We start from the raw sequence: 56,810 nt of genomic DNA on the forward strand, positions 1-56,810 counted from the left end.
GTGGGCACTGGGACTGGGCATGGGTGTCACCTGCATCGGGCTGTCGCTGCGCTATCGCGTGCCGGTGGTGACCGCATGGTCGACACCGGGCGCGGCGATGCTGGTGGTCGGTGCCGGTGGCGCCTCGCTCGCCGAGGCCACCGGTGCATTCCTGCTCGCCGCAGTGCTTGGCATGCTGGCAGGCTTCTCCGGGGTGTTCGCACGATTGATGCAGCGGGTGCCGATGGCGCTGGCCGCCGGCATGCTGGCCGGCGTGCTGCTGCGCTTCGGTCTGGACGTGTTCGTGGCCATGAATTCCCAGCTGGTACTGGCACTGGCAATGTTCGCCACCTGGCTGGCGGGACGCCGCCTGTTCCCGCGCTATGCGGTGATCGCCACACTGCTGGTCGGCATCGCGGTCGCAGCCAGCCGTGGCCTGCTGCACGCACAGCAGGTGCAGCTGCAACTGGCGATGCCGCAATGGGTGACCCCATCCCTGTCCTGGACTGCGGTAGCCGGCATCGCCCTGCCCCTGTTCGTGGTCACCATGGCCTCGCAGAACATTCCCGGTGTGGCAGTGATGCGTGCCTCCGGCTATGACGCGCCGGTGTCGCCGCTGATCGGCTGGATCGGCGTGGTCAATACCTTGCTGGCGCCGTTCGGTGCCTACGCGCTGAACCTGGCGGCAATCACCGCCGCGATCTGCATGGGCCGTGATGCACATGAGGACCCGGCACGACGCTATACCGCCGCCATGGCGGCAGGTGCCTTCTACATCATCATCGGACTGTTCGGCGCCACCGTGGCCGCACTGTTCGCGGCCTTCCCCAGCGAGCTGGTGGCGTGCGTGGCCGGTATCGCGCTGTTCGGCACCATCGCCAACAGCCTGGCCAGTGCGCTGGCGGTAGAGCGGGACCGCGAGGCGGCACTGGTCACCTTCCTGGTCACCGCCTCGGGGGTCTCCCTGGCCGGGATCGGTTCGGCGTTCTGGGGCTTGGTGGCCGGTGCGCTGTCCCTGCTGGTGCTGCGGCCCCGTCAGGGCCGCTGACCTGCCCTACCCTGCCAGTGCGGCGCCGATGGTGCTCAACACCACCGAGATGACGATGGCGGCCAGTGTAGCGACCACGCTGGTGCCGCCGCGTGCGGTCAGCTCGCTGTGCAGCCGTGCGTCATCGCCGCCGCTGACGGCACGGGCCTGGGCGATCAGGCGCTGGCAGTGTGCCAGGTACCAGGTGTTGCCAAAGGTGCCGGTGGTGACGCTGAGCGCGATGGTGATGACCAGCGACACGCCTTCGGGCACATCCAGCATGGTCTCCACCACGCTGATCAGCAGCAGCAGGCCGACCCACATTGCCGCCAGGCGGTACATTTTGCGGTACATCATCCAGATCGGGCCGAGCAGGAAGGCCGGCCAGTGCCAGGTGCCACTGCCCGTGGCAATGCCCTGATCCAGCCGCCAGCGCTGGCGATAGATCGGGAAGTTGCCGCCGACCACGCTGGCGTACAAGGCCCTCTCGCCCTCCAGCCCCGCAGCCGCAGCCCTGTCCGGTACAGCGACCGGCGCACGATAGGGATCGGACGGATCGCCGACATTCGGCGCAATGCCCTCAACTGCAGGGGCTGCGTCGATATCCGGGGCCGGACCCACCTCGATGGGGGTGGAAGCCTGCTCCAGTTCGGCCAACGGCCGCCATGAGGGCATGCCTTCGCACCAGAGCAGGGTGCGCGCCGTAACCGTCCCTTCCCGCTGCAGCTGGCGAAGACCGGCCAGATCGACCGGCCCACTGCTCTGCCTGCCATTGGCGTACCACCATTGTGCTTCCTGCATGTTTTCCGTCCCTGCTACCTGCCTCGACAAACTGGAACCGCTGCCAGCGCCTACAGCGCGGTACTGCCCAGGGTCTGCACCAGTTGATGGCGCGCACCCGCCGCAAGCGTAATCTGCTCTGGCCCGGCGTTGGCCACTTCCAGGCACACGTAATCGTGCCAACCGTCGCCGACATCGGCCATCTTCGCCGCTGCCTCCATGCCGGGGTTCCAGGCCACCAGGGTCTGGCTGCCTTCGCTGCGGATCTCGATCCGCCGCTGCAGGACGGGATCGCGAAGCACGTAGTGGCCGCCGGCACCGGTATAGATGCGGTCGCTGCGCCCCGGATCGCGCGGGTCACGCAGTGACCAGGGCCCCTGCTGCTGGCGCAGCTGCGCGCCGTCCTCGTACTTGTCCAGGTACTGCAGGCCGTCGAGGCCATCGACCTCGACACGAGTGGCATCGCCGACCCGGAAGTAGCTGTGCAGGGCCTGGGTGAAGGTCACCGGCGAGGTTCCGGTGTTTTCGGTGACGAGCTGCTGGCGCAGCTGGCGGCCGACGCGCAGCTGCATCTGCAGGCGCAGGCCGGGATCGGCGCAGGGCGCAGGTGCCAACTGCAGCTCTACCTCGCCGTCATCGCTCTGGGTGGCCTGAAGAAGCTCCCAGCGCGCGGTACGTACCAGGCCATGCGCCGGTGCATCGGCGCTCTTGCCCTGGCGACCGAACCACGGCCAGCACACCGGGACGCCACCGCGGATGGGCGTGGGCAGCTCGGCGCGCGTGGGCGAAAGCCAGAACAGATCGGGCTGCCCATCGGGAATGAACGACAGCAGCTGGCCACCAAACACACTCACGACCGCTGTGGCATTGGCGGTTCGCACCTGCCAGGCCTCCAGGCCGTGATACAGGCCGGTGCTGATGTCCGGATTCGACTGCATGCGATGACGCTCCTTGAAGACCGCGGCGATGATGTCGCGGTCAACGTGCCGCCGGCAAGGCATTCTGCGCAGCGGGTGCGATGGCGGCCGCCTCTTCCTGCAGCGTGCGCAGGATGCGCTGGCCTGCGCGGCCGTCCACCTCGCTCCAGCCCAGGCGCTGCTGCTCGGCCTGGATCGCGCGACGCGTGGCGGTACCGATCATGCCGTCGGCGGCACCGATGTCGTGGCCGCGGGCCAGCAGCAGGGTCTGCAGCTGGCGACGCTCATCGCGGCCCAGGCCTGGATCGTCGGTCGGCCAGGCGGTAGCCAGCCCGTTGCCGCCGCGCAGCTGGTCGGCAAGCGTCGCGATCGCCAGCGCATAGCTTTCGGCAGCGTTGTAGCTGTAGATCGCGTCGTAGTTGCGGAACACCAGCAACGCCGGGCCCTTGTTGCCGGCCGGCAGCAGCAGGGCGGCGCGCGCATCCGCCGGCAGGTCGGCCGGAGCCAACGCGCTGCCATCCAGCGCGGTCACGCCCTGCGCGCGCCAATCGGCCAGGGCACGACGCTGGGTGCGGCCGGCCTGGCTGGCGTTGAAGCCGGCGGGCACATGCACCTCCATGCCCCATGGTTCGCCACTGCGCCAACCGGCACGCTTGAGGTAGTTGGCGGTGGAGGCCAGTGCATCGGGAATGCTGCCGACCAGATCGCGGCGGCCATCGCCATCACCGTCCACGGCGATGCGTGCATAGGTGCTGGGCATGAACTGGGTGTGCCCGAAGGCACCGGCCCAGGAGCCGGTGAGCCCCTGTGCCTGCAGGTCGCCGCGGTCGATCAGCTTGAGCAGCGCCAGCAGCTCACCGCGGAAGAAAGGTTGGCGGCGGCCGGCGCACGACAGCGTGGCCAATGACTGCAGCAGCGGGCGCTTGCCGAACACGCGGCCGTAGTCGCTCTCCACGCCCCAGACCGCGACGATGGTGCCCGGATCGACGCCATACTGGGCCGACACGCGATCGAGCAGGTCGCGGTGCTGCTGCAGCAGGGCGCGACCATCAGCCACGCGCTGGCGATCGACCAGCGCGGCCAGGTAGTCCCAGATCGGCGTGGTGAATTCGGGCTGTGCATCGAGCAGGCCGAGCACGCTGGGGTCCGGGGTGAGCCCGGCGGTGATCTCGTTGAAGCGGTCAGCGCCGATGCCCTGGGTCGCGGCGGTGGCCTGCAGGCCCGCCAAGCAGCGGCTGAACGCCGGATCGGTGCTGGCGGCGGAAGCCGCAGGCAGCGTCGGGGTCGACGCAAGGGCGGCCGCCAGGCCGAGCGTGGTCAGAATGGGCATGGCGTCCTCCGTGTTGCCGTTGCACGGCCATCTTAGGGGCAGCGGTGCTGCCGAACCTGAAGGGGCACCGGCTGGCCACCACCTCAGGCGCGGCGCAGCAGGCGCAGGCCATAGGCTGGGCTTTCGGCATCCCATCGCTGCGCCACCTGCAGGCCCGCCTGCCGCAACAGCGCGTCGAAGCTGTCCTCGGTGTACTTGTGGCTGTACTCGACGCGAATGGGTTCACCGGCGGCGAAGTGGAAAATGCGGCCATCCAGGTGGACGTCCTGTGCCCGCTGGCTGACCAGATCGGTCTCGATGCGCAACCGCGCGGTGCTGTAGCGTGCACGATGACGGAAGCCATCGAGATCGAAGTCGCTGCCGATCTCGCGGTTCAGGCGGGCCAGCAGGTTGAGGGTGAATGCGGCGGTGACGCCCTGCGCATCGTTGTAGGCCGCCTCGATCAACGCCGGGTCCTTGTGCAGGTCGATGCCGACCAGGGCCAGGCCATCATGCCCCATGGTCTGGCGCATCGCGCGCAGCAGCGCGACCGCGTCCTCGCCTTCAAAGTTGCCCAGCGTGGAACCCGGGAAGAACAGCAGCCGTCGCGCGGGTTCGCGTTCGGGCATGGGTACGGCGACGGGACGGGTAAAGTCGGCACAGACCGGCAGCATCTCCACCTCGGGCAGCGCCGGGGCCAGATGGTCGATGCTGGACAGCAGCGCGGCACGTGAGATTTCAATCGGCGTGTAGGCCACCGGGTCGTGCAGGGCGGCCAGCAGCAACGCGGTCTTGCGGCCACTGCCGCTGCCCAGTTCCACAACGTGCAGGTGCGGCCCGACGCTTCGGGCGATGTCCGGCAGTACCCGTGAAAGCAGGGCCAGCTCGGTGCGCGTGGGGTAGTACTCTGGCGTATGCGTGATCTGCTCGAACAGGCGCGAGCCGCGTGCATCGTAGAAGTACTTGGACGGCAGCTGGCGGGGCGTGCGCAACAGCCCGGCCACCACGTCGGCAAGGATCTGCTGGCGGCCGGGAGTGAGATCGGTCAGCGCCTGCAGCGCGTCCTGCACCGTACTCATGCGAGATCCCTGGCCAGGCGCAGCCCGGAGAACTGCCAACGTGCCGGGGGCATGAAGAAGTTACGGTAGCTGGCACGCACGTGGCCACGCGGCGTGGCGCAGCTGCCACCGCGCAGCACCCATTGCCCGCACATGAACTTGCCGTTGTACTCACCGAGGTTGCCGGCGAAAGGGCGAAAGCCCGGATAGGCGCCATACGCGCTGTGGGTCCATTCCCATACGTCGCCGAACAGCTGCCGCAGCCCACTGCCCTGCCCCGCCCGAGGATGCAGCTGATCGTCGTCGGCAAAATGGCCACGCAGGGGCTGCGTCGCAGCGGCGGCTTCCCACTCGAACTCGCTGGGCAGGCGCGCACCCGCCCAGCGGGCGCAGGCATCAGCCTCGTAATAGCTGAGGTGGCAGACCGGCGCATGCGGGTCCAGTTCTCGCCAACCGCCGAGGGTGTACTCGCGCTGCAGGGCATCGTCCCAGTACAGCGGGTGCTGCCAGCCCTCGGCTTCGCGCAACGCCCAGCCTTCGCTGAGCCACCAGCGCGGCTCGCGGTAGCCGCCAGCCTCGATGAAGGCGAGGTACTCGCCATTGCTGACGGGACGCTCTGCCAGTGCGTGTGCGGGGAGCAGCACGCGATGCGCCGGCGATTCGTTGTCGTAGGCGAAGGCGGCGTGCTGCGGCCAGGCTGCGGCGCCAATGGTGACGATGCGTTCGGGTGATTCGGTCCAGCCCTGCGCACTGGCAGCGCTGGTGGCAGGCTGCAGGTCCTCGCGGTAGGCCGGCTGCAACGGATTGCACCAGAACGCATGCTTGATGTCGGTCAACAGCAGTTCCTGGTGCTGCTGTTCGTGCTGCAGCCCCAACTGCAGGTGGTGCAGCGCCTGCGCGTCGAGGTCACCCGCCGCCAGCCGTGACTGCACCTGCATGTCGACCTGCTGGCGGTAGTCGCGCACCTGCTGCAGCGAGGGCCGCGACAACAGGCCGCGTTGCGGCCGCGCGTGCGCCGGACCGATGCTTTTGTAGTAGCTGTTGAAAAGATAGTCCCAGGCTGGATCACGCGCAGGCGCACTGGCGAATCCCGCCAGCACGAAGCGTTCGAAGAACCAGGTGGTATGGGCCAGGTGCCACTTGCTGGGACTGGCGTCGGCCATGCTCTGCAGCATGGCGTCCTCTGCACTGAGCGGTGCGGCCAACTGCAGGCTGCGGGCACGCACATGTGCGAAGTGGTGGGCGAGGTCGTGCTGCGGGGCAGCGACGGCGGTGGGTACGCTGTCCATGCCTACAGCATCGGCGCAGTGCGGTGAGTGCGACGTCATGGCGGCACACTGCACCATTCACATGGTTGCGGGCATACCTTTTCAGAATGCGCGTGTTCAAGAAGCGGGTGAGGACGCCGCTAACGGCAGTGTTGCGGCCGCATCGTCACCGCACTGGACTTCCTGCGTGCCCCTGCATCCACTCCGCCAGCCTGCGCATTACCTGTTCGTGCTGCCCGCCGTGCTGGTCGTCCTGGTGCTGTGGATGGCACTGGGCACCGAGGATGTGGCCAGCCCGGCCCAACGCATCCTGCCCTGGCTGCTGGCCTGCCTCGGCGCGGGCCTGGCCCTGCTCTACCACCAGATACGCACGTTGTGCCTGCTGCTGGTCGTGGCGGTGGTGTTCGCCCTGCTGCACCGGGACGTCGGCGGCTACCTGCGCAGCGGCCATGTCGACGCCTTGACTCCGTTGCGCTTCCACGCAATCTCGGCCTGGGTGCCGCTGCTGTTTGCCGGGCTGGCACTGTGGCCGGAACGCGGACGCCGACGCCAGGACCTGCTGCTGCGCAGCGTGGTCTGCGGCGCGGCCCTGGTGATCTTCCTGCTGCTTGCGGCACAACAGCCGCAGGGCATGCACGATCTGCTGTCGAGCCGTCACTGGGCCTGGATTCCCGCCGACTGGAATGCGCTGGCGCAGCTGCCGGCGCTGCTGTTCCTGCTGGCGACCGCAGCGCTGGGCTGGCGGGCGTGGCGGCATCCGCGGGCACTGCACACGGCGATGCTGCTGGCCCTGCTGTGCCTGTGGTGGATGCTGCCGCGGATCTTCCTGCAGCCGGTACTGCTGCCGGCGCTGAGCAGCGCCGCCCTGCTGTTGATGCTGGGCGCGATGCTTCAGGAATCCTTCCACATGGCCTTCTGCGATGAGCTGACCGGCCTGCCCGGGCGACGGGCGTTCAACGAGACCCTGCAGCGAGCGCGCGGCACCTACAGCATCGCGATGGTGGACGTGGACCACTTCAAGTCGTTCAACGACACCCACGGCCACGATACCGGCGATGACGTGCTGCGCCTGGTGGGGTCGCGGCTGGCGCGTGTCGGCGACGGTGGCCGAGCGTTCCGCTATGGCGGCGAGGAATTCGCGGTGGTGTTCCTGGACCGCCCGGCGACGGCCTGCATTGAGGCCGTCGAAGCACTGCGGCAGAGCATCGAGGACACCCGCATGCAGCTGCGCGACCGCAGTACCCGCAGCCGTGACGACGAAGCCGGCCGTCAGCAGCGCGGACGCGGCGGCACCGGCCAGGTGGTGCAGGTGACGGTCAGCATCGGGCTGGCCGACAGCCGCGTGGATCCGCGACCGACGGCAGTGGTCAAGGCCGCCGACCAGGCGCTGTACATGGCCAAGGACGGAGGTCGCAACCAGGTCCGCGCGCACGGCGGCCAGCGCCTGCTGGCTGCATCCAGTGCGTAGGGCTCAGACCGCGTCGAGGTAATACCAGCGGCCGTCGATGCACCGGAATCGGCTGTGCTCGGTCATTCTCACCGCGCTGCCGCCGCCGATGCGGTAGCGCGCGGTGAAGCGCACTTCAGCACTGTCTGCGCCGGTGACCGTGTGGTCGTGCACGGTCAGGCCCAGCCAATGGGTGCGCTGGCCTGGTGCGTCGTCCAGCGACAGCTCGGCCGGACGCGTGTCCGGGTGCCAGGTGTGGCGCAGGTAGCCGGCCAGGCCCCTCACATAGGCGCTGTAACGCGAACGCATCAGGCGCTCGGCATCGGGCGCGGCCTCGCCGGCATGGAAACGGCCACAGCAGACCGGATAATCGGCGGGAAGGCCACAGGGGCAGGGATCGGCGGATTTTCGGCTCATGCCGGCATTGTCGCCGGGTTGCAGTAATTGATCCACGCGCGGCGGCAGTCGCCCGGATCAGGACAGGCGTATGCTGTCGCGCCCCCACATTGATTGATCGCCGTGCTGGAACTGGTTCCCCCTGAGTTGTGGTGGCTGGTGGTGATCGCCTTCATCGCCGGTCTTGTGGATGCTGCCGTGGGCGGCGGCGGCCTGGTACAGCTGCCCGGCCTGTTCACGGTGCTGCCACAGCAGACGCCGGCGATGCTGTTTGGTACCAACAAGTTCAGTTCGATGTTCGGTACCGGTGCGGCTGCCTGGCGCTATGCGCGCAATGTGCGCTTCCCGTGGAAGCCGGTGCTGTTCGCGGCCGGCACCGCTTTCATCTTTTCCTTTGCCGGGGCCACGGCCGTCAGCCTGTTGCCGAAGGATGCTGTACGGCCGCTGGTGCTGGTGCTGCTGGTCGCGATGCTGGCCTACACGCTGTGGAAGAAGGACTTCGGCGCGTTGCACCGGCCGCAGGAGATCGGCCGCCGCGAACTGGTGATCGCGCTGGCGATCGGTGCGGCGATCGGCTTCTACGACGGCTTCTTCGGGCCAGGCACCGGCAGTTTCCTGATCTTCCTGTTCGTGCGCTTCTTCGGGCTGGATTTCCTGCGCGCGTCAGCGGCGTCGAAGGTCGTGAACCTGGCGACCAACGTGGCAGCGATCTCGTTCTTCGTGCCGACCGGCAACATCCTGTGGCTGTTCGCGCTGCCAATGGCCGCAGCCAACATCATCGGTTCGGTGGTGGGCACGCGCCTGGCACTGAAGGGCGGCACGCCGTTCATCCGCAAGCTGTTCGTGGGGCTGGTGGTGGTGCTGATCGCGCGGATGGCGTGGGATACGTTCCGCGCTGCGTGAATGCGCGTCATGACCCGGTAGGTGCCAACCTTGGTTGGCACGCCCTTTTCGGTCGCAAAGAGCAGCCGAGCATGGCTCGGGTCTACGGAATGCCTGGGCGCGGAGTGTTGCCGGCCAGCGGCCGGCACTACCGGATCATGAACCCCGCCCCTGGGTAGTGCCGGCCGCTGGCCGGCGTTCCCCTTCAATCGGCCGGGTCAGGCCTCGGCTTCTTCCGGTTCGTTGGCCTGCTGGCGGCTGCGCTCCGGCAGCTTCAGGCGCTTGCCCTCTTCGTCGTACTCGATCAGCAGTACGCCGGAGTCGTGGCGGCCGCTGATTTCGACGAAGCAGGCGCCACCGATGAACGGCTCCAGCGTCATCACCGACTTCAGCGGGGTGGCGACCACCATCTGGAAGCCGAAGTTGTCGAAGATGTTCATCGCCAGCGCGGTGAACTCGTTGTCGGCCTTGTCGAAGGCCTCGTCGAGCACGACCGCCGCGTAACTGGGCAGCTGGCTGTCAGCGCCGCCGAGCTGGTAGCGCAGCGCTGCTGCCAGGCAGGTGGTGGCCAGCTTCTGGCGCTGGCCACCGGACTTGCCGGCGCCGCTGCGGTAGATCTCGACCTGCTGGCGCGTTTCCGCATCCAGCTCGACGCCGATGAACTCCACGTGCATGCGCACGTCCAGCACCAGCTCGCGCCAGCGCTTGTCCTCGCCTTCCTGCGAGCCGAGGCGGTTGACCAGCTGGCGCAGCACGGTGAACTGCGATTCGGCCAGCTCGCGCTGCTCGGTCTGCTGCTGCGACAGCACCTCGCGCAGCTGCAGGTGGAACTCAGCGACCTCCGGCAGGCGGCGGTCGCTCAGTTCGATGGTCAGCAGCGTGCCACGGTTGAACGGCACCTGCTCCAGGCTGGCGTTCACCTCGTCCAGGCGCTGGCCGATCGACTTGCGGGCCTCTGCGCTGTGGCGCTGCAGGGCCAGCAGGTTGTTCTTGCTCTGGTTCTGCAGCAGGTCGAAGAAGCGCTCTTCGTGCTGTGGCAGGCCGTCGCGTTCCAGCCGTTCGAGGCGTGCGAGGAAGTCCTCGGCCGAGGCCACCGACACGGTGAAGTCGCCTGACTCCTCCGGCCACTGCTGGATGAAGCGACGGAAGCAGCCGATCAGCTGGTTCTCGATGCGGTTGAGGTCCTGCTGCGAGGACGACAACTGCTCGTTCAGCGCGTTGCTGACCTGGCGCATGTGCGCTTCGAGCGTTTCCAGGCTGAGCGGACCCTGTTCCTGCAGGCGCTCGGCGAGGCCGGCTTCCTGCTCCTGGGCCAGGCTCGGCAGCACCAGTGCACGGCTCTGCTGGCGTGCGCGGTCCAGGCGATCACGTTCCTTGACCAGCTGGCCGCGCTCGACGCGGACGTCTTCATAGGTGCGGCGGGACTGCTCGATGTCGGCGCGCACGGCGTCGATCTGCTTGGCCAGCTTGGCGAGATCGGCGTTGCCTTCGCGCAGGTCGCGCAGGGTGGCTTCGATATCGCTCAGGCGCTGCTGCGGAGCGGCGATGTCGATCTCGTTCCAGCTGATGCTGACCAGCTCGTGGCAGGCCAGGCGGCGTTCGTTGTCGCGGTCACGCTGCCCGCGCAGGCGCGCGATGTCGGTCTCGCAGCTGGCGATGCGCTTGGCCAGCTCCTGTGCTTCGCGCTCGAAGGCGCCCAACTTGTCGTGGTTGTTGAAGCCGAGGATCCAGCGACGGCGGTCGCCCACCGCACTGCGGTCGTCCTTCTCGAAACGGTCGCCGGGATGCTTGACCTGGCCTTCGCGGGTGATGCCGCGGTCGACGTTGCGCAGCTGCTTGGCATCCACGCATTCGTAGTCGAAGCGCTTGCCCAGCTCGCGGCGCAGCCAGCTTTCGAACACATGCTCGCGCAGTTCAAGCTTGTGCAGCAGCGACTTCGCCGACGGCTCACGGGCGAATGCATCATCGTTGCGGCGCACGCGGTAGTAGGTGAAGCGCATGCCAAGGTGGGTACGGTTCACCCATTCGGCGACGTCGTTGTAGTGCTTGTCGTCGACCAGCAGCGACAGCGCGAAGCCACCCAGCACGCGCTCGATGGCACCCTGCCAGCCCTGCTCTTCCGAGCGGACCTGGATCAGTTCGCCGACGAAGGGCAGTGCCGCCTCGGCGATGCCGGTTTCCTCGGCCAGGCGCGCGCGCAGCTTCTGCATCGGCGCCGGGATGTTGGAGGGCGTGCGCTGCATCGCTTCGAGTTCGGCACGGACCTCGCCGAAGCGGCGCTCGTCATCGCGCTTGCCGCCCAGGCGGTCACTGATCGCGTCGTCCAGTGCCGAGGAGGCACGCTGGCGGTCCTGCAGCTCGTTCTGTGCGCGCTCGACCAGTTCGGCGAAGCCATGGGCGTCGTCCGGCAGTTCGGCCCCCAGCTGCTGCGCCGCCTGGCGTGCCTGCTCGCGCTTGGCCTGACGGCGATCGCGCTCAGCTTCGGCACGACCCTGCTCGCGTTCCAGTTCCTCGATGCGCTCACCGCCCTGCTGGCGGCGCTGCAGCTCCAGTTCGGCCAGGCGCTCGGTGTGGTTGTCGAGCGCGGCACGGCGCTGGGCTTCTTCGCCAAGCAGGCCGCGGTCACGCACGTCCATCTCGCGCAGGCGCGCTTCGATCAGCGCCTGGCGCCGGCTTTCGCGGAAGCTGTCGACACCCAGCTTCAGCGCTTCGTCGTCGCCACGACGGCGGTGCATTTCCTTCAGGTCGTTGTAGTAGGCGCGGGCCGGCAACAGGGTTTCCACCTGGCGGCGGGCGGTGACCACCGCCTGGTGCGCGCCATCAAGCTCGGCGAAGTCGCTGACCAGGCGCTCGGCGGCGTCGAAGGTCTTCGGCGTGTCGAGCATGAAGTCGCGCAGGAAGACGTTGAGGTCGCCCAGGTTCTTCGCCGACTGCGTCTTGTGCAGCAGGCGCAGCGCCATCTCGTTGTCGATGCCGAGCAGGTCGCGGAAGCGCTCGGCGTAGCCGGAGAAGGTGTCGAAGTGGTGCAGGTCGGGCAGCTTCTGCTTCAGCTTGCGCAGGTCCAGGTCGAAACCGCCGAGGTCCTTGGCGATGTCGAACGGGCGCTCGGCGATCATGTAGTGCTTGCGCACATCGCCGGCCGAGGTGCCATTGCCGGAGATCCACAGCAGGCGCACCAGGCTGACCACGCGGCCATCGCCGGCGCGGTATTCCAGCACCAGTGCGGTCCAGGTCGCGCCCTTGCGCAGGTACTGGGTGGCGATTTCGCCGGTGCCGCTGTCCTGCTGGTCGGCCCACGCGCCGCGCACGTAGGACACCAGGTTGCGGTCGCGGCCACTGCGCTCGGCTTCACGTGCAGCGGCGTTGAAGTCGACGATGGCCGGTGGCGTCAGCAGCGCGGACATGGCATCGAGCAGGGTCGACTTGCCCGAGCCGGAGCGGCCGACGAACAGGAAGCCGCGTTCGGCGATCGGTACTTCGGTCAGGCCGTTGAAGGTGCCCCAGTTGTGCACCTGCAGGCGGCGCATGCGGAACTGCTGCAGGCGCGGGTCCGGCAGGCCTTCGTTGAACAGGGCGGGAGTGTGCTTGGAGATAGCCATGCGATGGTCGGGTCTCTCAGGCCTCGGCGGCCGGGGTTTCACGCAGCTGGCGGTAGACCGCCGAAAGCTGGGACACGTCTTCGGCGGAGAACAGCAGCTTCAGCGCCGGCGAGACTTCGTGGCGGTCTTCCTGGCCGCTGAGGCGGGTCAGGATGTGGTTGTCCTTCATCTTCTGCACCGCCGATGCGACGCGACGGTTGAAGCCGGCGCGGTCGGTGGACAGGTTCTTTTCGTAGATGGCCAGCGCTTCGGCCATCTCGGCGTCGGCGACCACCGCGCGGTTGCCGCGCGCATCGGCCTCGGCCAGCTGCTGGCGCAGGTACAGCAGCAGCACCGAGTCGATGAAGGTCAGCGGGGAGGTGCGCAGCAGCACCGGCGCATCGACGTCTTCGGTATCGGCCTGGCGGGTGAACGCCACGCCACTGTCGCGGTCGAGCACCAGTTCCAGGAACAGGTCGGCCAGCGATGAGCGGATGGCCGCCTCGCTGCGGATCAGCGCCGGCCACAGCTTGGCGTGGCGCAGCTGGTCGATGCTGGGGCCGATCAGCAGCTGGCACAGCGCACGGCGCGCATCCAGCGGCAGGCGCCCGGTATCGCCGAGGTAGTACACGTCGTTGCCACGGCGGGGCTGCGCCACGGCCGCCACCGGCTCGGCCTCGTAGGCGTCTTCCGCCACGTCGGCCTGCGGTGCGTCGATGGGATCTTCATGCCAGCTCATGGCGTCTCTCCTGGGTGAACCAAACCAGCGGGATGCGGGCGCGACGGATCTGGCCGTCGCCACCACGCCATTGCGCAAGCTCCTGCTCGCCGGCGACCACGTTGCCGAAGCGCGTGCCCAGCGACAGGTAGCCGATGACGCTGCCAAGACCCTGCGGCGCTTCGCGCTGCGACAGGGCCTGGGCGATGCTGAGACGCGGCTGTGCATCGAGCAGGTCGTGCAGGTCGCGGCGCAGGGTGCGGAAATCGATTTCGGACGAGGCGACCAGATCGCCGACGCTTTCCAGGCTGATCGCGGCTGCGTCGTTGTATTCGACGTTGCCATCGACCTGGGCGCTGCGCGGATCGTGCAGTTTCCATTGCGACCACGAGCGCAGGCGGCTGGTGGTCAGCTGCAGGTCGCGGCCGATGCCGCGTTGTGCGGGGAACTCGTCGCGCAGAGCGAGCGCTTCGGACTGCGCCTGCTTGAGCAGCTGGTTGAGGCGACGCTGTTCCAGGTAGCCACGACTCTGCACGAAGCCGCGCAGGCTGCGCGCGAAGTTCTGCAGCACATCGTGCACCTGGCCACCGCGCTCGAGCATGGTGCTGGTGAAACCGCGCAGGAAGTTGCGTTCGTTGCGGTCCAGGCGGCGGGCGAAGCCGCGCGCCAGCACCGCTTCCAGTGCGGCATCGAGCTGGGCGCTCTGCTCGGCGTCGTTGAGCAGGCGCCAGAAGGCCTGGAAGCTGCGCCCGGCGTCACTTTCGCCGATCACGTCCACGCCTTCGAACAGCTGCGACAGCACATCGCCGCGCTCGCCCTCGTCGTCGATGATGCGTTCGCGGAACTCGCGGTTGAGCTGCTCGAAGTCGTCGCGCACGCGGCGGAAGTCCTCGGTCAGCTCGTCGGCCAGGCCGATGATCTGGCGCGCACGTTCCAGCGCGCGCTTGCCGTCCAGCGCGATCACACGGCCGGCGCCGACACGGGCAATCTCGGCGTCGATCCGGTCGCGCTCGTCGCGCAGCGCCGACAGGCGGGCGTCCGGATCGGATTCGGTCTGCGCGGCCAGCTGCGAGAGCTGTTCGATGACCAGCGCCAGGCGGCTTTCGGTGGCGGCCACACGGGCCTGCTCGAGGCCGTCGGCGAATCGGATCGCCTGCAGTGCCGCGGTCGACAGCTCGTACTGCTCCTGGTCGGCACCGTCGGGCAGGCGGCGTTCCAGCCAGCCCTGGGCCAGCCAGTGTGCGATATAGGCCTGCGCGGTACGCGGCAGCTCGCGCGACAGTTCGTCGCCGTTGAGCTGATCCAGCGCACGCTGCAGGCGCTCGTTGAGCACCGACGACGGCAGCGTGCGCTCGCCGTCCATCAGCAGCCCCTGCAGCAGGCCGATGATTTCCGGGGCGTGGTCGGCGGCAAGCAGCTTCCACTGGGGCTGTTCGCGCAGATGGCGGTAACGGGAGATGCGTTCGCGGTGCTTCATGCAGCGAAAGGAGTCATGAGGGCTGGCGGGGACGAGCAGCCGCCCGCGGCGGCCGCGCGGGCAGCCGTGGGCATGCCGGCCCGCAGAGGCCGGCGGAGTGCGGTCAAGCGGCTCAGCGCTTGCCGCCCACTTCGATGAAGCGCAGGAACTCGGCGCGGGTACGCGCGTCGTCGCGGAAGCTGCCCAGCATCTTGGAGGTGACCATGCTGACGCCGCGCTTGTGGATGCCGCGGGTGGTCATGCATTCGTGGGCGCCCTCGACGACCACGCCGACGCCGATCGGCTGCAGCACATCCTGGATGCACTGGGCGATCTGCGCGGTCATCTTCTCCTGCACCTGGAAACGGCGGGCGTAGGCTTCGACGACGCGGGCCAGCTTGCTGATGCCCACCACCTTGCCGGCCGGCAGGTAGCCGACATGCACGCGGCCGATGATCGGCGCCATGTGGTGTTCGCAGTGGCTTTCGTACTCGATGTCGCGCAGGACGATGAGTTCGTCATAGCCGGCCACTTCCTCGAAGGTGCGCTCCATGTAGGCGCGCGGGTCATCGCGGTAACCGCTGAACCAGTCGCCATAGGCTTCGGCGACACGGCGGGGGGTATCCAGCAGGCCTTCGCGGGACGGGTCCTCACCGGCCCAGCGCAGCAGGGTGCGCACGGCATCCTCGGCCTGGTCCTGGGTCACGTCGCCCTGCGGGGCGGCCTTTTCGTTGTTCTTGCTCATTGCGTACAGCGTCCCGAACGGGGGGCGAGCATCGTACCCGACCGGGGGGTGGGTCGTCCTGTTGGTCGGGTTCATCGGGGGTCGCTTGCGGCGCCTCATGGTTGCTGAGCGAGAGGGGGAGGGGCAGGCCAGGCAGGACACGCCGCAAGTACGTCCCTGTAGGCTCGGCCACGGCATCCATGCCGTGGACGGTCCTGCCCGGCCTGCCCCTCCACCTCTCCGACAATTTCCTGCTGGCGCGGCCGGACCGCCCGAAAGCGGGGTCAAAAGCTCGGGTTCATGGCTTCGGAAGAGCCGCGCGACTTCGCGACTGCTGTGGTGGGTGCGGACCGTTGGTCCGCACAGCTTTGGCTGCTGCTCCTGCCTTCAAAGAGCCAACCCACCGCGCCCGCGGGGTGATGGGAGGGAAGCGGGGGCCGGGCGGGGCAGGACCGTCCGCGGCATGGATGCCGCGGCCGAGCCCCCAAGGGTGAGGGCGCTTTGCTTGCGAGGCATGCCTCGCAAGCGCCCGAACGCACAGCCGCCAGCGGCTGGGCCGGACCCCGGAGGGGGGTTTACGGCGTGTCCTGCCCCGTCCGGCCCCCGCTGCCCCACCCGACACCAGGCAGGCGCAACGCTTTCCTCAACACACCCACCCATTCAGAAAAACCCATTGATAGGAATGAAATTAGTAGTATCCTATCTATCTCTTATGGACCGACCCCTCGACGAGCGCACCGTGCTGCAGATGCAGCTCAGCTCCGGCCTGCTTTATGCAGGGCGGCAGTGGCAGCGCCTGGCCGACAGCCGGCTCGGCAGCTATGGCATCTCCACCGCCTGCACCATGCCGTTGCTGATGATCGGCCGCTCCGGCGGTGGCATCCGCCAGGTGGCGCTGGCCCAGCAGCTGGGCATGGAGGGTCCTTCCCTGGTACGCCTGCTGGACAAGCTGTGTGCCAGTGGCCTGGTCCGCCGCGAGAGCGACGCCAGCGACCGCCGCGCCAATCTGTTGTGGCTGACCGACGAGGGCCATGCGCTGGTCAGCGAACTGGAAGATCAGTTGATCGGCCTGCGCCAGGACGTGTTCGGCGAGCTTTCCATGGATGAACTGCACGCCGTGCTGAAGGCATGGCGCCTGCTGGCCGAGGCCGCCGACCGCATCACGTAAGAGCGCTGCCCCCGAACACCGCCGCTGCCGTGCACACGCCAGCGGCTTTTGCCCGTTGCTGTTGTTTCGTTGTCCCTCCCCTCCCCCACCTCGTCCCCGCCCCTACCGATGCCCGGTGAATTCAGTCTCCACGGAGTGTTCGTCCCGACCCTGCTTGGGTTGATGGTGTTGGCCTATCTGGTCAACAGCGGCCTGCACGCGCTGCTGCAGCGTGCCGGCGCCTACCGCCATGTATGGCACCCGGCGCTGTTCAACCTGGCGCTGTACGGGATCGTGCTTGGCCTGCTGTTCCACCTCCTGCGTTGGATGCAATCGTGAACAAGATCGTGAAGAAGACCCTGCCGGTGCTGCTCACCAGCGCAGCCGTGATCGTCGCCCTGCTGGTGCTGCGCCAGCTGTGGGTCTACTACATGGATGAACCCTGGACCCGCGACGCCCACGTCGGCGCCGACGTGGTGCAGGTGGCGCCGGACGTGTCCGGGCTGGTGGAAACGGTGAACGTGGCCGACAACCAGGCGGTGAAGAAGGGCGACCTGCTGTTCGTCGTCGATCGCGCCCGCTACCGCATCGCGCTGGAGCAGGCCAAGGCCAGCCTGGCCGAGCGCCAGGCCTCGGTGGCACAGCTGCGCCGCGAGATCGGCCGCGACCGCAGCCTGCAGGACCTGGTCGCCGCCGAGGACGCCGAAGTGCGCCGCGCCAAGCTGCAGGCCGCACAGGCGGCGCTGGCCACCGCACAGGCGGCGGTCGACCTGGCCGAGCTCAACCTGGGCCGCACCGAGGTGCGCGCGCCGGCCGATGGCCGCGTCAACGACCGCACGATGCGCGTGGGCGACTACGTGGTGGCCGGCAAGCCAGTGCTGGCGCTGCTGGATACCGGCTCGTTCCGCATTGATGGCTATTTCGAGGAAACCCGATTGCGCGGCGTGGCGCCGGGGCAGCGCGTGGACATCCGCCTGATGGGCGAATCGGCACCGCTGCACGGCCATGTCGAGAGCATTGCCGCCGGTATCGAGGACCGCTACCGCAGCAACGGCAGCACCCTGCTGCCGAACGTGACCCCGGCCTTCGACTGGGTGCGGCTGGCGCAGCGCATCCCGGTGCGCATCGCCATCGACGAAGTGCCCAAGGGCGTTGAGTTGATTGCCGGCCGTACCGCCACGGTGACCGTGGACACCGGCCGCCATCCGCACAACGACAAGGCCGGCACTTCGCCGACACAGGCGGGCCTGTGAACGCCGCCCTGCCCCGTCTCGGCCTGATCGTCGCACTGGCCAGCCTGGCCGCGTGCAGAACCGTCGGCCCGGACTATGCACTGCCGGAAGGCTCGGCGTTCAAGCGCCCGGAGGCCAATGCGGCCTTCATCGATACGCAGAACCCGCAGGTCGCTGCCAACCAGGCGCTGCCCGACCGCTGGTGGTCGCTGTACAACGACCCGGTGCTGGACGGGCTGATCACCCAGGCACTGCGTGACAACGTGGAACTGAAGGCCGCCGATGCGCACCTGCGCCGCGCCGCCGCCGTGTACGAACAGGCGCTGGACGCGGGCGGATTCGAGTACGAGGCCGAGGCCGGCGTCAGCCGCGCGCAGCTGTCGGCCGAATCGTTCCTGCAGGAGCACGAGCTGCCGGTGATCAACCTGGCCGATGGCAAGTTCGCGGTCAGCTACCAGTTCGACCTGTTCGGCAAGCTCAAGCGCGGCGCCGAGGCAGCGCGTGCCGACGAGCAGTCCGTCGCTGCGGCGCGCGACCTGGCCCAGGTCAGCGTGGTCGCACAGGTGGCCGACAGCTACCTGGAAATCTGCCACGCCAACCACGAGCTGCACGTGGCCGAGCATTCGCTGCAGCTGCAGCAGCGCAGCCGCAGCGTCATCGAGCGCCTGATCGCGGCCGGCCGCGGCACGCCGCCGGAACTGGCCCGCGCCAATGCGCAGGTGGCACTGCTGGAGGCGGCACTGCCGCCGCTGCGCGCGCAGCGTTCGGCCGCGGCCTATTCGCTGGCCGCACTGCTGGGCCAGACCCCAGGCCAGTTGCCGGCCGGCGTGATCGACTGCGCGCACGCGCCCAGCCTGGCGCAGCCGCTGCCGGTCGGTGATGGCCGTGCGCTGCTGCAGCGCCGCCCGGACGTGCGCCAGGCCGAACGCAAGCTGGCCTCGGCCACCGCGCGGATTGGCGTGGCCACCGCCGAGCTGTATCCGGACATCCGTCTGGGTGCCTCGGTGGGTGCCGCCGGCCTGCTGGAAGACTTCGGCACGCCGATGACCCAGCAGTGGTCGATCGGCCCGCTGATCTCGTGGACACTGCCCTCCTCGGGCACGCATGCCCGCATCCACGCCGCCGAAGCCGGTGCCGACGCGGCCCTGGCCGAGTTCGACCACACCGTGCTGCAGGCACTGCGCGAGACCCAGACTGCGCTGGAACGCTATGCGCAGGACCTGCGCCGACTGCAGTCGCTGCGCGTGGCGCAGGAGCAGGCCGCGCTGGCCGCCGAGCAGAACCGCCGGCTGTACCAGGGCGGCCGCACACCCTACCTGTCCAGCCTGGATGCCGACCGCAGCCTGGCCACCAGCGACGCCACCCTGGCCGCCGCCGAAGCACAGGTCTCGCGCGACCAGATCCACCTGTTCCTGGTGCTGGGTGGCGGCTGGCAGGCATCGGTTGCCCCGGCTGTGCCGTCCACCGCACAGGCCTCGGCGAAGTAAGCCATGAACGCGCTGACCGATCGCCAGGCCTGGCTGTTCTCGATCAAGACCTACCTGGCCGCGGTGGCCGCGCTGTACATCGCCATGGCCGGCAACCTGTCGCGCCCGTACTGGGCGATGGGCACGGTGTACATCGTCAGCCAGCCGCTGCTGGGCCCGACCCGCGCCAAGGGCGTGTACCGGATCGTCGGCACACTGGTGGCCGGGCTGGCCACGCTGCTGGCACTGCCGGCGCTGGTGGAAACCCCGCTGGTGCTGAGTGCGGCAATGTCGATCTGGCTGGCCGGTTGCCTGTTCATGGCCCTGCTCAACCGCGGCCCTCGCGGCTACGCGTTCCTGTTGGCCGGCTACACCACCGCCTTCATCGGCTTCCCGGCAGTCACCTCGCCGGAGACCATCTTCGACACCGTGGTGGCGCGCAGCGAGGAGATCATCCTCGGCACGGTGGTGGCCGTGCTGTTTGCCTCGCTGCTGTTCCCGGCGTCGGTACGCCCGATGCTGCGCGCCCGCATCGGCAACTGGATGGAGGACGCCGCGCAGTGGTGCCGGCAGATCCTTGAGCGTGGCCGCGCACACGCGCCGCGCAACCGGTTGGCCGCCGATCTGGTGCAGTTCGAGGCGCTGATCGAATTCCTGCGCCGCGATGATCCACGCCATGCAGGGTCGGCGGTGTCGATGGAGCGCCTGCGCGAGCGCATGCTGCTGCTGTTGCCGGTGTTGTCGTCAATCGCCGATCGCCTGAGTGCGCTGCGCAGCGATGGCCAGGCCCTGCCGGATGGGCTGCCGGCGCTGGTCGACGACATCCGCGATTGGCTGGATGGCCCGACCAACGCCAGCGAGTACGCCCGCCTGCGCGCGCGCATCAGCGCGCTGAAGCCGCAGGTGGACCGCGACCTGCAGCACCTGCAGCTGGCCAGCCTGCTGCTGCGCCTGGAGGAACTGGTGGACCTGTGGCAGGACTGCCGCACCCTGCAGCACGCGATCGATCAGGGCACCGCGCCGTTGGATCGCGCGCACTACCGCATCCGCACCGAACGGGTGGCCGCCGACAAGCACGTCGACTACGGCATGGCGCTGTTCTCCGCGCTCAGTGCCGGCGTGGCGCTGATGAGTTACTGCGTGCTGTGGATAGCACTGGGCTGGGAAGGCGGCGGCAACGGCGCGATGATGGCGGCGGTGACGGCCGCATTTTTTGCCGCACAGGACGATCCGGCTCCCAGCATGGTGCAGTTCCTGGTGTGGGCGATGGTCGCCTCGGTAGTGGCGGGCGTGTACCTGTTCGGCGTGTTCCCAGCCGTGCACGACTTCGGCCTGCTGGCACTGGTGCTGGCGGTGGCCTTCCTGCCGCTCGGACTGCTGCTGCATCATCCGAAGAGTGCGCTGTTCGCGCTGCCGCTGACAGTCAATCTGGCCGCGCTGCTGAGCCTGCAGAACACCTACAGCGCCAACATCCAGACCTTCCTCAACTCGTCGATCGCGATGTTCATCGGCATTGGCTTTGCAGTGGTGATGACCCGCCTGTTCCGTTCGGTAGGTGCCGAGTGGACCGCGCGCCGGCTGGTGCGGCAGGGCTGGACCACGCTGGCCGAAGCCGCCGAAGGACGTGGCCAGCAGGATCGGCAGCGCTTCGCCGCACGCACGCTCGACCTGCTGGGCCTGCTCGCACCGCGCCTGGCAGCGACGCCGGAGGGCAGCGACATCGCCTCGGTGGACATGCTCAACGAGGCGCGCATCGGCCTGAACATCCTGCAGCTGCGTCGTGCACGGCTGGAACTGCCCGAGCGCAGCCGCGAAGCCGTCGAGCACATCCTGGAAGAGATCGCTGGGCACTACCGGCGGCAGATCGCGGCGCGCAAGCCGATTGCTGCAGACCAGGCGCTGCGCGAGCGGCTGGATACGTCGCTGGGCCGGGTCGGCAGCGTGGCCGCCTGCAAGGCCCGCGACGAAGCGCTGATGGGCCTGATCGGCCTGCGCTTCGCGCTGTTCCCAGAGGCCAAGGCGCTGGCGCCGGGCTTGGCGATGAGTGCAGCCGAACAGCTCTAGCGGGATACCCTGTGCGTCCACAGACCCCGTTGCCGGGGTCGGATCCTTCGCCGCGGGCGAAGGCGCTGACCCCTGCTCTGCACAGGAAGATCCAATGAGTTACGACATGATGGTGTTCGAGGCCAGCACCGCGCCACGCGAGGCGGCGGCTTTCATCGCCTGGTTCGAAAAGCAGACGCAGTGGAACGAGCGCCACGAGTATGACGACCCGGCCGTCAGCAGCCCGGCGCTGCAAGCGTGGTTTGCGGAGATGGCGCAGGAATTCCCGCCGTTGAACGGACCACTGAGCAACGACGATGACGACCGCGCCGAGGTGACCGAGTACAGCATCGGCCGGCAGGTGATCTACGGCGCGTTCGCCTACTCGGTGGCCGAGCGCGCGCACGGGCGGGTGCAGGATCTGGCCGAGAAGCACGGCGTGGGCTTCTTCGACGTGAGTGCGGATGAAGCGGCGATCGTGTTTCCGGATGGGTTGGTGCTGATCGCGTAGATCCACGCCATGCGTGGATGACCACCAGAACGATCGAAGCGCGCTTTTGTAGAGTCGAGCCACGCTCGGCTTCGTGGCCCATCAGCCGAGCATGGCCCGGCTCTACAGGCAGCGCATCACGCCCGCGTCAGAACAACGTGCCCTGCACCGTGGGCTGTTCGATGCGCGCTGGTTGTTCGGCCACATCTTCGGCACCCAACCGCCAGGCCAGGCCGCCCAAGCGGCTGGCGTGCCGTTTCAGTGCGGCCTGCAGCACGTCGGCGCTGCCGGCCACATGCAGTACCTGGCGGGCGCGGGTCAGGCCGGTGTAGACCAGTTCGCGTGACAGCACGCGGCTGTCCTGGCGTGGCAGCTGCAACCACACTTCATCGAACTCCGAGCCCTGTGCCTTGTGCACGGTCATCGCAAAGGCGCTTTCGTGCGCGGGCAACGCAGCCGGGTGGAAGGCGCGCGGGTGGTCGACGCTGTCGCCGGGGAACCAGGCCACCATCGCGCCGCTGCCATCGCGCAGGCAGATGCCGATATCACCATTGAACAGGCGGTGCCGGTAGCTGTTCTCGGTGACCAGCAGCAAGCGGCCCTGGAAGTAGCCCGGGGTGTTGCCAGCCAGCAGCTGTTCGATGCGGCTGTTGAGCCCACGCGCACCTTGCGGGCCTTCGCGCAGCGCGGTCAGCACGCGCAGGCGACCGGCCTGCTGCAGGGCACGTACCGGATCCGCGGCCTCGGCCAGTGCACGCCAGTGGCCCAGCAGGTGCTCGCGCTGACCGCGCAATGGATCGGCTTCGCCTTCGTGGAAGTGCACGCCGGCCAGTTCACCACTGCGCAGCAGCTGCAGCGCGGTGCCGCTGTCGCCTTCACGCACGGCATGCGCCAGCGGTGCCAGGTCCAGCGCATCACTCTGCCGGTAGCCGCGTTGCAGCTGTACGCGACGGCCGGCGAAGGCGCGTGGTGCGGCCTGCGGCTGCAAGGTGGCCGGTGCCAGCAGGCCATGCAGCGCCAGCGCATCGTCGGCGCGGGTGCCGATGCCATCGCCGCTGGCGCGCAGGATCGCGCTGAGCACATCACCGGCTTCGACCGACGGCAACTGATCGGGATCGCCGAGCAGGATCAGGCGGGTGCCGCTGGCAATTGCATCGACCAGCTTGGCCATCATCGGCAGATCGATCATCGACGCTTCGTCGACCACCACCACGTCCACCGCCAGCGGATTGTCGGCGTGGTGGCGGAAGCGTGGTGAGTCGGGAATCACGCCGAGCAGTCGATGCAGGGTGGTGCCGCTGCTGGGCAGTGCCGCGCACAGTGTCGGATCCAGTCCCTGTTCCTGCAGGCGTTGCACGGCCATGCGCAGGCTCTCGGCCATCCGCTCGGCGGCGCGACCGGTGGGCGCGGCCAGCGCCACCTCGGGCAGCGGCTGGCCGGCGTGCCGGGCCTGCGCGGCCAGCAGCAGCAACAGGCGTGCGATGGTGGTGGTCTTGCCTGTGCCGGGGCCGCCGGTGACCAGCGCCAGCGGATGGCGCAGCGTCACGCCGGCTGCGCGTGCCTGGTGATCTTCGCCGCACGATGCGTGCGGGAACAGCTGCGCGAACAACGGCGCCAACGCTGCCATGTCCGGCGCCGGCAGCGGATGCCGGCCGATGCGCTGCAGACCGGTGGCCAACTGGCGCTCGTACTCGCGGTAGCGGCGCAGGTACAGCAGCCCGTTCTCCAGCACCAAGGGGGCATCCCCGGCGATGGCGTCAGCCTGCTCCGGTGTGGCCACCCAGGGCGATGCGCGCAGCTGCGCCAGCCAGGCCTGCGCGGCGGGCCACTCGGGCACGCCTTCCAGCAACCGCTGCGGTTGTGCCGGATCGAACGCGGCGTGGCCCTGCGACACCGCCAGCGAAGCCAGCGCCGCCGCCAGTGCCACATTGTCGGGCGTGTCGTCGCGCAACCGCTGCAGGCTGGTCGCCAATGCGTGGTCGAGGGTGCGCAGCAGGCCCTTCTGGTGCAGTTCCTTCAGCAGGCTCATGCGCTGGCTCCTCGGGCACGCGCGGCGAGCTGGGCCTGGGCCTGCTCGCCGCCGGCGAACAGCGCGTCGAGTGCATCCACCAGCGCGAACGGGAAACGATCCACGTGCACGCCATTGCCGTTGCCATCCAGGCCGCGGCAGAACAGGTAACGGATGCCGCCCATGTCGCGCTCGTAGTCGTAGGCGGCGCCCAGGCGGAAGCGCAGCCAGCGATGCAGGGCCACGGTGTAGATCAGCGCCTGCAGATCGTATTCGCTGTGGCGCATGGCAATGGCCAGCAGGTCCGGGCTGTAGCCGGGCAGGCGGTTGGACTTGTAGTCGAGCACGTACCACCGGCCATCACGCACGTAGGTCAGGTCGATCATGCCGGTCATCAGCCCCTCCAGGCGGCGGCGCTGGCCGAAACCGCGGCGGCCACTGGAAACACCGTGCGCATGCAGCACCTGCAGCAGCGCCGGCACCGTGGTCGCCTCGATGGCGAAATGGAAGTCGATTTCGGCGCGGCGCTCGCCTTCACCGAGGCTGTACAGCGCACCGCCTTCGGGCAGCGGTACGGTCAGCGTGTGGCCCACCAGCGGCACCAGCACCGCTACGCCATCGTCCAGATCGACGTCGGCATAGCCCTCATCGTGCAGCGCCTTGCGCAGCACCTCGACCTGGCCCTCGGGAGCTTCCCGGCCTGGTTGCCAGTCAGCCCATGCGGCGAAGTCGACGTTTTCCATTGCCTCGTGCAGCACGTTGCCGAAGCGGCTGCCCATGAAACGCGGGTCGAGCGGCGCGCTGTCCTCGGCCTCCGCGGCGGCTTCCGGCAGTGCCGGTTCCAGCGGCAGCTCCGGGCCGGTGGGTTCGTCGGCTGCCGGCGCCGGCAGCGCGGTGGCAGCGGCTTCGATGTCACTGCCCGCGCCGGCATCGGCGTTGGCCAGCTGGGTGAAGCTGTACACCCACCAGTCGTGCGGAACGCGCCGGGTCAGTGCACGCACCGCCGGAAGATCCCCTTCCACTTCGGCCGCCAGCTGCGGCAGCGCAGCCGGTACCTCACTGTCATCGATGCGCACATCGGCATGCGCGCGCAGCGCCTGCAGGTCACCCAGCAGCGGTGCCAGCCGCGTCCTGCCGAGCCCGGCCAGATCACCCACGGCGATCCACAGCGCGTGCTCGGCGCGGGTCAGGCCGACATACAGCAGGCGCGCATCCTCGGCACGCTGCTCGCGCTCGCGCTGCGCAGTGGCCGCTTCCCAGGCCTCGTCCTTGCCCAGCTTCCAGTGCAGCTGGCGCTGGCCGCCCACATGCACCGTGCAGTGCGAGGCGGTGTTGGGCGCACCGCCGTCGATGCCCACGAAGGGCAGGAACACCAGCGGGTACTCCAGGCCCTTGCTCTTGTGCAGGGTGATGATCTGCACGCGGCGCGCATCCGATTCCAGGCGCAGCAGCTGCTGCTCGTCATCCTGGTCGGCGCTGGCCATCTGGCCCTGCAGCCAGTCCAGCAGGCCGTGCATGCCCAGCGCCTGCGCCGAGGCTTCCTGCAGCAGTTCGCCCAGCTGCAGGTAGTTGGTCAGGCGGCGCTCGCCATCGATCAGCGCCAGCAGGCGTTCGCCCTGCGCGGCGCAGACGTCGGCGATCACCGCGAACGGGCCGCCGCGCTGCCAGCGCTCGCGCCAATGCAGAAGCTGCGCCTGGAACCCGCGTTGCAGGTCGCCCTCGTGCTCCATCGCCGCGATCGCACTGGCGCGCTGGCCGAGCAGCACCGTCGCCAGCGCCGCGCGCAGGCGGCCCTCGTCAGCCGGCTGCAGCAGCGCCAGCAGCAGTGCACGCAGATCACGCGCTTCGCTGGTGGCGAACAGGCTCTGCTTGCCCGCTGCCACGGCAGGAATGCCGACCACGGCCAGCGCGCGCTGCACCAGTGTGGCCTCGCGATGCGAACGCACCAGCACCGCGATGTCACCCGGCTGTACCGGGCGCCCACGCAGCACCGCATTGCCGGCGCGCGCCGCGACCAGGATCTGGTGGATCGCCGCCACACAGGCCTGGGCGGCTGCTTCGCGCGAGGCATCGGCACTCATCGCCTTGTCACCGCCACTGCGCAGCACGCGCAGAGTGAGTGCCGGGGCGGCATGGCCGTCGCGCTGGTAGTCCGCATCGCTGCGCACGCCACCGGGCCGCACCGGCTCGAACTGGATGCCACGCTCGTGGAAGGCGTCTTCGCCACCGTTGTCGTACAGCGCCTGCAGCGCGCGCAGCACGGCCGGTCGCGAGCGGAAGTTCTGGTCAAGCACCGGCGCCTGTTGCGCCGCCCGCTTGGCCTTCAGGTAAGTGTGGATATCACCGCCGCGGAAACCGTAGATCGCCTGCTTGGGATCGCCGATCAGGAACAGCGCCGGTGCCAGGCCGAGCTCGCGCACTTCCGGTGAATCGCCGAACACGGTGTGGAAAATGCCCCACTGACGGTCGTCGGTATCCTGGAACTCATCGACCAACGCGATGCGGTACTGCGCGCGCAGCTGCTTGACCAATGCCAGCCGCTGCGGGCCTTCCAGGGCCAGTGCCACGCCATCGATCAGATCGTCGTAGGTCTGCACCCGGCGGGTGCGCTTCAGCGCCTGCAGGCGCTGTCTGGCTTCAGCGCGAAGCACGTGCAGGAAGTTCAACGCGGTGGCACGGAGCCAGGCATCGCGTTCGGCCAGAAGCGCGACATAGCGGGCCAACGGCGCCTGCAATGGCGACGATGGCGTGCGCTCGGCGAATTTCTTGTTGGTCTTGGCTGCCAGCGCCTCCGGCAGCAGTGCCGGCAGGCGCTCGCTGGTCAGCAGCTCGCGCGGGTCGGCGCGTTCGGCCCAGCCCAGCAGTTGCCGGCCCAGCGGGTGCAGCCAGCCCAGCTTGTACGACACGCCGTTGATCCATTTGTTGTCGACCGCATCGCAGAGGTCGATGAAGAACTGCTCGCCATGCTCGCGCACGCTTGCGGACAGCTCTTCGGCAACACTCTGCAGGGCGGCCTGCGGATCGGGCAGCGCCACCGCCTGTGGCAACGGGTGCAGCGGCGGCGCGGCCAGCAACGCGCGCAGATCGGCGACCAGTGCGTCCGGGGTGGACCACAGCCAGGTCAGCGGTTCCAGCGTGGCCGGGTCATTGGCATATACCCGCCACAGGTCTGCCGCGAGCGCTTCCAGCAACTCACGGTCGCTGGCCAGCAGCTCCGGCGGATCAAAGGTGTGGCCGCTCTCCAGCGCATGCTCGCGCAGCACGCGGGTGCAGAAGCCATGGATGGTGAAGACGGACGCAAGGTCGATCTCATCGGCGGCGACCTGCAGGCGGCGCTTCAGTGCAGCGGCGCGCTCGGTACCTCCCTGCAGATGGCGCTGCAGCACCTCGCGGGTCAGCCGCACGTCCGGTGCTTCGCCTTCGACCGGTTCCAGATCGACCAGTCGCGCCGCCAGCGCCAGGCGCTCGCGGATGCGCTTGCGCAGTTCCTGGGTAGCCGCATCGGTGAAGGTCACCGCCAGGATCTGTCCGATGCGCAGGCCCTGCTCTACCACCAGGCGGGTAAACAGCGTAGCCAGGGTGAAGGTCTTGCCGGTACCGGCGCTGGCTTCGATCAGGCGGATGCCATCCAGCGGCAGGGCCAGATAGGGATCGACCGTCATGCACTGGGCTCGCTCATCGATGAAGGCGGGGCTCATGCGCTGCCCTCCTGGCGCGTTTCGGCGCCGAGGGTGCGGCCTTCGCGCACCGCGCTGAAGACCACCTGGCTGTTGCGCAGCAGCTCGGCATAACTGGCATCGGAGGCGAACGGGTCGGCACCCCGCAGCAGCAGCTGCCAGGCGTCGCTGCTGGATTCACCCCAGCTGCGGTCGCTGCCGTGCCACTGCTTCCAACCCTCGCTGCGCTGTTTTTCTGCCGGCGCGTTGTACAGCACCCAGCCGGTATACGGGGCAAAGCGCAGCGGCTCACGCAGGCCGCGCTGGCGCAACTGCAGCAGCGCGCGCAGCGCCGCGCGTGCAGCAGGCGCGCTCAGTGCCGGCAGTACATGCGGGCCGGGACCGGCGTCGCCGCCATCGTGGAACTGCACAAGGGGCAGTGCGTCGCCGGCGGCGTTGGCCAGCAGCCAGTCCAGGCCCTGGCGGATCACTGCATTGCCATTGAGCGTGCCGGCGCGCAGCCGCACCAGGCCTTCGGGATGCCGATCGGCCACGCGGCCGTGCAGGCGCACGCCATCGATGTCCACTTCGTAGCGACGGCTTTCCAGCGGCTCGCCCTGCATCCAGCCCAGCAACGCACTGGCATACGGACGGGTCTTCAACTGCTCCACCTCGAACTGGCGCTGGCCCAATGGACCGGACGGCAGCAGGCCACGCGCGCGCAGCCGCGGGTACAACGGTTCGGTATCGCCACTGAGCGTGGCGCGCACCACCGCCGCCTGCACGCTGCGCTTTTCCGGGCCGCGCGATGACAGCACCAGCGGTTCCAGGTCATCAACTTCCCCGGCATCGTCGGCCAGGCGCAGGCCCATCGACTGTGCGAGGAACTGCCCGGCCGGGTCGCACAGGAAGCGGCGCAGGGTGTCGAGCGCGAGCTCGTCTTCCACCGCATCGTCGAGCGGCGGCGGCAGCGGGGCATCGAACCACGGCTGCAGGCCCCCACGCTGGCCGGTGAGGCGGCCGGCAGCGGGATGCCATTGCCGCCGATAGCTGAAGCGGCGTGGATCGCCATCTCCGAACGCCGCCGGTGAGAACGGCTGCAGTGCATGGCGCACGGTAAAGTCGCGGACCGCCGCAGGCGGATCGAGGTGATACGCGGCGGCGGCATCGATCAGTTCACTGACCAGCACCGACGGCTCACGTACGCTGCCATCGCGTGGATCGGCGCCGAGGTAGCTGAGGTAGAACACCTCCTGCGCGGCGGCGAACAGCTGCAGGAACAGGAAGCGGTCGTCTTCGCGGGTGGAGCGATCGCCCGGGCGGCGGCGTGGCGTGTCCAGCTCGGCGGTGAGCTGGTTGAGGCCCGCGGCCGGGTCACGACGCGGGAAATCGCCATCATTGAGACCGAGCACGCAGATCACCCGGAACGGCAGCAGGCGCATCGGCACCATGCGGCCGAAACTGATGCCACCGGTCAGCAGCGGCGCGCGCGTATCGGCCTCACCCAGTACACCGGCGAAGTGCGAACGCACCACCTCAGGCGGCACGCCGTCTTCGAACCCGGCCTTGGCGGCATCGTCGGCGAACTGATTCAGCAGCTTGCGCAGGCGCTCGAGGGCACGCTGGCTGTTGGGAGAGCTGGGCGCGGTCGGCAGCAGCGCGTCCAGCAGCGACAGCAGCCGTTGCCGCCACTGCGCCGGGGTCAGCAGTTCGCCGAGGCGACGCTGGTAGACCGCCAGCACGCGCAGCAGCCGCAGCAGCCGGTCCAGTGCTTCCAGCGCGCCGCCTTCCAGCTCGATCCACGGCGCCACGCCGGCCAGGTCCGCCTCGCTGCCGGTGGCGTGACCGAGCACCAGGCGGTCCAGTGCGAACTGCCAGGTGTAGGCGTCGTCGGCCGGCGCCTGGTGCTGGTTGCGGTGCTTCGCATCCAGGCCCCAGCGTGCGCCGGCCTGCTGCAGCCAGCCATGCAGGCGATCGAAGTCCACTGCTTCCAGCCCGGCCGCTTCGGCCAGCGGCGCGCTGGCGAGCAGGTCCAGCACCTCGTTCAGGCCGAAACGCGAGACCGGCAGGCCCAGCAGGTGCACGAACACATCGGCCAGCGGCTCTCCTGCCAGTGGGCTGCTGTCGGCCAGCGCGTAGGGAATGTGCTCCTCCTCGCCGCCGCGGCCGCCGAACACCGCCTCCAGGTACGGCACATAGGGATCGATGTCCGGCGCCAGCACCGCGATCTCGCGCGCCTGCAGCGGCGGGTCGAAGCGAGGGTCCTGCAACAGGCTTCTCAGCTGGTCGTGCAGCACCTGCAGCTCGCGCAGCCGGGTGTGGCAGGCATGCACGTGCAGGCTGGGGTCGTCGCTGCGCAGCCCATCGCGCAGCACGCCCGAGGGCAGTGCGCGACGGTGGAACAGATCGCGCTGCAGGCGATGCAGCAGGCTGTCGGACAGGCCGCCTTCGTCAAGGGTCGGCCGGGTGTCTTCCTCCGGATCCGAATACGCGGCAATCTCGCCGGCCGGGTGCACCACCTCGTAGCTGCCCAGCACCGCCATGAAGTCGCGGCCGGCCGCACCCCAGGCTTCCAGCAGGCGGTTCTCACCAGCCGCTTCACCGAAGGGATCGGGTGCGCCGCTGCGCAGGCGCTCGGCCAGCGTCTGCAGGTCACCCCAGTACGACTGCACCGGAGTGGGCATATAGAAGTGCAGCTCGCCCACCCGCGCCTGGGTGGCCATCACCCGCAGCACGTCGGGCGAGATGTTGAGCGTCGCGAACGCGGACATGCGCGGTGGCAGGCCCTGTGGCAGCGGCTGGCCGGCGCCCTCGAAGCGATCCAGGTACGCCTGGATGCGGCGCGCGCGGTAGTCGCGGCCATGGGCGATGGTGCGCCAGAGGATCGCCTGCGGGTCGGCCGGGTCGGCGCCGGCCTCCCAGCGCAGCAACCAGTCGCGGCGCCAGGCCTGGTACTTCTCGAACACCGACGCCAGTTCACCGGCCAGTGCCCACGGCTTCAGGGCGTCGCCGCCGGCAAGATAGGACTGCAGCGCGCGCATCGGTGGCTGCGCCAGCAGCGCCGGGTCGCGCAGTGCCTGGTACAGCTTCCAGTGCAGGCCCGCCGCGTCCAGGTCGTCGCGTTCGCCCGGCACATTGGCATTGAGTGCACGGGCAACGAACTCGCCCGGGGTCAGGAACTCGAGGTTGGCGGCCACGCCATATTCGGCAGCGAGTGTCGCTTGCAGCCAACGCCGCATCGCCACCTGCGGGATCAGCACCACCTCCGGCGCGAGCAACGGCTGGCCCGGAACCGGCACACGCACGTTGCGCGCCAGCAGCGCAGCCAGCACGTCCAGGGAGTTGGAATGGTAGAGGCGGAAATCGCTGCCCGGGTCACTCATCATGCACAGTGTGCAGCACGGCAGGCAGTATTCAATGGCCCGCCCATCGCCGGTACGGATTGTTCCGCGCTGCCAGCCGATTGTCCCGGCCTGGCAAGGGTCTTGCCGTGCCACAATACTGGACCGTCCAGTCTGCTTATGTTCAGCCGACGGGCCCGATCCTTCGATGTCTAAAAAGCGTTAATGGTGCCCATGTCGGCTTCCACCTCCAGTCTGGTGCAGTTATCCAACGTCCGCATCGACCGGAGCGGGCGCACGATCCTGCGCGACGTGTCGCTGCAGGTGCCCAAGGGCAGCATCACGGCCGTGCTGGGCCCGTCCGGCAGTGGCAAGTCGACCCTGCTGGCGGCACTGACCGGCGAACTGCGTCCGGTCGCCGGCGAGGTCACCCTGTTCGGCAAGCCGATCCCGCATGACAGCGGCGCGCTGCTGGAAATGCGCAAGAGCGTGGGTGTTCTGCTGCAGGGCAACGGCCTGCTGACCGATCTGACCGTCGCCGAAAACGTCGCGCTGCCGCTGCGCACGCATACCCGCCTGCCGACCGCCGTGCTGCGCCGGCTTGTGCAAATGAAGCTGCATGCCGTGGGCCTGCTGGCCGCTGCCGATGCCTGGCCGCGCGAACTGTCCGGTGGCATGGCGCGCCGCGTCGCGCTGGCCCGTGCGCTGGCGCTGGACCCGCCGCTGATGATCTACGACGAGCCACTGACCGGGCTGGACCCGATCGCCTCCGGCGTGATCATGAGCCTGATCCAGCGCCTCAACCACAGCCTGGGCCTGACCAGCATCATTGTCAGCCACCACGTGCACGAGACCCTGCCGATCTGCGACCAGGTGATCGCCATCGCCAATGGCGGCATCGTGTTCCAGGGCACGCCGGAGGCGCTGCAGTCCAGCCAGGACCCGTTGCTGCGGCAGTTCCTGCACGGCCAGCCCGATGGCCCCATTCCGTTCGATGCCGCGCCGCGCGCGAGGGTCGCCTGATGCCGTTCGTCCAAGCCACCCGCTCGCTGGGTCGCGCCGGCCTGTTCTCGCTGACCGTGCTGCGTGGTTCGCTGCCGACCCGTGATTTCCTGGCCGAGCTGACCCGCGAGATCTACAAGATCGGCGCGCGCTCGCTGCCGATCATCGCCGTCGGTGGTGCCTTCGTCGGCCTGGTGCTGACCCTGCAAGGCTACCGCACGCTGACCACCTTCGGAGCGGCCGACGCGCTGTCGACCCTGCTCGGCCTGTCGCTGTACCGCGAACTGGCGCCGGTGCTGACCGCGCTGCTGTTCATCGGCCGCGCCGGCAGCTCGATCGCCGCCGAACTGGGCCTGATGCGCGCCACCGACCAGATCAAGGCACTGGAGCTGATGGCGATCGACCCGGTGGCCAAAGCCGTCGCGCCGCGCTTCTGGGCGGCGGTGCTGACCGTGCCACTGCTGACCGGCATCTTCTGCTCGCTGGCGATCAGCGCCAGCTACTTCGAAGCGGTGCATGTGCTGGGCCTGGACAATGGCGTGTTCTGGTCGGCACTGCGCAACAGCGTCGATTTCTGGGATGACTTCGGCGTGGCGATGCTGAAGTCGGCGATCTTCGGCGGCACCGCAGCGCTGGTCGCCGCCTATGTTGGTTTCCACGCCGAGCCGACCATCGAGGGCACCTCGGTGGCGACCACCCGTGCGGTGGTCAATGCCTCGCTGCTGGTGCTGATGTTCAACTTCGTGCTGTCGGCAATGTTGTTCACCTAACCCCTCCACCGGCGGTGCGCAGGCGCGCGCGGCCACCACGACTCGATCAGGTAATCCACATGGCCATCCGCGGTCCCAGACTCGAATTCTCCGTCGGCGCATTCCTGCTGCTGGCCCTGGCCTCGCTGATGGTGCTGGCCGTGGCCTCGACCAACCAGCGCTGGAGCTGGGGCAGCCAGGGCTACGAGCTGAAGGCGCGCTTCTCCCAGGTCGGCCAGCTGCGCAAGCAGGCGCCGGTGAAGATCAGCGGCGTCACCGTCGGCCAGGTCGCCTCGATCGACCTGGATCCGGTGAAGTTCGAATCCATCGTGACCCTGCGCATGGACAGCAAGGTCAAGGACCTGCCGGCGGACACCTCGGCGGGCATCTTCACCAGTGGTTTGCTCGGCGAGAGCTATATCGGTCTGCAGCCGGGCGGTGACCCGGACATGCTGAAGGCCGGTGACGAGATCGTCTTCACCCAGCCGGCGGTGGACCTGATCCAGCTGGTCGGCAAGTACATGTTCAGTGGCGGCGCCGGTGGCGGCGCTGCTCAGAAGCCCAACGAAGGCGCGCAGGCGCCTGCAACGGAACCGCAACCATGAAAATGAAACTGATTCCCGCCCTGCTCGCCTCGGCGCTGCTGATGGCCACCCCGTTCCTTGCCCAGGCCCAGGCGGTCGCCCCCGCCGCTGCCGCAGCGCAGGGCCAGGCCGGCAAGGTGGTGATCGATGCCAGCACGCGCATCCTCACCACCCTGCAGCAGCGCCGGAGCGAGTTCAGCAGCAATCCGGCCAGCCTGCGCAGCTACATCGACAGCGAACTGAACCGCACCTTCGACCGCGACTATGCGGCACGCCTGGTGCTGGGCACGCACGCCCGCGGCGCCTCGGATGCCGACATCAAGCTGTTCGCCGATGCCATGGCCGACAGCCTGATGCAGCGCTACGGTTCGACCCTGCTCAACATCCAGGGCAAGCCGAGCTTCCGTCTGAAGGGTGAGAGCCCGCTGCCGGGCAACCGCGGCGTGCGAGTGACCACCGAACTGGTGCGCGCCGGCAGCGAACCGACCCCGGTCGAGTACTGGATGCGCAACGTGAACGGCCAGTGGAAGATCTTCGACGTCAACATCGAAGGCATTTCCTACGTGCAGACCTTCCGCAACCAGTTCGATACGCCCTTGCGCCAGAAGGGCATCAAGCAGGTGGCCAGCGAACTGCACAGCGGCAGCATGCAGGCCGGGCCGGCGGGCAATGGCAAGTAACGCACTGGCGCTGCTGGAAGGCGACACCCTGCGCCTGCGCGGGGTGCTCGACCGTGCCGCGGTGATTGCACTGTGGCCGCAACTGCAGGCCCTGCCAGCCAAGCTGGCGCGGCTGGAGCTGGGCGAGGTCGAGCGCGTGGACAGCGCCGGCCTGGCCCTGCTGGCCGAACTGGCCTCCCGGGCACGCAAGGCGGGCCATGCGCTGGCCATTTCCGGCGCGCCGGCCGGCTTCAACGAGCTGAGCGCGGCCTACCGGCTGTCGCCCGACCTGGACTTCAACGCTACTTCTGCTGCGAGCTGACATGAACGTCGTACGCACTTTCCCCCTGATCCTCCTGGCCACCGCCCTGACCGCCTGTGCCGGCAAGCCCGCGCGCAGCGACGCACCGGTCGCCAGCACCGTGGTCCCGGCCGGCGCTCCCGCCGAAGCGACGCCCGCCGACACCGGCGTGACCGAGGTGGCCCCGGTGGACAACCCGCCGATCGCCACCGCTGCGGCGCCGACCCCGCCCGCAACCAGTGCCGATGCCGATGCGGCCAAGACCGCCGCAGCCACTGCACCGGGCGGTGATGATGATTTCGACGCCCTGTACGGTGGTACCGGCGACACCGGCAGTGCGGCCGCCTATGACCCGTGGGAACCGTTCAACCGCAAGGTGCACAAGTTCAACAACGCGGTCGACCGTGGCATCGCCCGCCCGCTGGCCACGGCCTACACCCACGTGGTGCCACGCTTCGCGCGTACCGGCGTCAGCAACTTCTTCAGCAATCTGCGCGCACCGGTGACCATCACCAACCAGCTGCTGCAGGGCCGCGGTGCCGATGCGTGGGACAGCCTCGGCCGCTTCCTGATGAACAGCACGCTGGGCATCGGTGGCCTGTTCGATCCGGCCAGCAAGGCGATGGTGCCGCGTCGCAATGAAGATTTCGGCCAGACCCTGGGTGCCTGGGGCTGGCGTCGTTCGCGCTACGTGGAACTGCCGTTCTTCGGCCCGCGTACCGTGCGCGATGTGTTCGGCCTGGCCGGTGACATCCCGTTGTCGCCGATCCGCCGCATCGAGGAAGACAAGGTCCGCATCGGCCTGCAGGGCCTGCAGCTGGTCGACACCCGCGCACAGCTGCTGGCGATCGATGATCTGCGCGACACCGCCGTGGACGAGTACTCGCTGGTGCGCGATGCGTGGATGCAGCGCCGCAACTACCAGATCGAGAACGACCTGCGCAGCAAGCGCGACCGCGGCCATGACGATGCCAATTCGCCGATCCCCGTGGATGCGATGCCGATGCCGAACTGGAGCAACTGATCGCTGCAACCCGTGCATGAAAAAACCCCGCCTCGGCGGGGTTTTTCTTTTCCGGCAGGTGCCAACCCGGATTGGCACGCTTTGCTCAGGCCACCAGCGCGGCCTCGATGGCGTCGCGCAGGCGCACGTCATCGGCCGCCACGTCCGGGGCAAAGCGTGCAATCACCTTGCCATCACGGCCGACCAGGAACTTCTCGAAGTTCCACAGCACCGCCGGTGCCGGATGGATCGGGATCTCCTTGCTGGCCAGGCGCTCGCGCAGCGGGCCTTCGCCGATCGACTGCGGCTGCGCGGCGGTCAGCTGCTGGTACAGCAGGTGGGTGTCCTCGCCAGCCACGCTGATCTTGGAGAACATCGGGAAACTGACGTCGTAGGTGAGCTGGCAGAACTGCTGGATCTCCGCCTCGCTGCCCGGCTCCTGGCCAAGGAAGTTGTTGGCGGGGAAGCCCAGCACTTCCAGGCCCTGCGCATGCTTTTCCGCATACAGCGCCTGCAGGCCTTCGTACTGCGGGGTCAGGCCGCACTTGGAGGCGACGTTGACCAGCAGCAGCACCTTGCCCTGGTAGTCGGCAAGCGAGGACGGCTGGCCGTCGATGGTGGTGAGGGGAATGTCCTGGATCGGGGTGCTCACGCGGGGCTCCGGCTACGGCGGGAATGGCCCACCAGCATAGCGCCGCGCGCGCTGTTGTAGAGCCGAAACCATGCTCGGCTGATGGCATGGCAGCCGAGCATGGGCTCGGCTCTACAGGACATCCTCAATCCACGCAGATCGTACCCTGCGCCTTGCCGTCCTCGATACGCTGGCGGCAACCGAAGTTCTGGCTGGCATCACGCTGGCAGGTACCGGACGCCGCATCACCGGCCACTGCCTCGCCTGCGGCCAGGCACTGGCCCGTGCAGTCGCTTTTGCGGCTGCAGGCCTTGCCGGCGTCGGCATAGGGAATCACGCATTGCTCGCGCTGCAGCCGGCCGAGCCGCTGCAGGGTGCCACCGGCGGCCTGGCAGTCGACGTCGCGTGCTTCGCGGTAGGCCTCGACCGCTTCGGGGGTGCTGGAGGCGGCCTGCGTGGTCGTGCCCACGGTCGTTGGCGCGCTGCCGCAGGCGGCGAGCAGCGCGGTCAGGACAAGGCTGGTGAAGCGGGGCAGGCGCATGGCGGTACCTGGTCGAAGCGGACAGGCCGCCAGCATACCCATCGGCGATGCAGGCGGCGTGTCAGCGTGGCTCAGGCCTCGTCGCCTTCGCCGTCACTGCCTTCCTCCTCGGCCACCGCATCACCCTCGGCCAGGTCGCCGAGCAGCGACTGCGCCTGTTCGGACGCCAGCGACTCCACGCCACGCAGGCGGCGTTCGATGGTGCGGGTCTTGCGGCTGGCCTCGCCGATGCTGCGGCCAACGGTAGTGATCTGCTTCTCGGCCTTTTCCAGGATGCCGGCGAACTTGCCGAACTCGCTCTTGACCGCACCCAGCAGGCTCCACACTTCGCTGGATCGCTTTTCAATGGCCAGCGTGCGAAAGCCCATCTGCAGGCTGTTGAGCAACGCAGTGACCGTGGTCGGTCCGGCCACCACCACACGGTGCTCGCGCTGCAGCAGGTCAACCAGGCCCGGGCGCCGGATCACCTCGGCATACAGGCCTTCGGTGGGCAGGAACATCACCGCGAAGTCCGTGGTGTGCGGTGGCACGATGTACTTGTCGCAGATCGACTTGGCCTGCACGCGCACCGCGCGCTCCAGCTGGATGCCCTGCAGGCGCACGCCTTCGGCATCGCCCTGTTCCTGTGCGTCCAGCAGGCGCTCGTAGTCCTCGCGCGGGAACTTGGAGTCGATCGGCAGCCACACCGGCGTGTCGTCGCTGCTGCGGCCCGGCAGGCGCACGGCGATATCGACCATCTCGCCACTATCCGGGCGCACCCTCACCGCACGCGCGTACTGTTCCTGGGTGAGTGTCTGCTCGAGGATGTTCTCCAGCTGCACTTCGCCCCAGCTGCCGCGGTTCTTGACGTTGGTCAGCACGCGCTTGAGGTCGCCCACGCCGGTGGCCAGCTGCTGCATCTCGCCGAGGCCACGCTGCACCTGTTCCAGGCGCTCGGAGACGAGCTTGAAGGAATTGCCCAATCGCGTTTCCAGCGTCGACTGCAGCTTCTCGTCCACGGTGTGGCGCATCTGCTCCAGCTTCTGCGCGTTGTCGTTCTGCAGCGCGCGCAGCTGTTCCTCCAGCGTGGCACGCATCTCGGCGATGCGCTGCTCGTTGCGCTGTGTCAGTTCCTGCAGGCGCAGGCCCAGACTGTCGGTCAGGCGCTGCTGCGACAGCGCGCCCTCCTCGCGGCCCTTGCGTGCATCGTCCACCAGGGTCTGGCGCAGCGCCCCGAGCTGGGTATCGGTGCGCGCAGTGAGCTCCTGCAGCTGCTGGCCAAACGCATGGATGCGTGCCTCCTGCTGCTGGCCGAAGGTCTCCAGCTGACCGCGCAGTTCCTGCAGCCGCTGCCCCATCAATGCTGCGCCGCGCTGCTGGCTATCGGCCACTTCAGCGCGCGCTTTGCGGGCATCTTCGCCCAGCGCTTCGCGCAGCAGGTCCAGGCGCTGATCGGTGCGGGTGGACAGATCGGTCAACGCGCGGGCGAAGCCATCGAGCTGTTCGCGCAGTTCGCTGCGCCCGGCGCGCGCCTCCTCGCGCACGGCCTGTTCCAGGCGGTCATGCGGCGGGCGGCGCAGCAGGGCGACCAGCTGCAGGATGAGCACGGCCAATAGAAGGCCGGCAATGAGCAGGTATTCGGTTTGCATGGGGCAAGTGTAGGCTGGCCGAGTCTCAGCTGCTGCGTCAGGACCATGCTCGCTCTGTACGGAAAGCCCACCTCCATCAACGTGCGCAAGGTGCTGTGGCTGTGCGCCGGCCTCGACCTGCCACTCCAACACGAGCCAGAACCACCGGCGGACCTGCTGGCCACGTTGAATCCGAACCGGCAGGTGCCGGTCCTGCGCGATGGCGGCTTCGTGCTGTGGGAATCGAACAGCATCTGCCGCTACCTGGCCGTACGTGCTGGCCGTGATGACCTGCTGCCCGGCACGGCGCAGGGCCGCGCCCGGGTCGAGCAGTGGATGGACTGGCAGGCCAGCGACCTCAACAGCGCCTGGCGGCACGTGTTCATGGCGCGCGTGCGGCGGCACCCGGACTACCCGGACGATGCCCGCGCCGAGGCCAGCCTGGCGCAGTGGAACCACTTGATGGGCGTACTCGACACACAATTGGCCGGTGGCCACTGCCACGTGACGGGCAACGCCTTCACCCTGGCCGACATCGTGCTCGGGCTATCGGCCCAGCGCTGGCGCAGCACGCCCGGCAACAAGCCCGTGCTGCCACACCTCTCGGCGTGGTTCGAACGGCTGCGCGAGCAGCCCGGTTTCGCCACCCACGTCGACAACGGCGTGGCCTGAGGGGAAGTGCCGGCCGCTGTTAGCAGGTGTCGACCTGGGTCGACACGGTGGATCCATGCCATTCGTGGATGAATCTCTGTAGAGCCGAGCCCATGCTCGGCTGAGCGGCGTGCGCTGACGGCAGCCGAGCGTGGGCTCGGCTCTACAGGAAAAACCGGGCCTTACCAGCCTTCCAGCACGATCTTGCCCTTGGCGCGCTGGCTTTCCAGCAGCGCGTGGGCGCGCCGCAGGTTGGCCGCGTCGATGCGCCCGAAGTGCTCGCCCAGGGTGGTCTGCAGCACGCCCGTGTCGATCAGCTCGGCCACACGGTTCAACAGGTCGTGCTGGCGCTGCATGTCGGCGGTGCGGTACAGCGGCCGGGTGAACATCGACTCCCAATGCAGTGACAGCGCCTTGCGCTTGAGCGCCATCACGTCCACCTGGCCCGGGTCATCGATCAGCCCCAGTTGGCCCTGCGGTGCCAGCAGTTCCACGATCTGCGCGTAGTACTGGTCGGAGTGGGTCAGGCTGGCGACATGCTGCACCTCGCTGATGCCGAGCCGCGCCAGTCCCTCGGCCAGCGGCAGGCTGTGGTCGATCACGTGGTGTGCCCCCATTGCGTACGTCCAGTCCTGGGTATCCGGGCGCGAGGCGGTGCCGATCACGGTCAGCCTGGTCAGCTTCCGTGCCAGCTGCACCAGGATCGAACCGACACCACCGGCAGCACCGATCACCAGCAGGGTCTGGCCTTCGCCACCACCCTCCGGGATGCGCAGGCGGTCGAACAGCAGCTCCCAGGCGGTGATTGCAGTCAGTGGCAACGCTGCGGCGGCGGCATCGTCGAGACTGGCCGGCTTGCGCCCGACGCTGCGCTCATCCACCAGCTGGTACTGCGCATTGCTGCCCGGGCGGTCGATGACGCCGGCGTAGTAGACCGCGTCGCCGGGCTGGAACAGGGTCACCTCGCTGCCCACCGCATCAACAATGCCGACCGCATCCCAGCCCAGCACGCGCGGGCCATCGGTGGCCACGCCGCGGCGGACCTTGGTGTCGACCGGGTTCACCGCCACCGCGCGTACCGCCACCCGCAGGTCACGCGGGCCGGGCTGCGGCAGTTCCAGTTCAATATCGATCAGGGCCTGGGCATCATCGATCGGCAGGCCGGCTTGGGTGTAGGCAATGGCGCGCATGGCAGCGGTCCAGTGGGGAAGGAGGCGACAGGTTGCGCCGCACGCGGCCCCTCGGAAAGGCGCAGAATCGGGCAGCACTTTCACTCTGGCGATGAAGATGATCCGCTTCGACGATCTGCAGCTGTTCGTCCGTACTGCCGCACTGGGCAGCTTCTCGCAGGCGGCCCGCGAAGCCGACCTGCTGCCGGGGCAGGTTGCTGCGGCGGTGGCGCGGCTGGAACGCGAGCTGGACCTGCGCCTGTTCGTGCGCACCACGCGCAGCCTGCGCCTGACCGGCGAGGGGGCGCTGTACCTGCCGTATGCGCAGGAGGTGCTGGCCACCCTGCGCGAGGGCCAGGCGCGCGTGCAGGGCGAAGACACCGAACTGCACGGCACCCTGCAGCTGTCGGCGCCGTCGGACTTCGGTCGAAATCTGCTGCTGCCCTGGCTGAGCGCCTTTCGCGCCGCGCACCCCCGGCTGCGCCTGCACCTGCGCCTGTCCGACGAAGTGGCCGACGTGTTCCGCGACCCGGTCGACGTGGCCATCCGCATCGGCCACTTCGACGACGCCAACTACGTCGCCCTGCCCCTGCTGGAAGGCAATCGGCGCGTACTCGCGGCGTCACCCGACTATCTGCAGCGGCGCGGCACGCCCACCCGCCTGGAAGATCTGCGCGAGCATGATTGCCTGGTCTACCAGCTCAGTGGCCGCGCCTATGATCGCTGGTCGTTCGAGGTCGACGGGCGCCGCAGCGTGATTCCGGTGCGCGGCCCGCTGGTCTGCGATGACGCCGATGTGGTGCGGCGCTGGGCGGTGGCCGGCGAAGGCATCACCTACAAATCCTGGCTGGACCTGCGCGAGGATGTGCTCGCAGGGCGCCTGCAGCTGCTGCTCGACGGCATCGGCAGCCACATACCGTTGCAGCTGGTCTGCCCGCACCGCAAACAGTTCTCGCCGGCGGTGCGGCAGCTGCACGCGCAGCTGCGCCAGCACCTGCAACCTCTGCTGTCTGGCATGCCCGAGGGTCCTGCCGGCCCCCTGTCGCCAGTCCCGGCGCTGGCCGACAATGGCGGCCCCCCGTAAGAGAGAACGCCGCCATGCCGTGGATGGGCATCCAGGACCTTTGGACGTTTCTGGTCGCCGTGCTGGTGTTTCTCGCCCTGCCCGGCCCCGGTACCTTCACCCTGCTGACCGCCACCGGCCGTGGTGGCGTGCGCGGCGGTTACACCGCACTGGCCGGCCTGCTGGTCGGCGACCAGATCCTGATGTGGCTCGCGCTGGCCGGCGTGGCCGCGCTGCTCAAGGCCAACCCGCTGGTGTTCCACGCCGTGCAGTACCTGGGTGCGGCCTACCTGGTGTGGGTCGGCATCAGCCTGCTGCGCACACCGAAACACGAGGGTGGTGACGCCGGCCCGATCCGCATGCAGCCGGGCCGCTACTTCCAGCAGGCGATCCTGGTCAGCCTGCTCAACCCGAAGGCGATCCTGTTTTACATGGCCTTCCTGCCGTTGTTCATCGATCCCAAGGCACACCAGGGCATCGCCACCTTCGCGGCACTGGCCGGGATCATCCTGGTGGTCAGCATCGCCTACTGCTCGATGCTGATCGGTGTGGGCAACCTGGCCCGTCGCCGGTTGATCCAGCACCCGCGGATCAGCGACGCGCTGCGCCGCGTGGCCGGCCTGTTCCTGGTGGGGTTTGGCATCCGGTTGGGGCTGAACGGATGAACGGGCGGCTGCCGCTGCTCGGCCTGGCCCTGCTGTTCGCCGGCACCGCCTCTGGCGCCACCGTACAGGACCATCGTTGCCTGACCGGCGGTCGCAACGGCAGCATCCACCTGGAATGGCGCTGGCTGGAGGACGGACAGTCCGACGTGCGCTACGCCGGCCAGCGCAAGCGCCTGCCCCTGCGCCGGATCTCGATGGAAACCACGGTGCTGGCCGAAGATCGCCCGTACCAGTTTGACAGCGTCTGGGAAGAGCGCATCGATGGCCGCCTCAACGGCCGCTACCTGTTGAGCACTCAGGGCGCGCTGGTGCTGGATCTGCGTTACGAACGCGCCCGCGACGGCCACAGCACAACCTTCCACGACGACCCCGAAGCTTGGCAGGAGGATGGCTGCCATTGGCCGCGATCACCCTGACCCTCGGTTTGCCCTGCCAGCTGGACGATCGTAGGACGAGTTCGATTTGTTGCTCAGATTGTGCTGATTTCGTCATCATTGACGGCGTTCAGCCTCCATCAGTGACGCATCCAACCCGGGTATGACCCCCGTCAGTGGTAATGCTGCGCTGCGTTCGGTCACACTCGGGAACTTGTCGTTCTTAGTCACCCCTTCCGAGGCCTGCATGTCCCTGTTCCGGCGCAAGTCCCTAGATTCCGTCACCGTCCACGAAGCCGGCAGGCGCCTGGTTCCGACGCTCAGCTGGCCGCACCTGATCGCGCTGGGCATCGGTGCCATCGTCGGTACCGGCATCTACACGCTGATCGGCGTGGGTGCAAACCTGGCCGGCCCGGCCGTGCTGATCTCCTTCGCCATCGCCGGTGCGGTCTGCGCCTGCGCGGCGCTGTCCTACGCCGAGCTGTCGACGATGATGCCGGCCGCCGGCAGCGCCTACACCTACAGCTACAGTGCGCTGGGCGAGGTGTTCGCCTGGGTGGTGGGCTGGAGCCTGATCCTGGAGTACTCGCTGGTGGTGAGCACGGTGGCGGTGGGCTGGTCCGGCTACTTCGTCGGCTTCCTCGAATGGGTCCACACCCAGTTCGGCTGGAACGTACACCTGCCGGCCTGGCTGGCCGCCGGCCCGCATGTGGAAGGCGGAATGATCAACCTGCCGGCGATCATCATCACCTGGCTGGTGGCCGGCATGCTGATGGCCGGCACCAAGGAGAGCGCCACCCTCAATGCCATCCTGGTGGTGTTCAAGCTGATCGCGCTGGCCATCTTCGTCGCCGTAGCCCTGCCCGCCTTCGACAGCGCCAACCTGCAGCCGTTCATGCCGTACGGCTTTGCCAAGTCGATGGGCCCCGATGGCGTCGAGCACGGCGTGATGGCGGCGGCAGCGATCATCTTCTTCGCCTTCTACGGCTTCGATGCAATCTCCACCGCCGCCGAGGAGACCAAGAACCCGGGCCGCGACCTGTCGATCGGCATCATCGGTTCGATGATCGGCTGCACCATCGTCTACGTGCTGGTGGCGCTGGCGGCCGTCGGTGCGATGAGCTACGCGGTGTTCGGCCACAGCGCCGAGCCGCTGGCGCTGATCATGCGCCAGCTGGGCCATCCGACCGCGGCAATGGTGATCGGCGTGATCGCGATCATCGCCCTGCCGACCGTGCTGCTGGCCTTCCTGTACGGCCAGAGCCGCATCTTCTTCGTGATGAGCCGCGATGGCCTGCTGCCGCGTGGCCTGTCCAAGGTCAACGCACATACCGGCACGCCGGTGGCGACCACGTTGTTCACTGCGGTCGTGGTGTCGGCGCTGGCCGGCGTGGCGCGCCTGGACGAGATCGCCGCACTGGCCAACGCCGGTACCCTTGCCGCGTTCACTGCGGTGGGTGTCTGCCTGGTGGTGCTGCGCCTGCGCGAGCCGAACCGCGAGCGCACCTTCCGCACGCCGCTGGCTTTCGTGGTCGGCCCGCTGGCTGCACTGGGCTGCATCTACCTGTTCATCAGCCTGCCGCACACCACTCAGCTGTACTTCCTGCTGTGGAACGTGGCCGGCCTGGTGTTGTACTTCCTGTACAGCCGCCGCCACGCACTGATCGCGAAGTAACCGGCTCGCCGGTAGTGCCGGCCGCTGGCCGGCACCTCGCATCCTGTCGATACGAGCAATGCCGGCCAGCGGCCGGCACTACCGCAGGGCGCTTCAACCGCCCTGCTTTGCGGCGTAATCCTGCGCCTGGCGCATCACCCGCAGCAGGTTGCCGCCCCAGATGCCGGCAATCTGCTTCTCGGTATAGCCCTTGCGCAGCAGCCACGCGGTGATCTTCGGCAGCTGGCTGACATCGGGCAGGTCACTCAGTCCGCCACCACCATCCCAGTCCAGGCCGATGCCCACATGTTCCGGGCCGACCACCGTGAGGATGTGCTCGAAGTGGGCGAAGAAGTCGTCCAGGCTGGCGTGGCGCACCGGGTGCTCGTGGTCCAGCGCCTGCTCGGCCTTCAGCAGCGCAACACCCTGCTCGATGCCCATGCCTTCCCAGCCGCCCAGCTGCTTGCTCAGCGCTTCCTCGGCCTGCTTGCGCTCGGGTGTCTTCGCCGTATCGATCAGGTAGCCGCCATAGGCGTTCACCTGGATCACGCCACCGGCCTTGGCCAGTTTGCGCAGGCGCGCATCGTCGAGATTGCGCGGATGGTCATAGACCGCCTTGGCCGAGCTGTGCGACAGCACGAACGGCACCGGCATCATTGCCAGCAGGTCGTCGAACACCGCGTCCGAGGCGTGCGACTGGTCGATCACGATGCCCAGCTTCACCGCCTCCCGCACCAGCTCCTTGCCGGCCGGGCTAAGTCCTTTCCATTCCGCGCCCTTGGGATCGGTGGCCGAATCGGCGAACTCGTTGTTGGCGAAGTGCACGGTGCTGAGCAGGCGCAGGCCGGCGCGGTGATAGAACGACAGCAGGCTGGGGTCGGCCACCAGCGGGCTGGCGTTTTCCATGCTGATGTAGACCACGCGCTTGCCGGCAGCCTTGATCCGCGCTGCGTCATCGGCGGTCAGTGCCAGCGCGAAGCGCTCGGGATTGGCCGCCAGCATCTCGCGGATCTGCATCAATCGCTGCAGCCCATGGTCACGCTCGGCCAGATGCGCGGCGGCGCTGCGGTCGCCCTGATCGGTGTAGATCGCCCAGAAGCCGCCGTCCAGCGCGCCTTCGACCATGCGCGGGTAGTCGACCTGCGAAAGGGCGTTGCGGTCGTGGCGTTGCTCGATGTCGAAACCGCTGCGACCAAAGTTGGCCGGCGTATCCAGGTGGCTGTCGAGGGTGACCAGGCGCTGCTGCAGCGCCTTGGCGCGGGCCAGCTCCTGCGCGCTGAACTCGATGGCGTGGACGGACAGCGGCGCGCACAGCGCCAGGGCGAGCACGACGGACAGGTGGCGCAACGAAGGCATGGGCTCTCACCGGCATGGGGAAGAGCCCGACCATAGCGCCGTGGCCGCGCATTGGGTAGCGCCGGGCCACGCCCCCTGAACAGCGGGGCGCCGTTTTCACGAACGCATCGCAATGCGCGGAAAGCTGACCGCCGGGCAGTGGACATGATTCATGCCCGGCGAACGCAGAAGCCGACCGTCAATCCACCACGCGGCAGAACACGGCCTTGAGGTAACGCGATTCCTGCACGTGGGCCATGAACGGATGGTCCGGACCAGCGCCGGCCACCTTCAGGATCTGGATCGTGCGGCCGGAGAAATAGGCCGCACGGCGCAGCATGTCGAGGAACTGGTCCTCGGCCACCAGGCCGGTGCAGGAGAAGGTGGCGAACAGGCCGCCCGGCTTGACCACGCCCAGCGCCAGCTTGTTCATGTCCAGGTACTTCTTCAGCGCGGTGATGACCTGGTCGCGGTCGCGGGTCATCTTCGCCGGGTCCAGGATCACCACGTCGTACTGCTCGCCACGGTTGGCGGCGTCGCGCAGCCACGGGAAGATGTCGGACTGGATGAACTTCGGACGCACGTTGTTCAGGCGCGAATTGCCCTTGGCGATCTGGATCACGTCCTCGTCGATGTCGATGCCGATCACTTCCGAAGCACCACGCGCCGCCGCGTACACGGCAAAACCGCCGGTGTTGCAGCACAGGTCGAGCACGCTCTTGCCTTCCACCTGCTGGCTCAGCCACTCGCGGTTCTCGCGCTGGTCGGCGAAGAAACCGGTCTTGTGCGCACCGGCCGGGTCGGCGCGGAACTTGATGCCGTACTCGGTGATCACCGACGCTTCGGTGGTGGTGTTGCCGTGGAAGTCGAAGCTTTCCTGCTTCTGCACGTGCTCGTCGGCGAAGCTGTGGAAGCGGCAGCCGGGGAACTGCTCGCGCAGCGCATCGTAGATCCATTCGCGGTGGCGGAACATGCCGGCGGCGAAGAACTCGACCACCACGAGGTCGCCGTAGCGGTCCACCACCAGGCCGGACAGGCCGTCGCCTTCACTGTGCACGACGCGCCAGGCATCGGACACCGTATCGAGCTTCAGCACCTCACGGCGCAGCGACACTGCCTGGGCGATCTTGCGCGAGAACCAGCCGGCATCCACCGGTACGTTCTGGTCGGTTTCAAGGATGCGCACGGCAATGCGCGAGTGCCCGTTGTAGAACCCGCGGCCAATGAACTCGCCATCGATGCCGACCACGTCGACGATGGAACCGGGCTTGGGCCGGACGGTCGGCTTCTCGACCAGTTTCTGGAAGATCCACGGGTGGCTGGAGCGCCACGCATTCTTGAGGCGGACAATCGGAAGGGGGGTATTCATCCACCCATTGTAAACCGGGCGCCGGGGTCGGATCCCCGCAGGGGCTCTGACCCCGGCAAACCGGCATTTGACGGCGGCGGGGCCAGACGGCAGAATCGGCGCCAGAAGGGGAGTAGCTCCCAGACGTTGTCGCCGTCATTTCGAGCCCGCAGGCTCCGGTGCAACGGTAGTTCCGGCCGACTGGAACTGCGAGCGAGACCTTCGCCGTACTGGCGAAGCTCTGTCCCTGGATCCCCTCCCGATCCTCCGTTGCAGATCCTCGCCGTCCGGCCTGGCATTCATCTTTCCAACGGACATTCCCAATGCAGACGATCGGTAACGTGTGGTTGTGGGGCGGCTTCGCAGCGGTGGTGGTCATCGCCCTGCTGGTCGACCTCGTGTTGATGCGCCATGGTGGACCGCACAAGGTCACCTTCAAGGAGGCCCTGTGGTGGTCCATCGGCTGGGTCGCGCTGGCCCTGCTGTTCAACGCCGGCCTCTGGTACTACCTGAATGAGACCGCCGGCCAGGTCGTGGCCAACAAGGTCGGCCTCGAGTTCCTGACCGGCTACCTGGTCGAGAAGGCGCTGGCGGTCGACAACATCTTTGTCTTCCTGATGATCATGAGCTACTTCGCGGTGCCGGAAGAGCAGCGCCAGAAGGTGCTGATCATCGGCATCCTGGGTGCGATCGTGCTGCGTACGATCATGATCTTCGCCGGTAGCGTGCTGATCAGCCAGTTCCATTGGCTGCTCTACGTGTTCGGCGCCTTCCTGCTGTTCACCGGCTGGAAGATGTGGTTCGCCGCCGGCCAGGAGCCGGACCTGGAGACCAATCCGGCCCTGCGCTGGATGCGCAAGCACCTGCGCCTGCTGCCGGACTACGCCGGCAACGCGCTGAGCGTGAAGCGTGATGGCGTGCGCTGGTTCACCCCGCTGTTCGCGGTGCTGATCCTGATTGCGGTCACCGACGTGATCTTCGCCGTGGACAGCATCCCGGCAATCTTCGCGATCACCACCGACCCGTTCATCGTGCTCACCTCCAACGTGTTCGCGGTGCTGGGCCTGCGCGCGATGTTCTTCCTGCTGGCCGGCATGGCCGACCGCTTCCACCTGCTGCCGTACGGCCTGGCGCTGGTACTGGGCTTCATCGGCATCAAGATGATGATCATCGATCTGTTCAAGATCCCGACCCCGGTCTCGCTGGGCGTGGTCGCGGTGATCATCGCCGCCACCGTGGTGCTGAGCCTGAAGTACCCGCCGAAGGAAGGCGAAGGCCAGGCCTGAGCCTGACCCGTTGAACGGTGCGGCCGGTGGGATTGTCCCGCCGGCCGCCTCCACTCTCCCGTTACGGTGGCCTTGGTTTCGCGCCAGTCACCGCCATTGCTGAGGTATGGACAACAACGCGCCCCTGCCCGCCGACGACGTGCCGGCCCCCCGCAATGATCGCTCGCGCATCCTGCGGGCGTTCAATGTCAGCCTGGCCGCCGTGCTGGTGCTGGTGGCCGTGTTCGCCCTGCAGGGCACGTTCGACTGGCGACCGTGGGCGGTCGCACCGCTGGAAGCCAAGGGCCTGCTCGGCCTGATCGGCGGCCCGATGCTGCATGCCTCGGTCGAGCACATCGCCGCCAACAGCATCGCGATCCTGATCCTCGGCACCCTCGCCGGCAGCGTGTATCCGAAGGCCACCGTACGTGCGCTGCCCCTGCTGTGGCTGGGTTCGGGCCTCGGCGCATGGATGCTGGGCAATCCGGGCAGCGTGCACCTGGGTGCCAGTGGCGTGACCCACGGCCTGATGTTCCTGCTGGCCAGCCTCGGCCTGCTGCGCCGCGACCGTGCGGCGATCGCCACCGGTCTGATCGGCATGCTGTTCTACGGCGGCATGCTGATGACCATCCTGCCGCACGCCGATGGTGTGTCCTGGCAGTCGCACATGGGCGGCGCCTTCGCCGGCATCATCGCCGCGCTGCTGTTCCGCAACGCCGACCCACTGCCGCCGCGCCAGCGCTACAGCTGGGAAGACGAAGAAGACGAGGCTGAGCCGCTGTCCGACGACGAACTGGAGCCGCCGTCACCGCAGCGCGTGCCGGTACTGTGGCAGCCGCGCGAGGGCCAGGACTACGTGGTGATCCCGTTCCGCCGCCCGGACGAACCGCGCGGTTGAGGTGAGGGTGGTACCGGCCGCTGGCCGGCAACCTCATGAACCTTCGTTGGCAGTCCTTGCGTTGCCGGCCAGCGGCCGGCACTACCAGGAGAATCAGTTCCCTGCCGCGCCCATCCCATCCACCGCCTGCCGGCCGAGCGCCGGGTCATCGGTGAAGAACGCATCGATGCCCGTCGCCAGGTAAGCCCGCATCTCGGCAATCGATCCCTCGGCATTGCGCGCGCTGTCGGCACCCTTGCGCAGGTTGCTGGGCTGGAAGTGGTTTTCCGGGCGGAAGGTGTACGGAATCACCATCAGGCCAGCGGCGTGCGCGTCACGTACCAGCGAGGTCGGCGTGCCCAGCGCCCCCTTGGCATCCAGTGGAATGATCGAACGCAGCTCGGGGCCGATACCATCGGCGTAGCCGGCAATGTCCTTCAGGCCGGCCGGGGTCATCATCTGCGCATAGGTCAGCGCGCCGCCGGCCTTGACGATGTCGGCCGGCTGGGTATCGCCCTTCCACAGCAGCTGCAGCAGCCGGATGTTGCTGCCCTGGCCGATCCTGCCGCGCAGGTAGCGCAGGTTGGCGGTCTCGAACGACTGGATGGTGACCGGCCCGACATTGGTGTACGCGTTGCCACGCAACGCAGCCAGCAACTTGTCCTCCATCGGCAGGCCGATGGACTGGAAGTAGGTCGGGTGCTTGATCTCCGGCACCAGGCCGATGCCGCGGTTGGCACGCCCGGCCTGCTGCACCAGGAAGGCCAGGATCTCGTCCAGGCTGGCGATGCGGAACTGGCCGTCGTAGGCAGTACTGCGCAGCTCCGGCAGGCGCTCACGCGCGTACAGGGTCTTCAGCTCGGCCAGGGTGAAGTCTTCGGTGAACCAGCCGTCGACCTTCTGACCGTCGATCACCTTGCTCGTGCGGCGGCTGGCGAACTCCGGATGCGAGGCGACGTCGGTGGTCCCGCCGATCTCGTTCTCGTGGCGGGCCACCATCACCCCGTCCCTGGTCATCACCAGGTCCGGTTCGATGTAGTCGGCGCCATCGGCGATCGCCTGCGCGTACGACGCCAGGGTGTGCTCGGGCAGCAGTGCGCTTGCGCCGCGATGACCATAGACCGACACCTTGGGTGCGGCCGGGGCGGAGGATTCAGCACTCATGGCCACCGATGGTGCCACGGCCAGCGACAACAGCAACGCACAACCCCACGACTTCACTGCGACTTCCCCCAAGCGGTATGTGATGGCTGTCAGTATGCGGCGGCAATATGACAGGTGGGGGAAGGGGGGGGGAGCGGATGCCGGCAGGGGCTCCGATCTGACCGCCGCCACTCTTCAAACAATTCTGATTGAAGCGCTGTAAGGCCCGCGACTAGCCTCGAATGACCAAAAGCGGGTTGTCAGGGGCAGATCATGGAACAACCGATGTACATGCCGATCCTCAAATGGCGACAGGGTGAGTATCTCGCGGTGGGTCGTACCAACGAAGGAATCAAGGATGGGATCTATCCTCTGTTCGAGATCCCTATCGAGCAGTGGGACTTCGAGAACGATGCGCCGGCCAAGTCACTCGATGACCACCTGAAGAATGTGGGCAGACGTCTGAGCAGTAACTGGAAGTCGCGCCGCTGCCTGTTTGATTCGCCCTATCTTGCTGGGGACGACACCATGGCGGACGGCCAGCATCATCTGGAGCGGATCTTCGACCTCATTCGCACCGCGGGATGCCAGGCCATTCCCGTTACCGGCATTGACCGGCACGTCGATTACCAACAGGCGGTGGCACGCATTGTCGCACGCGATGATCGTGGCTGCGGATTGCGGCTCGTACCGGATGATCTTGAAGGAGGACGCCTTGCTCGGATCTCCGGGCTGCTGAGACTGTTGGGAGTGGTATCTGGTCAGGTGGATCTGATCCTCGACAGCTCGGCCGACGTCGCCGACTCACCCACGCTGCAGGCATCGACTTGGCAGGCATGGATTGCGGCGGTTCCGGATCTGGCCGACTGGAGATCAATCACCATCGTAGGAGGCAGTTTTCCTGCCAGTCTGAGCCCCTCTTCGAGCTATCGCCCACATGGCGATGTGAATCGCCGGGAATGGCGCGCGTACACGCGGCTAGCCGGCATGCATTCTGGACGGATGCCGTGGTTTGGTGACTATGGCTGCGCTTCCCCGCAGACGGAACTGATGGATCCGCGCCTGTTCGACCCCAACGCCAAGATCAAGTACACGATCGATGATCAGTGGCGGATTGTTGTGGGTACCCAGATCAAGCGCAATGGCCGCGACCAGTACCGTGATCTGTGCAGGCACCTGGTCTCCGATCTGCCGGTGGTCTTCATGGGGCGCGGCTACAGCTGGGGCGATGCGTACATCGAAGACTGCGCAAACAGTGTCACCAGTACCGGGGGAAGCTCGACCTGGCCAACGGTGGCGACCAACCACCATATGACTAAGGTTGTTCGCGACCTCGCCAGTCTGACCGGCGCTTCAACTGTTCCCTGACCAGCGCACGGATTTCCGCAAGACTGTAGAGCTCCGACAGACGTTCACATAGCGCTGCGCGGTTGCCGCGCAGCGCTGATCTTTCCGGCGTCCGCCTGCCGATCAGAGCAGAAATTTCATCGCGCCAGAGCAGTGCTGCGACGGCCGTCGCGCTCACTGATGGATTGAGTTTTGCAGGCCGCACTAGTTCTAGCCTCACTGCGTTGCGCGCTCCACGTGATGCCAGCCTGATCCCCCACCAAGCAGGCAACGTCTCCAATGCATGGTCCAGGTGGCGCTGACCCACCACGATCGTCGCCTTGTCGAGGACATCGGAGTAGAACTGCTGCTGCAACGGGAGTCTCCGCAGCGTGTCGACATCACTCTTGATCTCGTAGCCGTGCAGGTGGCCATTGATGACACATACATCGACACGGCAGGCGCCGCGCGCAAGCCCCATTTCCTCCACCACAAGCGTGTTTGGATTTGCGACATGCTCAGCAATGACCTTGCCCAGCAGAGCTGATCGCACGTCACTGTCGGTAATCGGGTTCATGGCGGGATGATATCAAGGAGGTGTCGCGCACAGGTTTGAAACCCATTGCCGCCAGTCATGGGCAAGCTAGACGATCAGAGCGTCTTCGGGGATGTGACCCCGTGTTACTTGCCGATGCAGAAACTGGAGAAGATCCTTCCCAGCAGAGCATCGGCACTCATCTGCCCGGTGATCTCGCCCAGTGCGTCATGGGCCAGCCGCAGTTCCTCGGCGGCCAGTTCCAGGTGCTCATTCGCCAGCTCGCCATCGGCGCGCTGCGCGTGTTCCTGCGCTCGCTCGATGGCATGCACATGGCGCGTGCGCGCGGAGAACTCGCCGTCCACCTGCTCCCCTGCCCCGCCCGAGGCAATCGAACGCAGGCGCGCATGCAGGTCGTCCAGCCCGGCGCCGGTGGCTGCCGAAACGAACACGCGGTCCGGGTCGTCCAGCGCCGGCAGCACACCGAGCAGGTCCGACTTGTTGTGGATGTAGATCTTGTGCGGCACCGCTGCCACGGCATCACCCAGCGCCGCCTGCCCGGCCGCCGGATCGCGCGCATCCAGCACGATCAGCGCCAGGTCGGTGCGCTCGATTTCCACGTGCGCGCGGCGCATGCCTTCGCGTTCGATGGCATCGCCGCCGTCGCGCAGGCCGGCGGTGTCGACCAGGGTCAGCTCCAGGCCATCCAGGCGGATGGTCTCGCGCAGCGTGTCGCGGGTGGTGCCGGCGATGTCGGTAACGATGGCGCGTTCGCTGCCGGCCAGGGCGTTCAGCAGTGAGCTCTTGCCGGCATTCGGCGGACCGATCAGCACGGCATGCAGGCCATCGCGCAGGCGGCGGCCACGTTCGGCGTCGCGGCGCAGCAGGGCGAGATCACTGCGCGCCTGTTCCAGGCCACGCCGCACCTGCGCGCCACCGAGGGTATCCAGCGGTTCGTCGGCGAAGTCGATGGCCGCTTCCACGTGGATGCGCAGCAGCACCAGTTGCTCGATCACGGCGTCGATGCGCCGCGAGAACACACCATCCAGCGAACGTCGCGCGGCGCGTGCGGCGCGGTTGTCGCCGGCCGCGATCAGGTCGGCGATGGCCTCGGCCTGGGCCAGGTCGAGCTTGCCGTTGAGGAACGCGCGTTCGCTGAACTCGCCCGGCCGCGCCTGGCGCGCACCGAGCGCGATGCAGCGCGCGACCAGTTGCTGCAGCAGGACCGGACTGCCGTGGCCCTGCAGTTCCACCACCTCTTCGCCGGTGAAGCTGTTCGGTGCCGGGAACCACAGCACGATGCCATCGTCGATGACCTCGCCATCGGCGTCGCGCAGGCGTGCGTAGTGCGCATGGCGCGGGCGCAGTTCAGGCGCACCCAACGCGTTGGCGATGGCCGCGGCGCGCGGACCGGACAGGCGCAGCAGGCCGACACCGCCAGCGCCCGGAGCGCTGGCAATGGCCACGATGGTGTCGGTGCGGATCGTGTCGTTCATGGTTCAGAGTTTCTCCAGCTGCGCGCGTGCCTGCGCGGCACCACTGCCCTGCGGCTGCAGCGCCAGGTAGGTCGTGTAGGCCCGCTTCGCCTTGGCCTTGTCGCCGGCGTTGAAGTAGGCATCGCCCAGGTTGAGATAGGCCACCGCACGCGACGGATCGATCTTCAGCGTGTTCTCCAGCCAGCGCGCCGCTTCGACGTAGCGCTGCTGGCGGTAGTAGACGAAGCCGAGGTTGTTGGCGGCCTGGGCGAAGTCCGGACGCAGCTTCAGTGCCTCGGTGAACTGGGCTACCGCTTCGTCGTACTGCTTCTCGCGGTACAGCTGCAGGCCGCGGTCGTTGGCCTGCTGCGCGCGCTGGCGGTCGGACGCCGGGCCGGCGGAGGGCACTACCAGCTTGGCCTTGCCGCCCTGCAGGTCAGCCACCGTCACCGGTGCCTGGCTGCCCTTGGCCTCGCTGGCGGCATCCACCTTGTTGTTCAGCGCGATCGCATCGGCGGTCAGCTGGCGCGTATCGGCATTGAGGAATTCCTGGCTGTCCGGCACCTGGAACACGAACTCGCCGCCCTGCGAACCCGGCAGGCTGCCGAAGGCCGGGGTCTGGTGCGAAACGGCTGAGACGGCCGGCGCCACGTAGGCGGCCAGCTCGGTACCGGTGATCAGGCCATCGCCGTTGAGATCGCCCTTGCCAGCCAGCGCCTGCAGCAGCACCCAGGTGAATACCGAGTGGCCATTCGGGCCGGCATCGGCCACCTGCTGGTCGGCACCACCGGCGGTCAGCATCTGCCGCGCGCTGCGACGCGCGTTCTCGCGCAGGAACGACGACGACGGCGGGCCGCCACGGGTCAGGCCCAGGCCGCTGTAGCAGGCATCCATCACGAACATCACATGCTTGGCCTGCATGCTTTCTGCAATGTTCTGGATGTCGGTCATCGCAATCGCGTCGGTGGCGAATTCCTTCGGATCCGAATCGACCGGGATGATGTAGCCGAGGTCGCGCCCGGAGGCGAGCTGGCGGGTCGCGCCATGGCCAGCGAAGAATACGAACACGCGGTCGTTCTTCCCGGTGCGGTCATCGGCCAGGCGGTCGTGGAACGCGGCCAGGATGTTGTTGCGGGTGGCCTGCTCGTTCTTCAGCACGATCACCTGCGAGGACGGGAAGCCGAACTGCCCGGTGAGGGTATCGGCCACCGCCTGCGCGTCATGGCTGGCGTATTCCAGCTTCGGCCATTTGGCGTAGTTGTCGATGCCGACCACGATCGCCCACGACTTCTCGTAGCCGGTGGTGACGGTCGCGGCACCGGTATCGCCCTTGCGCACACGGGCGACAGTGAAGTCGCGGCCGTTCCAGCCGGCGAACTGGTAGCCATCGGCGATCAGCCGGTCGAGGATCTGCGGCAGTGCCTTCACTGCACGATCGTGGATATCGTGGAACAGGATGATGCCGCGCTGTTCCTTGTTCACCTGGTCCAGCACGCGCTGCACGATCGACTCTGGCACCGGGTCGGCCCAGTCCATCGAGTCGATGTTCCACATGATCGACTTCAGCCCGGCCTCGTTGAGCAGCTGCAGGCCTTCGGCATTGCGCGCACCATACGGGAAGCGGAACAGCGGCGCGCGCTTGCTGTCGACATCCTTCAGCAGCGTGTCGGTGTCCAGCACCTGCTGGCGCAGGGCGTCGCCGGTGGTGCGCGACAGCTGGGCGTGGGTCAGGCTGTGGTTGCCCACCGCATAGCCTTCTTCCATCAGGTTGCGGCTGATCTTCGCCATCGGGCCGAGGCTGACCTTGCCATCGGCCTCGACCTTGCCCAGGTTGCGGCCCACCTCGAAGAACACGCCCGGCACGTCGTAGCGCTTGAGGATGGCCACCACTTCATCGGTGTAGGCCTTGTGCGGGCCATCGTCGAAGGTCAGCACCACCGTCTTGGCCGGCAGGTCGCGGCCGAAGATCTCACGGTCGCTGTCCTTCATCGACATCGGATACGGCTCGATCACCCCGTAGTCGCGCAGGATCGCTTCACGGCTGTAGTCCTTGTGCAGGTGGGCGATGTAGTCGTCCCACTTCTCGCGCTTCAGTTCGATGGCGCGGGTGCGCTCGAAGCGGCTGAAGATTCGGGTCAGTTCCTGGTTGTAGTTGCGCTCGATCTCATCGAGCGCTTCCAGATCCTCACCGATGCGCTGGTGCAGCTTCACCGCCGGGAGCGAGGAATCGGTGCCGACCCGCTCATGCAGGTCACGCAGCACTTCACGGAAGGCCAGGCGATCGGCGTCGAACAGTTCGGGCGCAGACTCGATGTAGTCCAGCACCGTGCCGAGGGTGGCAAAGCGCTGCGGGCTGGAATCGCGCAGCAGGGTGTCGAACAGCGCGGCGATGGTCGTGCGCTGTTCCAGGCCATCATGGAACAGCTGCTGGCCCACACGCGTGGAGGTGCCGCGGTCGGCGGTCGACTGCTGCTCCTCGTCGGCCAGCAGCACGATGATCCGGCGGTAGCCATCGAGTTGCTTCTGCAGCGCGGCCATCAACGGCGCGGCGGCCGGATCGGCAGCGGCGGCGGCCTGCGCGCTGGGCTGGGTGACCGTGCTCGCCGGCACCTTCGCGTCCTTGTCGCCACAGCCCGCTACGGCCAGGGTCAACAGCAGCGAGGGCAGGAACAGGCGGAACGACGACGCACGCATGGCGGACTCGAAGATGGGAGGAACGGTATGCAGGCGATTCTAACGCCGCATGCGAAAAGCCCGCCTTGCGGCGGGCTTCTACTGGGGTCGGCCGGCCAGTGGCCGGCTCTGCCGATTACTTCTTCTTGACCGGGGCCGGAGCGGTGGTGGCCGGGACCGGCTCGCCGCCATGGCGCTTGGTCATCCACCACTGCTGCAGCAGGCCCAGGCCGCCGTTGACCACCCAGTACAGGACCAGGCCGGACGGCATGAAGGCCATCATGACGCCGAACACCAGCGGCATGAACTGCATCATCTTCTGCTGCATCGGGTCCATGCCCGGTGCCGGGGTCAGCTTCTGGGTGAACCACATCACCGCCACGTTGATCACCGGCAGGATGAAGTACGGGTCGCGTGCAGTGAGGTCCTGGATCCAGCCGAACCAGGGCGCCTGGCGCAGTTCGACCGATTCCACCAGCACCCAGTACAGAGCGAAGAAGATCGGCATCTGGATGAGGATCGGCAGGCAGCCGCCCATCGGATTGATCTTTTCCTTCTTGTACAGCTCCATCATCGCGGTCTGGAACTTCTGGCGGTCATCGCCATAGCGTTCCTTCAGCTGCGCGATGCGCGGCTGGAAGCGACGCATCTTGGCACCGCTCTTGTACTGGGTCGCCGACAGCGGGTACAGCACCAGCTTCAGCAGCACCACCAGGCCGACGATCGCCCAGCCCCAGTTGCCGACCAGCTTGTGCACCTGGTTCAGCACCCAGAACAGGCCCTGGCCGATCACCGCCATCATCGAGAAGCGGCTGTAGTCGACCACGCGGTCCAGGCCCGGCACGTCTTCCTTGGCAATCAGGTTGACCAGCTTCGGGCCGACCCACAGGCGGGCTTCGGTGCTGGTGGACTGGCCCGGGGCCACGGTGAAGGCCGGGCCACGCGCTTCGATCAGGTCACGACCGGCCACCTGCGACAGTACGTAGTGTGCGGTCTGGTCCTTCTGCGGGATCCAGGCGGTGAAGAAGTGGTGCTGCAGCATCGCCAGCCAGCCGCCGGTGATGTTCTGGTTGAGCGTGCCGTCTTCCAGGTAGTCCTTGAACGCACGACGCTGGTACTTCTTGTCGTTGTCGTACCAGGTGGCACCGTTGAAGCTGAAGGAGTCCGGGTTGGTCATGCTCCGCGACAGGATGGTCGGGGTGCGGTCCAGGGTGCGGTAGACGTAGCCGTTCCACGGCGCGGCGCCGGCATTGCTGAC

The 56,810-nt window shown here is 67.8% G+C and carries 47 protein-coding genes (2 of these 47 only partly in view); 23 read left to right on the forward strand and 24 right to left on the reverse strand.

The features are described 5' to 3' along the window. Window positions 1-1,027: the 3' portion of a benzoate/H(+) symporter BenE family transporter gene (locus ACSDHM_RS18770; RefSeq protein ID WP_439426487.1), read on the forward strand. The gene continues 161 nt to the left of window position 1, outside the view; 1,027 of the gene's 1,188 nt are visible here — the last part of the coding sequence; its start codon lies beyond the left edge, outside the window; the stop codon is at window positions 1,025-1,027. A 6-nt stretch (window positions 1,028-1,033) separates the two neighbouring features. Here the strand turns inward: ACSDHM_RS18770 and ACSDHM_RS18775 are convergent, their stop codons facing one another. The 5 genes from ACSDHM_RS18775 to egtB form a co-directional block, all read right to left on the reverse strand. Further along, window positions 1,034-1,807, reverse strand: a complete 774-nt coding sequence (locus ACSDHM_RS18775; RefSeq protein WP_227837724.1) for a DUF2628 domain-containing protein — start codon at window positions 1,805-1,807, stop codon at window positions 1,034-1,036. A gap of 50 nt (window positions 1,808-1,857) precedes the next feature. Next, window positions 1,858-2,724, reverse strand: coding sequence for a D-hexose-6-phosphate mutarotase (locus ACSDHM_RS18780; RefSeq protein ID WP_439426488.1), 867 nt, complete (start codon window positions 2,722-2,724; stop codon window positions 1,858-1,860). Window positions 2,725-2,764: 40 nt separating this feature from the next. Continuing rightward, window positions 2,765-4,033 (reverse strand): lytic murein transglycosylase, encoded by a 1,269-nt coding sequence (locus ACSDHM_RS18785; protein ID WP_439426489.1) that lies wholly within the window; start codon window positions 4,031-4,033, stop codon window positions 2,765-2,767. Between the two features lie 83 nt (window positions 4,034-4,116). Further along, on the reverse strand, window positions 4,117-5,091 hold the full coding sequence (gene egtD, locus ACSDHM_RS18790) for an L-histidine N(alpha)-methyltransferase (RefSeq protein WP_072168745.1): 975 nt from the start codon (window positions 5,089-5,091) through the stop codon (window positions 4,117-4,119). Then, window positions 5,088-6,359: an ergothioneine biosynthesis protein EgtB gene (gene egtB, locus ACSDHM_RS18795; RefSeq protein ID WP_228336653.1), complete on the reverse strand. Its 1,272-nt coding sequence runs from the start codon at window positions 6,357-6,359 to the stop codon at window positions 5,088-5,090. The genes egtD and egtB overlap by 4 nt, the downstream gene beginning before the upstream one ends. 166 nt (window positions 6,360-6,525) lie before the next feature. On the opposite strand from egtB, the gene ACSDHM_RS18800 reads away from it, so the two are divergent. Further along, complete coding sequence (locus ACSDHM_RS18800; RefSeq protein WP_439426490.1) at window positions 6,526-7,806, forward strand: diguanylate cyclase; 1,281 nt, start codon at window positions 6,526-6,528, stop codon at window positions 7,804-7,806. 3 nt (window positions 7,807-7,809) lie between these two features. On the opposite strand, the gene ACSDHM_RS18805 is transcribed toward ACSDHM_RS18800, so the two are convergent. Continuing rightward, a complete protein-coding gene (locus tag ACSDHM_RS18805; RefSeq protein ID WP_072168748.1) occupies window positions 7,810-8,202 on the reverse strand; it encodes a YchJ family metal-binding protein in 393 nt (130 codons plus the stop codon). A 102-nt stretch (window positions 8,203-8,304) separates the two neighbouring features. Here ACSDHM_RS18805 and ACSDHM_RS18810 point away from each other — a divergent pair, with 102 nt between their 5' ends. Next, a complete protein-coding gene (locus ACSDHM_RS18810) occupies window positions 8,305-9,084 on the forward strand; it encodes a sulfite exporter TauE/SafE family protein (protein ID WP_005411690.1) in 780 nt (259 codons plus the stop codon). Window positions 9,085-9,281: 197 nt separating this feature from the next. Here ACSDHM_RS18810 and ACSDHM_RS18815 read toward each other — a convergent pair whose 3' ends face one another. The 4 genes from ACSDHM_RS18815 to folE form a co-directional block, all read right to left on the reverse strand. Next, window positions 9,282-12,662: an ATP-binding protein gene (locus tag ACSDHM_RS18815; RefSeq protein ID WP_439426491.1), complete on the reverse strand. Its 3,381-nt coding sequence runs from the start codon at window positions 12,660-12,662 to the stop codon at window positions 9,282-9,284. A gap of 16 nt (window positions 12,663-12,678) precedes the next feature. Continuing rightward, window positions 12,679-13,380, reverse strand: a complete 702-nt coding sequence (locus ACSDHM_RS18820; RefSeq protein ID WP_005421303.1) for a DUF4194 domain-containing protein — start codon at window positions 13,378-13,380, stop codon at window positions 12,679-12,681. Then, window positions 13,367-14,836: a DUF3375 domain-containing protein gene (locus ACSDHM_RS18825; protein WP_072168749.1), complete on the reverse strand. Its 1,470-nt coding sequence runs from the start codon at window positions 14,834-14,836 to the stop codon at window positions 13,367-13,369. Before ACSDHM_RS18825 ends, ACSDHM_RS18820 begins: the two co-directional genes overlap by 14 nt. Window positions 14,837-14,948: 112 nt before the next feature. Then, a complete protein-coding gene (gene folE, locus ACSDHM_RS18830) occupies window positions 14,949-15,560 on the reverse strand; it encodes a GTP cyclohydrolase I FolE (RefSeq protein ID WP_004141296.1) in 612 nt (203 codons plus the stop codon). Window positions 15,561-16,251: 691 nt separating this feature from the next. Between folE and ACSDHM_RS18835 the strand changes: the two genes are divergently transcribed. From ACSDHM_RS18835 to ACSDHM_RS18860, 6 genes are all read left to right on the forward strand, one after another. After that, window positions 16,252-16,707 carry a MarR family winged helix-turn-helix transcriptional regulator gene (locus ACSDHM_RS18835; RefSeq protein WP_005421298.1) on the forward strand — a complete coding sequence of 152 codons (456 nt, stop codon included), beginning with the start codon at window positions 16,252-16,254 and terminating at the stop codon, window positions 16,705-16,707. A 108-nt stretch (window positions 16,708-16,815) separates the two neighbouring features. Beyond that, window positions 16,816-17,025 carry a DUF1656 domain-containing protein gene (locus ACSDHM_RS18840; RefSeq protein WP_025875651.1) on the forward strand — a complete coding sequence of 70 codons (210 nt, stop codon included), beginning with the start codon at window positions 16,816-16,818 and terminating at the stop codon, window positions 17,023-17,025. After that, entirely contained in the window at window positions 17,022-17,939 is a 918-nt protein-coding gene (locus ACSDHM_RS18845; protein WP_072168751.1) for an efflux RND transporter periplasmic adaptor subunit, read from the forward strand. The genes ACSDHM_RS18840 and ACSDHM_RS18845 overlap by 4 nt, the downstream gene beginning before the upstream one ends. Then, window positions 17,936-19,405, forward strand: coding sequence for an efflux transporter outer membrane subunit (locus tag ACSDHM_RS18850; RefSeq protein WP_334272086.1), 1,470 nt, complete (start codon window positions 17,936-17,938; stop codon window positions 19,403-19,405). The genes ACSDHM_RS18845 and ACSDHM_RS18850 overlap by 4 nt, the downstream gene beginning before the upstream one ends. 3 nt (window positions 19,406-19,408) lie before the next feature. Next, on the forward strand, window positions 19,409-21,448 hold the full coding sequence (locus ACSDHM_RS18855; RefSeq protein ID WP_252745436.1) for an FUSC family protein: 2,040 nt from the start codon (window positions 19,409-19,411) through the stop codon (window positions 21,446-21,448). Window positions 21,449-21,542: 94 nt separating this feature from the next. Then, the gene (locus ACSDHM_RS18860) at window positions 21,543-21,938 is read left to right on the forward strand and encodes a hypothetical protein (RefSeq protein ID WP_072168754.1); all 396 of its coding nucleotides are present in this window, start codon (window positions 21,543-21,545) and stop codon (window positions 21,936-21,938) included. A 127-nt stretch (window positions 21,939-22,065) separates the two neighbouring features. Here ACSDHM_RS18860 and recD read toward each other — a convergent pair whose 3' ends face one another. Genes recD through recC form a run of 3 tightly spaced genes read right to left on the reverse strand, consistent with a single transcriptional unit; the run spans window position 22,066 to window position 30,967 of the window. Next, window positions 22,066-23,946: an exodeoxyribonuclease V subunit alpha gene (gene recD, locus ACSDHM_RS18865; RefSeq protein ID WP_072168755.1), complete on the reverse strand. Its 1,881-nt coding sequence runs from the start codon at window positions 23,944-23,946 to the stop codon at window positions 22,066-22,068. Next, the gene (gene recB, locus ACSDHM_RS18870; protein ID WP_439426492.1) at window positions 23,943-27,623 is read right to left on the reverse strand and encodes an exodeoxyribonuclease V subunit beta; all 3,681 of its coding nucleotides are present in this window, start codon (window positions 27,621-27,623) and stop codon (window positions 23,943-23,945) included. The genes recD and recB overlap by 4 nt, the downstream gene beginning before the upstream one ends. Next, window positions 27,620-30,967, reverse strand: coding sequence for an exodeoxyribonuclease V subunit gamma (recC, locus tag ACSDHM_RS18875; protein WP_439426493.1), 3,348 nt, complete (start codon window positions 30,965-30,967; stop codon window positions 27,620-27,622). The genes recB and recC overlap by 4 nt, the downstream gene beginning before the upstream one ends. Before the next feature lie 189 nt (window positions 30,968-31,156). Between recC and ACSDHM_RS18880 the strand changes: the two genes are divergently transcribed. The 6 genes from ACSDHM_RS18880 to ACSDHM_RS18905 are packed head-to-tail and all read left to right on the forward strand — an operon-like array spanning window position 31,157 to window position 35,241. Further along, entirely contained in the window at window positions 31,157-31,945 is a 789-nt protein-coding gene (locus ACSDHM_RS18880) for an ABC transporter ATP-binding protein (RefSeq protein WP_010487485.1), read from the forward strand. After that, entirely contained in the window at window positions 31,945-32,694 is a 750-nt protein-coding gene (locus ACSDHM_RS18885) for an MlaE family lipid ABC transporter permease subunit (RefSeq protein ID WP_005414955.1), read from the forward strand. Before ACSDHM_RS18880 ends, ACSDHM_RS18885 begins: the two co-directional genes overlap by 1 nt. A gap of 59 nt (window positions 32,695-32,753) precedes the next feature. Beyond that, the gene (mlaD, locus tag ACSDHM_RS18890; RefSeq protein ID WP_438914986.1) at window positions 32,754-33,278 is read left to right on the forward strand and encodes an outer membrane lipid asymmetry maintenance protein MlaD; all 525 of its coding nucleotides are present in this window, start codon (window positions 32,754-32,756) and stop codon (window positions 33,276-33,278) included. After that, on the forward strand, window positions 33,275-33,937 hold the full coding sequence (locus ACSDHM_RS18895; protein WP_334272090.1) for an MlaC/ttg2D family ABC transporter substrate-binding protein: 663 nt from the start codon (window positions 33,275-33,277) through the stop codon (window positions 33,935-33,937). Before mlaD ends, ACSDHM_RS18895 begins: the two co-directional genes overlap by 4 nt. Then, entirely contained in the window at window positions 33,927-34,238 is a 312-nt protein-coding gene (locus ACSDHM_RS18900) for an STAS domain-containing protein (protein WP_049417176.1), read from the forward strand. Before ACSDHM_RS18895 ends, ACSDHM_RS18900 begins: the two co-directional genes overlap by 11 nt. A gap of 1 nt (window position 34,239) precedes the next feature. Continuing rightward, window positions 34,240-35,241, forward strand: coding sequence for an MlaA family lipoprotein (locus ACSDHM_RS18905; RefSeq protein ID WP_353080540.1), 1,002 nt, complete (start codon window positions 34,240-34,242; stop codon window positions 35,239-35,241). Between the two features lie 85 nt (window positions 35,242-35,326). Here ACSDHM_RS18905 and ACSDHM_RS18910 read toward each other — a convergent pair whose 3' ends face one another. From ACSDHM_RS18910 to rmuC, 3 genes are all read right to left on the reverse strand, one after another. Next, complete coding sequence (locus ACSDHM_RS18910) at window positions 35,327-35,872, reverse strand: glutathione peroxidase (protein ID WP_252745431.1); 546 nt, start codon at window positions 35,870-35,872, stop codon at window positions 35,327-35,329. Window positions 35,873-35,996: 124 nt separating this feature from the next. Beyond that, window positions 35,997-36,392 carry a hypothetical protein gene (locus ACSDHM_RS18915; RefSeq protein ID WP_088496513.1) on the reverse strand — a complete coding sequence of 132 codons (396 nt, stop codon included), beginning with the start codon at window positions 36,390-36,392 and terminating at the stop codon, window positions 35,997-35,999. A gap of 71 nt (window positions 36,393-36,463) precedes the next feature. Then, on the reverse strand, window positions 36,464-38,020 hold the full coding sequence (rmuC, locus tag ACSDHM_RS18920; protein ID WP_088496512.1) for a DNA recombination protein RmuC: 1,557 nt from the start codon (window positions 38,018-38,020) through the stop codon (window positions 36,464-36,466). Window positions 38,021-38,065: 45 nt separating this feature from the next. Between rmuC and ACSDHM_RS18925 the strand changes: the two genes are divergently transcribed. Beyond that, window positions 38,066-38,671, forward strand: coding sequence for a glutathione S-transferase family protein (locus ACSDHM_RS18925; RefSeq protein ID WP_072168761.1), 606 nt, complete (start codon window positions 38,066-38,068; stop codon window positions 38,669-38,671). 161 nt (window positions 38,672-38,832) lie between these two features. Here the strand turns inward: ACSDHM_RS18925 and ACSDHM_RS18930 are convergent, their stop codons facing one another. Then, window positions 38,833-39,840, reverse strand: coding sequence for a zinc-binding alcohol dehydrogenase family protein (locus ACSDHM_RS18930; RefSeq protein ID WP_065186609.1), 1,008 nt, complete (start codon window positions 39,838-39,840; stop codon window positions 38,833-38,835). Window positions 39,841-39,931: 91 nt separating this feature from the next. On the opposite strand from ACSDHM_RS18930, the gene ACSDHM_RS18935 reads away from it, so the two are divergent. From ACSDHM_RS18935 to ACSDHM_RS18950, 4 genes are all read left to right on the forward strand, one after another. Then, window positions 39,932-40,903, forward strand: coding sequence for a LysR family transcriptional regulator (locus ACSDHM_RS18935; protein ID WP_080376955.1), 972 nt, complete (start codon window positions 39,932-39,934; stop codon window positions 40,901-40,903). Window positions 40,904-40,917: 14 nt separating this feature from the next. Then, window positions 40,918-41,547, forward strand: a complete 630-nt coding sequence (leuE, locus tag ACSDHM_RS18940) for a leucine efflux protein LeuE (RefSeq protein ID WP_005411716.1) — start codon at window positions 40,918-40,920, stop codon at window positions 41,545-41,547. Beyond that, window positions 41,544-41,963 (forward strand): hypothetical protein, encoded by a 420-nt coding sequence (locus tag ACSDHM_RS18945; RefSeq protein WP_088496511.1) that lies wholly within the window; start codon window positions 41,544-41,546, stop codon window positions 41,961-41,963. The genes leuE and ACSDHM_RS18945 overlap by 4 nt, the downstream gene beginning before the upstream one ends. 205 nt (window positions 41,964-42,168) lie before the next feature. Next, entirely contained in the window at window positions 42,169-43,596 is a 1,428-nt protein-coding gene (locus ACSDHM_RS18950) for an amino acid permease (RefSeq protein WP_439426494.1), read from the forward strand. 93 nt (window positions 43,597-43,689) lie between these two features. Here ACSDHM_RS18950 and ACSDHM_RS18955 read toward each other — a convergent pair whose 3' ends face one another. Together ACSDHM_RS18955 and ACSDHM_RS18960 are read right to left on the reverse strand one after the other, a co-directional pair. Further along, window positions 43,690-44,931: a dipeptidase gene (locus ACSDHM_RS18955; protein WP_439426495.1), complete on the reverse strand. Its 1,242-nt coding sequence runs from the start codon at window positions 44,929-44,931 to the stop codon at window positions 43,690-43,692. 178 nt (window positions 44,932-45,109) lie between these two features. Beyond that, window positions 45,110-46,279: a class I SAM-dependent rRNA methyltransferase gene (locus tag ACSDHM_RS18960; RefSeq protein WP_072168763.1), complete on the reverse strand. Its 1,170-nt coding sequence runs from the start codon at window positions 46,277-46,279 to the stop codon at window positions 45,110-45,112. Between the two features lie 302 nt (window positions 46,280-46,581). On the opposite strand from ACSDHM_RS18960, the gene ACSDHM_RS18965 reads away from it, so the two are divergent. After that, on the forward strand, window positions 46,582-47,544 hold the full coding sequence (locus tag ACSDHM_RS18965) for a TerC family protein (RefSeq protein ID WP_010487446.1): 963 nt from the start codon (window positions 46,582-46,584) through the stop codon (window positions 47,542-47,544). Window positions 47,545-47,650: 106 nt separating this feature from the next. Continuing rightward, the gene (locus ACSDHM_RS18970; protein WP_065179045.1) at window positions 47,651-48,421 is read left to right on the forward strand and encodes a rhomboid family intramembrane serine protease; all 771 of its coding nucleotides are present in this window, start codon (window positions 47,651-47,653) and stop codon (window positions 48,419-48,421) included. 93 nt (window positions 48,422-48,514) lie between these two features. On the opposite strand, the gene ACSDHM_RS18975 is transcribed toward ACSDHM_RS18970, so the two are convergent. Next, a complete protein-coding gene (locus ACSDHM_RS18975; protein ID WP_072168764.1) occupies window positions 48,515-49,621 on the reverse strand; it encodes a glycerophosphodiester phosphodiesterase in 1,107 nt (368 codons plus the stop codon). 207 nt (window positions 49,622-49,828) lie between these two features. On the opposite strand from ACSDHM_RS18975, the gene ACSDHM_RS18980 reads away from it, so the two are divergent. Next, entirely contained in the window at window positions 49,829-50,911 is a 1,083-nt protein-coding gene (locus ACSDHM_RS18980; RefSeq protein ID WP_072168765.1) for a beta family protein, read from the forward strand. Here ACSDHM_RS18980 and ACSDHM_RS18985 read toward each other — a convergent pair. The 4 genes from ACSDHM_RS18985 to yidC all read right to left on the reverse strand — a co-directional run. Beyond that, a complete protein-coding gene (locus tag ACSDHM_RS18985) occupies window positions 50,859-51,446 on the reverse strand; it encodes a sce7726 family protein (RefSeq protein ID WP_072168766.1) in 588 nt (195 codons plus the stop codon). The two genes, ACSDHM_RS18980 and ACSDHM_RS18985, sit on opposite strands and share 53 nt — an antisense overlap. A gap of 104 nt (window positions 51,447-51,550) precedes the next feature. Beyond that, window positions 51,551-52,900 carry a tRNA uridine-5-carboxymethylaminomethyl(34) synthesis GTPase MnmE gene (gene mnmE, locus ACSDHM_RS18990; protein WP_439426496.1) on the reverse strand — a complete coding sequence of 450 codons (1,350 nt, stop codon included), beginning with the start codon at window positions 52,898-52,900 and terminating at the stop codon, window positions 51,551-51,553. A gap of 3 nt (window positions 52,901-52,903) precedes the next feature. Further along, window positions 52,904-55,573, reverse strand: a complete 2,670-nt coding sequence (locus tag ACSDHM_RS18995) for a polysaccharide deacetylase family protein (RefSeq protein WP_438914991.1) — start codon at window positions 55,571-55,573, stop codon at window positions 52,904-52,906. Window positions 55,574-55,688: 115 nt separating this feature from the next. Then, window positions 55,689-56,810, reverse strand: the 3' portion of a protein-coding gene (gene yidC, locus ACSDHM_RS19000; protein WP_072168769.1) for a membrane protein insertase YidC. 594 nt of this gene lie beyond the right edge of the window; the window shows 1,122 of its 1,716 coding nt (coding positions 595-1,716); the start codon falls outside the window, past its right edge; its stop codon occupies window positions 55,689-55,691.

The organism is Stenotrophomonas sp. T8 (genome assembly GCF_051853085.1).
Classification (GTDB): domain Bacteria; phylum Pseudomonadota; class Gammaproteobacteria; order Xanthomonadales; family Xanthomonadaceae; genus Stenotrophomonas; species Stenotrophomonas sepilia.

Excerpts from the sequence above, each read along its gene's own strand:
- ACSDHM_RS18805 (WP_072168748.1), bottom strand. The coding sequence starts at position 8,202 with ATGAGCCGAAAATCCGCCGATCCCTGCCCCTGTGGCCTTCCCGCCGAT.
- ACSDHM_RS18980 (WP_072168765.1), top strand. The coding sequence starts at position 49,829 with ATGTACATGCCGATCCTCAAATGGCGACAGGGTGAGTATCTCGCGGTG.
- ACSDHM_RS18825 (WP_072168749.1), bottom strand. The coding sequence starts at position 14,836 with ATGAAGCACCGCGAACGCATCTCCCGTTACCGCCATCTGCGCGAACAG.
- ACSDHM_RS18930 (WP_065186609.1), bottom strand. The coding sequence starts at position 39,840 with ATGCGCGCCATTGCCTACACCCAAGCCGGCCTGCCGATCGATGATGCC.
- ACSDHM_RS18985 (WP_072168766.1), bottom strand. The coding sequence starts at position 51,446 with ATGAACCCGATTACCGACAGTGACGTGCGATCAGCTCTGCTGGGCAAG.
- egtB (WP_228336653.1), bottom strand. The coding sequence starts at position 6,359 with ATGGACAGCGTACCCACCGCCGTCGCTGCCCCGCAGCACGACCTCGCC.
- ACSDHM_RS18915 (WP_088496513.1), bottom strand. The coding sequence starts at position 36,392 with ATGCGCCTGCCCCGCTTCACCAGCCTTGTCCTGACCGCGCTGCTCGCC.
- ACSDHM_RS18925 (WP_072168761.1), top strand. The coding sequence starts at position 38,066 with ATGCTCGCTCTGTACGGAAAGCCCACCTCCATCAACGTGCGCAAGGTG.
- mlaD (WP_438914986.1), top strand. The coding sequence starts at position 32,754 with ATGGCCATCCGCGGTCCCAGACTCGAATTCTCCGTCGGCGCATTCCTG.
- ACSDHM_RS18820 (WP_005421303.1), bottom strand. The coding sequence starts at position 13,380 with ATGAGCTGGCATGAAGATCCCATCGACGCACCGCAGGCCGACGTGGCG.
- ACSDHM_RS18840 (WP_025875651.1), top strand. The coding sequence starts at position 16,816 with ATGCCCGGTGAATTCAGTCTCCACGGAGTGTTCGTCCCGACCCTGCTT.
- ACSDHM_RS18935 (WP_080376955.1), top strand. The coding sequence starts at position 39,932 with ATGAAGATGATCCGCTTCGACGATCTGCAGCTGTTCGTCCGTACTGCC.
- recD (WP_072168755.1), bottom strand. The coding sequence starts at position 23,946 with ATGAGCCTGCTGAAGGAACTGCACCAGAAGGGCCTGCTGCGCACCCTC.
- ACSDHM_RS18960 (WP_072168763.1), bottom strand. The coding sequence starts at position 46,279 with ATGAATACCCCCCTTCCGATTGTCCGCCTCAAGAATGCGTGGCGCTCC.
- egtD (WP_072168745.1), bottom strand. The coding sequence starts at position 5,091 with ATGAGTACGGTGCAGGACGCGCTGCAGGCGCTGACCGATCTCACTCCC.
- folE (WP_004141296.1), bottom strand. The coding sequence starts at position 15,560 with ATGAGCAAGAACAACGAAAAGGCCGCCCCGCAGGGCGACGTGACCCAG.
- ACSDHM_RS18905 (WP_353080540.1), top strand. The coding sequence starts at position 34,240 with ATGAACGTCGTACGCACTTTCCCCCTGATCCTCCTGGCCACCGCCCTG.
- recC (WP_439426493.1), bottom strand. The coding sequence starts at position 30,967 with ATGATGAGTGACCCGGGCAGCGATTTCCGCCTCTACCATTCCAACTCC.
- mnmE (WP_439426496.1), bottom strand. The coding sequence starts at position 52,900 with ATGAACGACACGATCCGCACCGACACCATCGTGGCCATTGCCAGCGCT.
- ACSDHM_RS18970 (WP_065179045.1), top strand. The coding sequence starts at position 47,651 with ATGGACAACAACGCGCCCCTGCCCGCCGACGACGTGCCGGCCCCCCGC.
- recB (WP_439426492.1), bottom strand. The coding sequence starts at position 27,623 with ATGAGCCCCGCCTTCATCGATGAGCGAGCCCAGTGCATGACGGTCGAT.
- ACSDHM_RS18885 (WP_005414955.1), top strand. The coding sequence starts at position 31,945 with ATGCCGTTCGTCCAAGCCACCCGCTCGCTGGGTCGCGCCGGCCTGTTC.
- ACSDHM_RS18835 (WP_005421298.1), top strand. The coding sequence starts at position 16,252 with ATGGACCGACCCCTCGACGAGCGCACCGTGCTGCAGATGCAGCTCAGC.
- ACSDHM_RS18780 (WP_439426488.1), bottom strand. The coding sequence starts at position 2,724 with ATGCAGTCGAATCCGGACATCAGCACCGGCCTGTATCACGGCCTGGAG.
- ACSDHM_RS18815 (WP_439426491.1), bottom strand. The coding sequence starts at position 12,662 with ATGGCTATCTCCAAGCACACTCCCGCCCTGTTCAACGAAGGCCTGCCG.
- ACSDHM_RS18995 (WP_438914991.1), bottom strand. The coding sequence starts at position 55,573 with ATGCGTGCGTCGTCGTTCCGCCTGTTCCTGCCCTCGCTGCTGTTGACC.
- ACSDHM_RS18945 (WP_088496511.1), top strand. The coding sequence starts at position 41,544 with ATGAACGGGCGGCTGCCGCTGCTCGGCCTGGCCCTGCTGTTCGCCGGC.
- leuE (WP_005411716.1), top strand. The coding sequence starts at position 40,918 with ATGCCGTGGATGGGCATCCAGGACCTTTGGACGTTTCTGGTCGCCGTG.
- ACSDHM_RS18855 (WP_252745436.1), top strand. The coding sequence starts at position 19,409 with ATGAACGCGCTGACCGATCGCCAGGCCTGGCTGTTCTCGATCAAGACC.
- ACSDHM_RS18950 (WP_439426494.1), top strand. The coding sequence starts at position 42,169 with ATGTCCCTGTTCCGGCGCAAGTCCCTAGATTCCGTCACCGTCCACGAA.
- rmuC (WP_088496512.1), bottom strand. The coding sequence starts at position 38,020 with ATGCAAACCGAATACCTGCTCATTGCCGGCCTTCTATTGGCCGTGCTC.
- ACSDHM_RS18785 (WP_439426489.1), bottom strand. The coding sequence starts at position 4,033 with ATGCCCATTCTGACCACGCTCGGCCTGGCGGCCGCCCTTGCGTCGACC.
- ACSDHM_RS18900 (WP_049417176.1), top strand. The coding sequence starts at position 33,927 with ATGGCAAGTAACGCACTGGCGCTGCTGGAAGGCGACACCCTGCGCCTG.
- ACSDHM_RS18965 (WP_010487446.1), top strand. The coding sequence starts at position 46,582 with ATGCAGACGATCGGTAACGTGTGGTTGTGGGGCGGCTTCGCAGCGGTG.
- ACSDHM_RS18860 (WP_072168754.1), top strand. The coding sequence starts at position 21,543 with ATGAGTTACGACATGATGGTGTTCGAGGCCAGCACCGCGCCACGCGAG.
- ACSDHM_RS18895 (WP_334272090.1), top strand. The coding sequence starts at position 33,275 with ATGAAAATGAAACTGATTCCCGCCCTGCTCGCCTCGGCGCTGCTGATG.
- ACSDHM_RS18955 (WP_439426495.1), bottom strand. The coding sequence starts at position 44,931 with ATGCCTTCGTTGCGCCACCTGTCCGTCGTGCTCGCCCTGGCGCTGTGC.
- ACSDHM_RS18775 (WP_227837724.1), bottom strand. The coding sequence starts at position 1,807 with ATGCAGGAAGCACAATGGTGGTACGCCAATGGCAGGCAGAGCAGTGGG.
- ACSDHM_RS18880 (WP_010487485.1), top strand. The coding sequence starts at position 31,157 with ATGTCGGCTTCCACCTCCAGTCTGGTGCAGTTATCCAACGTCCGCATC.